At 72.1% G+C, this 55,977-nt stretch carries 53 protein-coding genes (2 of these 53 only partly in view); 33 read left to right on the forward strand and 20 right to left on the reverse strand.

The annotated features are described in order from the left end of the window. From ACZ6B8_RS30835 to ACZ6B8_RS30850, 4 genes are all read left to right on the forward strand, one after another. On the forward strand, positions 1 to 505 hold the 3' portion of the coding sequence (locus ACZ6B8_RS30835) for a PQQ-binding-like beta-propeller repeat protein (protein ID WP_471609333.1). 302 nt of this gene lie to the left of the window's left edge; 505 of the gene's 807 nt are visible here — the last part of the coding sequence; its start codon lies off the left edge, out of view; the stop codon is at positions 503 to 505. Between the two features lie 121 nt (positions 506 to 626). Continuing rightward, the gene (locus tag ACZ6B8_RS30840; protein ID WP_355818691.1) at positions 627 to 2,225 is read left to right on the forward strand and encodes an ABC-F family ATP-binding cassette domain-containing protein; all 1,599 of its coding nucleotides are present in this window, start codon (positions 627 to 629) and stop codon (positions 2,223 to 2,225) included. Positions 2,226 to 2,608: 383 nt separating this feature from the next. Beyond that, on the forward strand, positions 2,609 to 2,830 hold the full coding sequence (locus ACZ6B8_RS30845) for a helix-turn-helix domain-containing protein (protein ID WP_055550175.1): 222 nt from the start codon (positions 2,609 to 2,611) through the stop codon (positions 2,828 to 2,830). A gap of 133 nt (positions 2,831 to 2,963) precedes the next feature. Further along, complete coding sequence (locus tag ACZ6B8_RS30850; RefSeq protein WP_471609334.1) at positions 2,964 to 3,767, forward strand: enoyl-CoA hydratase/isomerase family protein; 804 nt, start codon at positions 2,964 to 2,966, stop codon at positions 3,765 to 3,767. A 188-nt stretch (positions 3,768 to 3,955) separates the two neighbouring features. On the opposite strand, the gene ACZ6B8_RS30855 is transcribed toward ACZ6B8_RS30850, so the two are convergent. Further along, a complete protein-coding gene (locus tag ACZ6B8_RS30855; protein ID WP_471076199.1) occupies positions 3,956 to 4,687 on the reverse strand; it encodes a nucleopolyhedrovirus P10 family protein in 732 nt (243 codons plus the stop codon). 113 nt (positions 4,688 to 4,800) lie between these two features. Between ACZ6B8_RS30855 and ACZ6B8_RS30860 the strand changes: the two genes are divergently transcribed. From ACZ6B8_RS30860 to amaP, 5 genes are read left to right on the forward strand one after another with little or no spacing between them, the layout of a single operon-like run. Further along, positions 4,801 to 5,277: an Asp23/Gls24 family envelope stress response protein gene (locus ACZ6B8_RS30860; RefSeq protein ID WP_471609335.1), complete on the forward strand. Its 477-nt coding sequence runs from the start codon at positions 4,801 to 4,803 to the stop codon at positions 5,275 to 5,277. 23 nt (positions 5,278 to 5,300) lie between these two features. Then, entirely contained in the window at positions 5,301 to 5,486 is a 186-nt protein-coding gene (locus tag ACZ6B8_RS30865) for a hypothetical protein (protein WP_355818703.1), read from the forward strand. Between the two features lie 3 nt (positions 5,487 to 5,489). After that, on the forward strand, positions 5,490 to 5,834 hold the full coding sequence (locus ACZ6B8_RS30870; protein WP_471076205.1) for an Asp23/Gls24 family envelope stress response protein: 345 nt from the start codon (positions 5,490 to 5,492) through the stop codon (positions 5,832 to 5,834). Then, positions 5,831 to 6,532: a DUF6286 domain-containing protein gene (locus ACZ6B8_RS30875; RefSeq protein WP_471609336.1), complete on the forward strand. Its 702-nt coding sequence runs from the start codon at positions 5,831 to 5,833 to the stop codon at positions 6,530 to 6,532. The genes ACZ6B8_RS30870 and ACZ6B8_RS30875 overlap by 4 nt, the downstream gene beginning before the upstream one ends. After that, the gene (gene amaP, locus ACZ6B8_RS30880) at positions 6,529 to 7,116 is read left to right on the forward strand and encodes an alkaline shock response membrane anchor protein AmaP (RefSeq protein ID WP_471076211.1); all 588 of its coding nucleotides are present in this window, start codon (positions 6,529 to 6,531) and stop codon (positions 7,114 to 7,116) included. Before ACZ6B8_RS30875 ends, amaP begins: the two co-directional genes overlap by 4 nt. Before the next feature lie 51 nt (positions 7,117 to 7,167). Here amaP and ACZ6B8_RS30885 read toward each other — a convergent pair whose 3' ends face one another. From ACZ6B8_RS30885 to ACZ6B8_RS30910, 6 genes are all read right to left on the reverse strand, one after another. After that, positions 7,168 to 7,923 carry an SDR family oxidoreductase gene (locus tag ACZ6B8_RS30885; RefSeq protein WP_471076214.1) on the reverse strand — a complete coding sequence of 252 codons (756 nt, stop codon included), beginning with the start codon at positions 7,921 to 7,923 and terminating at the stop codon, positions 7,168 to 7,170. 4 nt (positions 7,924 to 7,927) lie between these two features. Continuing rightward, complete coding sequence (locus tag ACZ6B8_RS30890; protein ID WP_471076217.1) at positions 7,928 to 9,712, reverse strand: glycoside hydrolase family 15 protein; 1,785 nt, start codon at positions 9,710 to 9,712, stop codon at positions 7,928 to 7,930. Positions 9,713 to 9,782: 70 nt separating this feature from the next. Further along, entirely contained in the window at positions 9,783 to 10,571 is a 789-nt protein-coding gene (locus ACZ6B8_RS30895) for an SURF1 family cytochrome oxidase biogenesis protein (protein WP_471609337.1), read from the reverse strand. A 69-nt stretch (positions 10,572 to 10,640) separates the two neighbouring features. Then, positions 10,641 to 10,874: a hypothetical protein gene (locus ACZ6B8_RS30900; RefSeq protein ID WP_471076223.1), complete on the reverse strand. Its 234-nt coding sequence runs from the start codon at positions 10,872 to 10,874 to the stop codon at positions 10,641 to 10,643. Positions 10,875 to 10,969: 95 nt separating this feature from the next. Further along, complete coding sequence (locus ACZ6B8_RS30905) at positions 10,970 to 11,965, reverse strand: DEDDh family exonuclease (RefSeq protein WP_471076226.1); 996 nt, start codon at positions 11,963 to 11,965, stop codon at positions 10,970 to 10,972. A 31-nt stretch (positions 11,966 to 11,996) separates the two neighbouring features. Beyond that, positions 11,997 to 12,656 (reverse strand): TetR/AcrR family transcriptional regulator, encoded by a 660-nt coding sequence (locus tag ACZ6B8_RS30910; protein WP_471609338.1) that lies wholly within the window; start codon positions 12,654 to 12,656, stop codon positions 11,997 to 11,999. An 82-nt stretch (positions 12,657 to 12,738) separates the two neighbouring features. Between ACZ6B8_RS30910 and ACZ6B8_RS30915 the strand changes: the two genes are divergently transcribed. The 11 genes from ACZ6B8_RS30915 (at position 12,739) to ACZ6B8_RS30965 (ending at position 27,218) form a co-directional block, all read left to right on the forward strand. Next, the gene (locus ACZ6B8_RS30915; RefSeq protein ID WP_471609339.1) at positions 12,739 to 13,536 is read left to right on the forward strand and encodes an acetoacetate decarboxylase family protein; all 798 of its coding nucleotides are present in this window, start codon (positions 12,739 to 12,741) and stop codon (positions 13,534 to 13,536) included. 1 nt (position 13,537) lies between these two features. Next, the gene (locus ACZ6B8_RS30920) at positions 13,538 to 14,422 is read left to right on the forward strand and encodes an SDR family NAD(P)-dependent oxidoreductase (RefSeq protein WP_471609340.1); all 885 of its coding nucleotides are present in this window, start codon (positions 13,538 to 13,540) and stop codon (positions 14,420 to 14,422) included. A 14-nt stretch (positions 14,423 to 14,436) separates the two neighbouring features. Next, positions 14,437 to 15,744: an amidohydrolase family protein gene (locus ACZ6B8_RS30925; RefSeq protein ID WP_471076238.1), complete on the forward strand. Its 1,308-nt coding sequence runs from the start codon at positions 14,437 to 14,439 to the stop codon at positions 15,742 to 15,744. Continuing rightward, the gene (locus tag ACZ6B8_RS30930) at positions 15,741 to 16,994 is read left to right on the forward strand and encodes an amidohydrolase family protein (RefSeq protein ID WP_471609341.1); all 1,254 of its coding nucleotides are present in this window, start codon (positions 15,741 to 15,743) and stop codon (positions 16,992 to 16,994) included. The genes ACZ6B8_RS30925 and ACZ6B8_RS30930 overlap by 4 nt, the downstream gene beginning before the upstream one ends. Positions 16,995 to 17,123: 129 nt before the next feature. Then, entirely contained in the window at positions 17,124 to 22,424 is a 5,301-nt protein-coding gene (locus ACZ6B8_RS30935) for an HD domain-containing protein (protein WP_471609342.1), read from the forward strand. Next, positions 22,411 to 22,749, forward strand: coding sequence for a hypothetical protein (locus ACZ6B8_RS30940; RefSeq protein ID WP_471076247.1), 339 nt, complete (start codon positions 22,411 to 22,413; stop codon positions 22,747 to 22,749). The genes ACZ6B8_RS30935 and ACZ6B8_RS30940 overlap by 14 nt, the downstream gene beginning before the upstream one ends. Then, positions 22,746 to 23,426, forward strand: coding sequence for a hypothetical protein (locus ACZ6B8_RS30945; protein WP_471076250.1), 681 nt, complete (start codon positions 22,746 to 22,748; stop codon positions 23,424 to 23,426). Before ACZ6B8_RS30940 ends, ACZ6B8_RS30945 begins: the two co-directional genes overlap by 4 nt. Before the next feature lie 58 nt (positions 23,427 to 23,484). Then, positions 23,485 to 24,315 carry a VIT1/CCC1 transporter family protein gene (locus tag ACZ6B8_RS30950; protein ID WP_471076253.1) on the forward strand — a complete coding sequence of 277 codons (831 nt, stop codon included), beginning with the start codon at positions 23,485 to 23,487 and terminating at the stop codon, positions 24,313 to 24,315. A gap of 137 nt (positions 24,316 to 24,452) precedes the next feature. Then, positions 24,453 to 25,406, forward strand: coding sequence for a sterol desaturase family protein (locus ACZ6B8_RS30955; protein WP_471609343.1), 954 nt, complete (start codon positions 24,453 to 24,455; stop codon positions 25,404 to 25,406). Next, positions 25,403 to 26,128 (forward strand): lysoplasmalogenase, encoded by a 726-nt coding sequence (locus ACZ6B8_RS30960; protein WP_471609344.1) that lies wholly within the window; start codon positions 25,403 to 25,405, stop codon positions 26,126 to 26,128. Before ACZ6B8_RS30955 ends, ACZ6B8_RS30960 begins: the two co-directional genes overlap by 4 nt. A 46-nt stretch (positions 26,129 to 26,174) precedes the next feature. Beyond that, on the forward strand, positions 26,175 to 27,218 hold the full coding sequence (locus tag ACZ6B8_RS30965; protein WP_471609345.1) for a zinc-binding dehydrogenase: 1,044 nt from the start codon (positions 26,175 to 26,177) through the stop codon (positions 27,216 to 27,218). 39 nt (positions 27,219 to 27,257) lie between these two features. Here the strand turns inward: ACZ6B8_RS30965 and ACZ6B8_RS30970 are convergent, their stop codons facing one another. The 4 genes from ACZ6B8_RS30970 to ACZ6B8_RS30985 all read right to left on the reverse strand — a co-directional run bounded on the left by ACZ6B8_RS30970 (position 27,258) and on the right by ACZ6B8_RS30985 (position 32,423). Next, positions 27,258 to 28,274, reverse strand: coding sequence for a CopD family protein (locus ACZ6B8_RS30970; protein WP_471609373.1), 1,017 nt, complete (start codon positions 28,272 to 28,274; stop codon positions 27,258 to 27,260). Between the two features lie 355 nt (positions 28,275 to 28,629). Next, entirely contained in the window at positions 28,630 to 29,199 is a 570-nt protein-coding gene (locus ACZ6B8_RS30975) for a hypothetical protein (protein WP_471609346.1), read from the reverse strand. An 81-nt stretch (positions 29,200 to 29,280) separates the two neighbouring features. Next, positions 29,281 to 30,861, reverse strand: coding sequence for a S8 family serine peptidase (locus tag ACZ6B8_RS30980; RefSeq protein WP_471609347.1), 1,581 nt, complete (start codon positions 30,859 to 30,861; stop codon positions 29,281 to 29,283). A gap of 14 nt (positions 30,862 to 30,875) precedes the next feature. Then, positions 30,876 to 32,423: a S8 family peptidase gene (locus ACZ6B8_RS30985; RefSeq protein ID WP_471609348.1), complete on the reverse strand. Its 1,548-nt coding sequence runs from the start codon at positions 32,421 to 32,423 to the stop codon at positions 30,876 to 30,878. A gap of 355 nt (positions 32,424 to 32,778) precedes the next feature. Between ACZ6B8_RS30985 and ACZ6B8_RS30990 the strand changes: the two genes are divergently transcribed. The 3 genes from ACZ6B8_RS30990 (at position 32,779) to moaA (ending at position 36,024) form a co-directional block, all read left to right on the forward strand. Beyond that, positions 32,779 to 33,177, forward strand: a complete 399-nt coding sequence (locus ACZ6B8_RS30990) for a DUF485 domain-containing protein (protein WP_471609349.1) — start codon at positions 32,779 to 32,781, stop codon at positions 33,175 to 33,177. Then, on the forward strand, positions 33,174 to 34,811 hold the full coding sequence (locus ACZ6B8_RS30995; protein ID WP_471076277.1) for a solute symporter family protein: 1,638 nt from the start codon (positions 33,174 to 33,176) through the stop codon (positions 34,809 to 34,811). Before ACZ6B8_RS30990 ends, ACZ6B8_RS30995 begins: the two co-directional genes overlap by 4 nt. Positions 34,812 to 35,016: 205 nt before the next feature. Continuing rightward, entirely contained in the window at positions 35,017 to 36,024 is a 1,008-nt protein-coding gene (gene moaA / locus ACZ6B8_RS31000; protein ID WP_471076280.1) for a GTP 3',8-cyclase MoaA, read from the forward strand. Between the two features lie 11 nt (positions 36,025 to 36,035). Here the strand turns inward: moaA and ACZ6B8_RS31005 are convergent, their stop codons facing one another. Together ACZ6B8_RS31005 and ACZ6B8_RS31010 are read right to left on the reverse strand one after the other, a co-directional pair. Beyond that, positions 36,036 to 36,254 carry a hypothetical protein gene (locus ACZ6B8_RS31005; protein ID WP_471076283.1) on the reverse strand — a complete coding sequence of 73 codons (219 nt, stop codon included), beginning with the start codon at positions 36,252 to 36,254 and terminating at the stop codon, positions 36,036 to 36,038. Between the two features lie 209 nt (positions 36,255 to 36,463). Continuing rightward, entirely contained in the window at positions 36,464 to 36,850 is a 387-nt protein-coding gene (locus tag ACZ6B8_RS31010; RefSeq protein WP_471076285.1) for a DUF3099 domain-containing protein, read from the reverse strand. Positions 36,851 to 37,073: 223 nt separating this feature from the next. Between ACZ6B8_RS31010 and ACZ6B8_RS31015 the strand changes: the two genes are divergently transcribed. Beyond that, complete coding sequence (locus ACZ6B8_RS31015) at positions 37,074 to 37,349, forward strand: GlsB/YeaQ/YmgE family stress response membrane protein (protein WP_471076527.1); 276 nt, start codon at positions 37,074 to 37,076, stop codon at positions 37,347 to 37,349. Between the two features lie 70 nt (positions 37,350 to 37,419). Here the strand turns inward: ACZ6B8_RS31015 and tyrS are convergent, their stop codons facing one another. From tyrS to ACZ6B8_RS31030, 3 genes are all read right to left on the reverse strand, one after another. Continuing rightward, positions 37,420 to 38,688 carry a tyrosine--tRNA ligase gene (tyrS, locus tag ACZ6B8_RS31020; protein ID WP_471076288.1) on the reverse strand — a complete coding sequence of 423 codons (1,269 nt, stop codon included), beginning with the start codon at positions 38,686 to 38,688 and terminating at the stop codon, positions 37,420 to 37,422. 56 nt (positions 38,689 to 38,744) lie between these two features. Next, on the reverse strand, positions 38,745 to 40,139 hold the full coding sequence (locus tag ACZ6B8_RS31025) for a metallopeptidase TldD-related protein (protein WP_471609350.1): 1,395 nt from the start codon (positions 40,137 to 40,139) through the stop codon (positions 38,745 to 38,747). Between the two features lie 340 nt (positions 40,140 to 40,479). Continuing rightward, entirely contained in the window at positions 40,480 to 41,391 is a 912-nt protein-coding gene (locus ACZ6B8_RS31030) for a DUF2637 domain-containing protein (RefSeq protein WP_471609351.1), read from the reverse strand. Between the two features lie 646 nt (positions 41,392 to 42,037). Between ACZ6B8_RS31030 and ACZ6B8_RS31035 the strand changes: the two genes are divergently transcribed. Then, positions 42,038 to 42,682: a hypothetical protein gene (locus tag ACZ6B8_RS31035; protein WP_471609352.1), complete on the forward strand. Its 645-nt coding sequence runs from the start codon at positions 42,038 to 42,040 to the stop codon at positions 42,680 to 42,682. A gap of 307 nt (positions 42,683 to 42,989) precedes the next feature. On the opposite strand, the gene ACZ6B8_RS31040 is transcribed toward ACZ6B8_RS31035, so the two are convergent. Then, positions 42,990 to 44,516, reverse strand: a complete 1,527-nt coding sequence (locus tag ACZ6B8_RS31040) for a TldD/PmbA family protein (RefSeq protein ID WP_471609353.1) — start codon at positions 44,514 to 44,516, stop codon at positions 42,990 to 42,992. A gap of 186 nt (positions 44,517 to 44,702) precedes the next feature. Between ACZ6B8_RS31040 and fabG the strand changes: the two genes are divergently transcribed. The 3 genes from fabG (at position 44,703) to ACZ6B8_RS31055 (ending at position 46,654) form a co-directional block, all read left to right on the forward strand. Beyond that, on the forward strand, positions 44,703 to 45,422 hold the full coding sequence (gene fabG / locus ACZ6B8_RS31045) for a 3-oxoacyl-[acyl-carrier-protein] reductase (protein WP_471076303.1): 720 nt from the start codon (positions 44,703 to 44,705) through the stop codon (positions 45,420 to 45,422). Between the two features lie 5 nt (positions 45,423 to 45,427). Then, a complete protein-coding gene (fabI, locus tag ACZ6B8_RS31050) occupies positions 45,428 to 46,189 on the forward strand; it encodes an enoyl-ACP reductase FabI (protein ID WP_471076306.1) in 762 nt (253 codons plus the stop codon). Between the two features lie 138 nt (positions 46,190 to 46,327). After that, a complete protein-coding gene (locus ACZ6B8_RS31055) occupies positions 46,328 to 46,654 on the forward strand; it encodes a hypothetical protein (RefSeq protein WP_471609354.1) in 327 nt (108 codons plus the stop codon). Here ACZ6B8_RS31055 and ACZ6B8_RS31060 read toward each other — a convergent pair. Beyond that, positions 46,638 to 47,324, reverse strand: a complete 687-nt coding sequence (locus ACZ6B8_RS31060) for a FadR/GntR family transcriptional regulator (protein WP_471076309.1) — start codon at positions 47,322 to 47,324, stop codon at positions 46,638 to 46,640. The genes ACZ6B8_RS31055 and ACZ6B8_RS31060 overlap by 17 nt on opposite strands. A 93-nt stretch (positions 47,325 to 47,417) precedes the next feature. Here ACZ6B8_RS31060 and ACZ6B8_RS31065 point away from each other — a divergent pair, with 93 nt between their 5' ends. The 4 genes from ACZ6B8_RS31065 (at position 47,418) to ACZ6B8_RS31080 (ending at position 49,957) form a co-directional block, all read left to right on the forward strand. After that, complete coding sequence (locus ACZ6B8_RS31065; protein ID WP_471076312.1) at positions 47,418 to 48,722, forward strand: CynX/NimT family MFS transporter; 1,305 nt, start codon at positions 47,418 to 47,420, stop codon at positions 48,720 to 48,722. Positions 48,723 to 48,788: 66 nt separating this feature from the next. Further along, complete coding sequence (locus tag ACZ6B8_RS31070) at positions 48,789 to 48,905, forward strand: SGM_5486 family transporter-associated protein (protein WP_358712790.1); 117 nt, start codon at positions 48,789 to 48,791, stop codon at positions 48,903 to 48,905. 229 nt (positions 48,906 to 49,134) lie between these two features. Then, positions 49,135 to 49,350, forward strand: a complete 216-nt coding sequence (locus ACZ6B8_RS31075) for a hypothetical protein (RefSeq protein ID WP_471609355.1) — start codon at positions 49,135 to 49,137, stop codon at positions 49,348 to 49,350. Positions 49,351 to 49,438: 88 nt separating this feature from the next. Beyond that, positions 49,439 to 49,957: a SixA phosphatase family protein gene (locus ACZ6B8_RS31080; RefSeq protein WP_471076319.1), complete on the forward strand. Its 519-nt coding sequence runs from the start codon at positions 49,439 to 49,441 to the stop codon at positions 49,955 to 49,957. 86 nt (positions 49,958 to 50,043) lie between these two features. Here the strand turns inward: ACZ6B8_RS31080 and serB are convergent, their stop codons facing one another. Together serB and ACZ6B8_RS31090 are read right to left on the reverse strand one after the other, a co-directional pair. After that, positions 50,044 to 51,285, reverse strand: coding sequence for a phosphoserine phosphatase SerB (gene serB / locus ACZ6B8_RS31085; RefSeq protein WP_471076322.1), 1,242 nt, complete (start codon positions 51,283 to 51,285; stop codon positions 50,044 to 50,046). 206 nt (positions 51,286 to 51,491) lie between these two features. Then, positions 51,492 to 53,264, reverse strand: coding sequence for a streptophobe family protein (locus ACZ6B8_RS31090; protein ID WP_471609356.1), 1,773 nt, complete (start codon positions 53,262 to 53,264; stop codon positions 51,492 to 51,494). Positions 53,265 to 53,605: 341 nt separating this feature from the next. Here ACZ6B8_RS31090 and ACZ6B8_RS31095 point away from each other — a divergent pair, with 341 nt between their 5' ends. After that, positions 53,606 to 55,977: the 5' portion of an ABC transporter ATP-binding protein/permease gene (locus ACZ6B8_RS31095; RefSeq protein WP_471076328.1), read on the forward strand. Its footprint extends 265 nt past the window's final position; only the first 2,372 of its 2,637 coding nucleotides appear in the window; its start codon is at positions 53,606 to 53,608; its stop codon lies off the right edge, out of view.

Below are 55,977 nucleotides of genomic sequence, written 5' to 3' on the forward strand. Positions count from 1 at the left end.
ACGCCGCCCCGTGACCGTGCTGCCCGCGCCGGGCCACGCCCTCACGCTCTGGAACGACGGGCTGGTCACCGACACCGCGCGTGCCGACGGCCGCGCGGTGCGCTGGCACCGCGCCATCCCGGAGAGCGCGGCCTGGCTGCGCGGCCCGGCCGCGCGCGGCGGCGCCGGGGTCCTGCAGCCGCTCACCGCGGGCGCCCGCATGCTGGCCGTCGTCACCCCGCACCGCATCGCCGCCTACCGCACCGCGGACGGCGATCTGCGCTGGGTGCTGCCCGCCCGCCGGGGCTGCGCCTTCGAACCGGCGCGTTCCGTACGTCACGGTGCGGCCCTGCTGCTCGCCCAGCCCTGTGCGAGCGCCGACACGGCATGGACCGCGCAGGTCATCGCGGTGGACGACTACGGAAGAATCGTTCCGGGGCGCACGCCGCTGGGCAACGGGGACGTCCGGCGGGGCGCCGACGGCGGCCTTCGCCCGGGAGAGCGCGGCCCTCGCCCCGAAAAGTAGTTGCGACGGCCCGTTAGACTGGCTGCCATGGCAGCTCCTCTCCTCAGTTGGACGGCATAGCCACCGGTCCCGAGCACCTCAGTCGTCCCACTCGCCGTCCACTCTGTTCAGGAGTACCCCCGTGATCACCGCTTCCGGCATCGAGCTGCGCGCCGGCGCCCGCATCCTCATCGAGAACGCCACCTTCCGCATCGCCAAGGGCGACCGCATCGGCCTCGTCGGCCGCAACGGCGCGGGCAAGACCACCCTCACCAAGTGCCTGGCCGGTGAGGGCATCCCGGCCGGTGGCACGATCTCCCGCTCCGGAGAGGTCGGCTACCTCCCGCAGGACCCCCGCACCGGCGACCTGGACGTGCTCGCGCGCAACCGCATCCTCTCCGCGCGCGGCCTCGACGTACTGATCCGCAAGATGCGCGAGAACGAACAGCGCATCGCGAACGGCGCGGGCGCCACCCGCGAGAAGGCCCTGAAGCAGTACGAGCGCCAGGAGACGGAGTTCCTCACCAAGGGCGGGTACGCCGCCGAGGCCGAGGCCGCCACCATCGCCGCCGCGCTGAACCTCCCCGACCGCGTGCTCGGCCAGCCGCTGCACACGCTCTCCGGTGGCCAGCGCCGGCGCATCGAGCTGGCCCGGATCCTCTTCTCGGACGCCGACACGCTCCTCCTGGACGAGCCGACCAACCACCTCGACGCGGACTCGATCGTCTGGCTGCGCGACTACCTGAAGACGTACCGCGGCGGCTTCATCGTGATCTCCCACGACGTCGACCTGGTCGAGACGGTGGTCAACAAGGTCTTCTACCTGGACGCCAACCGCGCCCAGATCGACGTCTACAACATGGGCTGGAAGCTCTACCAGCAGCAGCGCGAGTCCGACGAGAAGCGCCGCAAGCGCGAGCGCCAGAACGCCGAGAAGAAGGCCGCGACGCTGCACTCGCAGGCCGACAAGATGCGCGCCAAGGCCACCAAGACCGTCGCCGCCCAGAACATGGCCAAGCGGGCCGACAAGCTCCTCGCGGGCCTGGAGGCGGTGCGCCAGAACGACAAGGTCGCCAAGCTGCGCTTCCCCGAGCCCTCGCCGTGCGGCAAGACGCCGCTGATGGCCGAGGGCCTGTCGAAGTCGTACGGCTCGCTGGAGATCTTCACCGACGTCGACCTCGCCATCGACAAGGGCTCGCGCGTGGTCATCCTCGGCCTCAACGGCGCGGGCAAGACCACCCTGCTGCGGCTCCTCGGCGGCGCCGAGAAGCCCGACACCGGCCAGGTCATCGAGGGCCACGGCCTCAAGCTCGGCTACTACGCGCAGGAGCACGAGACCCTCGACCCCGAGCGCACGGTCCTGGAGAACATGCGCTCGGCCGCCCCCGACCTCGACCTCGTCGAGGTGCGCAAGACGCTCGGCTCGTTCCTCTTCTCCGGGGACGACGTCGACAAGCCGGCCGGCGTGCTCTCCGGCGGTGAGAAGACCCGGCTCGCGCTCGCGACCCTCGTCGTCTCCTCCGCCAACGTCCTGCTGCTCGACGAGCCCACCAACAACCTCGACCCGGCCAGCCGCGAGGAGATCCTCGGCGCGCTGCGCACCTACAAGGGAGCGGTCGTCCTGGTCACCCACGACGAGGGCGCGGTGGAGGCGCTCCAGCCGGAGCGGATCATCCTGCTGCCGGACGGCGTCGAGGACCTGTGGGGCCAGGACTACGCGGATCTGGTCGCCCTCGCCTGACGCGCGGCGCCCCCGGGCGCCCCGGTCCGGGGCGTCCACCGCGCTTGATCGAATGACTGATCCACTGGGTATGGATCATTCGGCCGATCCGTGATCCCTCATCTGTGTGAGCTCTCCTCGTACCGAGGTGTGTCATACACGGATTTCGGCGGTGACCTGCGCAGAAGTCTCCCCCTCCGTTTAACACCTCTCTGACCTGCGGATTTCCCGCGGCGCTTCGTCGGGCGCGCGTAAATCGGCGCGCGGAATCGTTAATTCCGCTCGTGTCCGCCGCTTATGGAGCGACAAACCTCGGCGTATGGACCTTGTCGAATGGGTGGCCAGGAAGCCCGGGAGGGGTGATCATGAGAAGTCCAGAGCGCACTTCCCATGAGGAGGCACGGGTGGCCGAGACTCTGAAGAAGGGCAGCCGGGTAACCGGCGCCGCGCGCGACAAGCTCGCGGCAGACCTGAAGAAGAAGTACGACGGCGGTGCGAGCATCCGGGCGTTGGCCGAGGAGACCGGCCGTAGTTACGGGTTTGTGCACCGCATGCTCAGCGAGTCCGGCGTCACGCTGCGGGGACGCGGCGGGGCGACGCGAGGCAAGAAGGCCGCCGCCGGCTGACGGCGGGCGGCAGGCTGTCCCATGCTCCGATGGTGACCACCCGGTCGGCCGGCAGTTCGGCCGGGTGGTTACTGTGCAGTCACTTACGGGCGCTCCCGGGCGTCCGGTCCGACCGCACCCATCGGAGGCACCCATGGCTTCGCCCGACAGCGAGCTCGCACCGGTTCTCGACAAGGACGGCGTACGCCTCACCATCGACGAGGCCGTCGCCACGGTGACGCTGACCAATCCGGCCAAGCGCAACGCCCAATCTCCCGCGCTGTGGAGGGCGTTGACGGAGGCAGGTCAGCTGCTGCCGGGCAGCGTCCGCGTCGTGGTGCTGCGCGGTGAGGGCAAGTCCTTCTCCGCGGGCCTCGACCGGCAGGCGTTCACGCCCGAGGGCTTCGACGGCGAGCCGTCCTTCATCGATCTGGCACGCGGTGAGGACGGCCTCCTCGACGCCACGATCTCCGAGTACCAGGCGGCGTTCACCTGGTGGCGGCGGAGCGACATCGTCTCCATCGCCGCCGTCCAGGGCCACGCCATCGGCGCCGGCTTCCAGCTCGCGCTCGCCTGCGATCTGCGGATCGCGGCGGACGACGTGCAGTTCGCCATGCGCGAGACCAGCCTGGGCCTCGTCCCCGACCTCACCGGCACACACCCGCTGGTGGGGCTCGTCGGCTATGCCCGCGCACTGGAGATCTGCGCCACCGGCCGCTTCGTGCACGCCGACGAGGCCGAGCGGGTGGGCCTCGCCAACCTCGTGGTGCCCGCGGACCAGCTCGACGCCGCCGCCACGGACCTGGCCGCCGCGCTCGTCGCCGCGCCCCGCGACGCCGTCATCGAGACCAAGGCGCTGCTGCAGGGCGCCGCCGGCCGCTCGTACGAGGAGCAGCGCGTCGCCGAGCGCGCCGCCCAGGGACGCCGGCTGCGCGACCTGGCGGGCCTCGGCGACTGACCCTGGCCCCTGGGCCCTACGCGGACCACTCGCCCGCGCCGGACGGCGGCCGTCGGCCTCGTGCGCCTGGCGTTTGCCCTGGTCCGGGGCAGGGCCAAAGGCTGTCCGGTGGGCCTGCCGCGCTCTGCACGCCTGCCGGACGGTGGCCGTCGGACTCGTGTCCGCCTGGTCCTCCGGACGGTCCCTAGCTAGCCCACCTCGGTGACCAGCACCGCCACCGAAGGGTGGTCGGGCAGGGCCGCGCCGACCGCCGCCCGGACCGCGAGCGCCACGTCCAGGGCGCGGTGGCCGCGCCCCGTGGCGAGCTCCACGCGGGCGTGGCGGCGCGGCAGCGTGTCCGTCGCCGGGCGCTCCTCCAGATGCACGGCGCCGCCGATCACCCCGGTCAGCCGGACCACCCCGGGCACCGCGAGGGCGGCCCGCGCGACGCGCGCCTCGTCGGCGTCGTCCGGCCGCTCCGGGGGCGCGGACTCCGCCGGCTCCATGTGCGCCGGACCGGTCCGCGGGGCGCCGCTCGCGTCGGCGCCCTCGTCGAGCAGGCCCGTCACCGTCAGATCGACCTCCTCGGCCTCCAGACCGAGCCGGTGCGCCGCCGTCGTCAGCGCGGCCCGCAGCCGGTCCGCCGCCGCGGGCAGCGGTTCCGTGGCCGCGGCCGTGAACTCCGCGGTGATCCGCAGCGGCCCCGGCGACAGCGCGCTCGGTGGGGCCGGCACCGCGGGCTCGCGGATGCGCCCCGGGTCGGCCTGCGCGATGCGCACCGTACCGAGCCGCACCCCGGCGACCTTGTCAGCCATCCGGCGCAACGCGGTGTCCGCCGCTGATTCCGTCACCCACGCGCCGTCCCCGGCGCCGCCCAGTGGCAGGACCCGGCCGAGCCCCAGCTGTCGGCGTACCGCCTGCGTCCAACCCTCGCCCGTCATGGCTCCACCCTGCCGCATCCCGAGCGCGCGAGCGCGGGGCCGCGCTTACTGTGGGGCCAGAAGCAGCCTCATTCGACGGAGCAGCATCCCCTGTCGAAAGGAACGGGACGGCGATGACCGAGACCGGACAGCGCAAGGCGTCGCAGACGCTGGAGAAGGACTCCCCCACCCCCGGCGCGGGCGGATCGGGCGGCGGTGCCCCGGGCAGCCGGGGCCGCACCACCATCGCGGACGGCGTGGTCGAGAAGATCGCCGGGCTCGCGGCGCGCGACGTCGACGGCGTGCACGCCATGGGCGGCGGCCTCGCACGGACCTTCGGGGCCGTGCGCGACCGGGTCCCCGGCGGCTCGAAATCCGTGTCGCGCGGCGTGAAGGCCGAGGTCGGCGAGGTGCAGACCGCGCTCGACCTGGAGATCGTCGTCGAGTACGGCGTGGCGATCTCGGACGTGGCGCAGGACGTGCGGGAGAACGTGATCACGGCCGTCGAGCGCATGACCGGGCTCGAGGTCGTCGAGGTCAACATCGCGGTGAGCGACGTGAAACTGCCCGACGAGGACGATGACGACGAGCCCCAGGGACGCCTCCAGTAGGACGTCCCGTTAAGGAGCGCACGATGAGCATGGCCGTGATCGGCATGGTGGCCGGAATGGCTCTCGGGTTCGCCGGATACTTCGGTGGTTTCGGGGCGTTCCTGCTGGTGGCCGCCCTGGGCGCCATCGGTTTCGTGGCCGGGCGGTTCCTCGAGGGGGACCTGGAACCCGGCGACTTCTTCCGCGGCCGCGGCGACCGGCGGCGGTGAGCGGTGGCGGCACAGGTCGCGCCGGGCGAGCGCGGCGCGACCACCATCGCCGACCGGGTCGTCGCGAAGATCGCCGCGCAGGCCGCCCGTGAGGCGGTGGACGCGGTCCCACCCGACGGCCCGCCGCCGCGTGCCACGGTCTCCGTCCGGCACGACGAGGCCCGGGTCCGCGTCAGCCTCGAACTGGACTACCCCTGCGACATCGGCGGCCAGTGCGGCGCGGTGCGTCGTCATGTCGCCCAGCAGGTGAAGGCGCTGGCGGGGATGGACGTGCCCGAGGTGGCCGTCCAGGTGGAACGGCTGCACTCGGCGCGGGTCCGCGCCGCCGGACACGGGAGGACACGATGAGTGACCCCCAGACAAGCGACGCGGACGGCGCGACCCGGCGGCTGCCGGTTATCGAGTCCGGGAGCACCCCCGCCCACGACCGGCCGGACGACCTGGACGAGTCGTCCTCGGCGTCCGCTTCCCAGCCGCTGCCGACGTTCTCAGGTGACGGCGGCAGGGCGGGCCGGTTCTGGTCCGCCCGCCGGGTGCCCGCGGCGATCGCCGCCCTGCTTGTCCTCGGCGGCTCCGGACTGCTCCTGTACGACATCGTCGCCGTGCGGGCCGACCATCCGGCGATGCGCTGGCGGCGTGAGCTGGCCCGCCAGCTCGGCGAACGGCCGCTCGACGACACGGCCGTGCTCGCCGGCGCGGCCGTCGCCGCCGCCCTCGGGCTCTGGCTCCTGATCCTCGCGGTGACACCCGGGATGCGGTCGATCCTGCCGATGCGGCGCACCCATGCCGAGGTGCGCGGCGGCCTGTACCGCGGCGCGGCCGCGACGGTGCTGCGCGACCGGGCGATGGACGTGCCGGGCGTGCAGTCCGTGCGGGTCCGCATGACACGCTCCAAGGTGGCCGTGCGCGCGGTGTCGCACTTCCGTGAACTCGACGACGTACGCGGTGACCTGGACGCCAGCCTGTCCGACGGCATCCGCGACCTGGGTCTCGCGCGGGCCCCGGGCCTCTCGGTCCACGTGGCCCGGCCCGGCAGGAAGGGATGAGCGCCATGCTGCGCACGGTCAACCGGATCTTCCTCGCTCTGATCGGGCTCGTGCTGCTCGTCCTCGGCGGCTCCGTGCTCGCCGTCGGGCTCGGCGCGTCGCCGCCCTCCTGGTGGATCCACGACGGTCGGCACGACGTGCTGCTCAGCGCCGCCGACCGGACGCGCTGGCGGGACGAGGGCTGGTTCTGGCCCGCGGTCATCGCCGCCCTCGCGGTGTGTCTGCTGCTCGCGCTGTGGTGGCTCTCCGCCCAGTTGCGCAGGCATCGTCTCGCGGAGGTGCTGGTCGCGACCGGGGACGGCGAGGGCGCGTCGCTGCGCGGCCGGGCCATGGAGAACGTACTGGCCGGTGAGGCCGAGACGCTGGACGGCGTCGACCGTGCCAAGGCCACCCTGACCGGCCGGCGCGGCACGCCGCGGGCGCGCGTGGAGCTCGTCCTCGAACCCCACGCCGCGCCCGCCGAGACGCTGCACCGGCTCTCCGGCGAGGCCCTCGCGCACGCCCGCGCGTCGGCGGGCCTCGACGGCCTGCCGGCCACGGTGCGGCTGCGCGGCCTCAAGCACCGCGCGGAACGGGTGAGTTGACCGCCGCGGTGACTGCCGCGGGACCCCGTGGGGTACGGTCCCGGGCGCCGGTCAGAAGCCGCTGCGCGAGCCGCCGTCCACCGGCACCATGACGCCCGTCAGATACGACGCGGCGGGCGAGAGCAGGAACGCCGCCGTGCGGCCGAACTCCTCCGGCGTGCCGTAGCGGCGCAGCGGGATGCCCGCCTCGTTGGCGGCGCGGGTGGCCTCGGGGTCGGGGGAGAGGCCGTCCAGCTGGCGCATGCGGTCGGTGGCGATCCGGCCGGGGAGCACGCCGACGACGCGGATGCCGCGCGGCCCGAGCTCGTCCGCGAGGGACTTGGCGAACCCCGCGAGCCCCGGGCGCAGCCCGTTGGAGATGGTCAGGCCCGCGATCGGCTCGTACACCGAGCCCGAGAGCACGAAGCCGATGACGCCGCCCTCGCCGAGCCCGGCGGCCGCGGCGCGGGCGAGCCGCACGGCGCCGAGGAAGACGGACTCGAACGCCGCCTGCCACTGTTCGTCGGTGTTGTCCGCGACGAAGCCCGGCGCGGGCCCGCCGACGCTGATCAGCACGCCGTCGAAGCGGCCGAAGTGCTCACGGGCCGCGCCGATCAGCGCGTCCGCGGACGCCGGGTCGGCGTTGTCGGCGGCGACGCCCACCGCCCGCTCGCCGAGCTCGGCGGCGGCCTCCGCGACGGTCTTCTCGTCCCGGCCGGTGATCACGACCTTCGCGCCGTCCGCGACCAGCTCGCGGGCGGTGGCGTTGCCGAGGCCACGGGTGGCGCCGGTGACTACGTACACACGGTCCTTCAGTCCAAGATCCATGGCCCTATACTCCCGCGTCCCCGCCGTAGAGCGTGAGGGCGGTATTGACCAGCCCGATGTGGCTGAATGCCTGCGGGAAGTTGCCCAGCTGCAGACCCGACACGGGGTCGAGCTCCTCGGAGAGCAGTCCCACGTCGTTGCGGAGCGCGAGGAGCCGGTCGAACAGCTCGCGCGCCTCCTTCGTGCGGCCCGTCATGTGCAGGGCGTCCGCCAGCCAGAACGAGCAGACCAGGAAGACGCCCTCCTGGCCGGGCAGCCCGTCGATGTCCGTCTGGTCGGCGGTGTAGCGGCGCAGGAATCCGTCGTTGCCGAGCTCGGCGTGGACCGCGTCGATGGTGCCGATGACGCGCGGGTCGTCGGGCGGCAGGAAGCCCACGCGCGGGATGAGCAGCAGCGAGGCGTCCAGTTCGGCCGAGCCGTAGGACTGGGTGAAGGTGTTGCGGTCGGCGTCGTAGCCGCGCTCGCAGACCTCGCGGTGCACCTCGTCCCGGAGCCGGCGCCAGCGGTCGACGTCGCCGCGCAGCTTCGGGTTCTGCTCCAGGGCGCGCACCGTGCGGTCGGCGGCGACCCACACCATCACCTTGGAGTACACGAAGTGGCGCCGGGGCCCGCGCACCTCCCACAGGCCCTGGTCCGGCTCCCGCCACTTCTCGTGCAGGAATTCGAGCAGGGAGAGCTGGAGGTGCCAGGCGTGCGGCGGCGTGTCGAGGCCGTAACCGTCGGCGAGGGCGAGCGAGTCGACGACCTCGCCGTACACGTCGAGCTGCAGCTGTTTGACGGCCTCGTTGCCGATGCGCACCGGGGCGGACCGCGCGTAACCGGGCAGCCAGGGCAGCTCGAACTCGGGCAGCCGCCGCTCCCCGGAGAGGCCGTAGACGATCTGCAGGTCGGCCGGGTCGCCGGCGACCGCGCGCAGCAGCCAGTCGCGCCACGCCTCGGCCTCCTCGGAGAAGCCGGCCGCGAGCAGCGCGCCCAGGGTGAGGGTGGAGTCGCGCAGCCAGCAGTAGCGGTAGTCCCAGTTGCGTACGCCGCCGGGCTCCTCGGGGAGCGAGGTGGTGGGGGCGGCCACGATGCCGCCGGTGGGGGCGTAGGTGAGGGCCTTGAGGGTGATGAGGGAGCGGATGACGGCCTCGCGGTGCGGGCCCTCGTAGTGGCAGCGTGCCGCCCAGGTCTGCCAGTCCGCCAGGCTCTCGCGCAGGGAGTCGAACGGGTCGACCAGGGCCGGGCGCGGCTCGTGCGAGGGGTGCCAGGTCAGGACGAACGCGACCTTCTCGCCCTCCTCGACGGTGAACTCGGAGTGGGTGCCGAAGTCGTGGCCCCAGGTGTGCACGGCCGGCTCGCTGCGCAGCCACACGGAGTCGGGGCCCGCCACCGCGATGCGGTGCCCGTCCCGCCGGCGCATCCACGGCATGACGGAGCCGTAGTCGAAGCGGAGCCGCAGGGTGCTGCGCACGGTGACGCGGCCCTTGAGGCCCTCGACGATGCGGATGACGTCGGGGGCGCGGTCGCGCTGCGGCATGAAGTCGGTGACGCGCACCGAGCCGTCCTCGGTCTCCCACTCCGAGTCGAGGACGAGGGAGTCGGGGCGGTAGGCGCGCCGGGTGCAGGCACCGGCGCCCTTCGGTGCGATGCGCCAGTGGCCGTTCTCCTCGTCGCCGAGCAGCGCGGCGAAACAGGCGGCCGAGTCGAACCGGGGCAGGCAGAGCCAGTCCAGGGAGCCGTCCCTGCCGATCAGGGCGGCGGTCTGGTGGTCGCCGATGAGCGCGTAATCCTCGATGGGGTGATGCACGGGAAACGGCTTCCCGGGAAGGGGCCCGGCCAATCCGGGGGCGGGCCCGTGCCGTTCGCGGGCGCGGTGCTCAGGCGTGCGCCGGCACGCTCTCCTCGGCGGGGGCCTGCGCCGCCGCCGCGCGGTCGCGCTTCTCCCTGCGGACCAGGATGACCCAGCCGATCGGCACGCCCGAGGCGAACAGCCACCACTGGACCGCGTACGCCATGTGCGGTCCGATGCCGCTGTGGTCGGGCTCGGCGATGAGCTGGGGGGAGCCGTCCTTCGGCTCGGGCGAGGTCTGCTCGACGTAGCCGCCGAGGACCTGCTTGCCGAGGCTGTCGGCCTGCTGGCCACTGCTGATCAGCATGATCTGACGGTCCGGCAGGCCGCGGACGTTCTTGATGCCACTGGCCGCGGAGGTCTCGTCGGCCTTCAGGCGGCCGGTGACGGTGACCTCGCCCCGGGGCGGGGCAGGGATCTCGGGGAAGGCCGTCTGCGGGCCGTCGGCCGGGACCCAGCCGCGGTTGACGAGCAGGACCTTGCCGTCGTCCAGGACGAACGGGGTGAGGACGTGGAAGCCGACCTCGTCGTCGGAGTTGGTGCGGCGCCGCACGACGACCTCGTGCTTCGAGTCGTACGTCCCCTTGGCGCTCACCCTGCGGTACAGGTCCGCGTCGGGCACCTCGTGGCCCGGCGAGGTGATCTTCTCGGCCGGTACCGGGTCGGCGGCCAGCGCTTCGGTGACCCGCTGGTTCTGCGCGACGCGGTGCTCGTGACGGTGCAGCTGCCAGAAACCCAGCTCGACCATCACGGGGATGAGAACGAGGGCGATGAGGGTGAGGATCACCCACTGCCGGGACAACAGGAAGCGGTACACGCCTCGACGGTACCCCGGCGGGGTCCGGCTCTCGTCGGGTGGGTCCCGACGAGGGCCGGAGCGCCGTGATCACACTCGGTCGACGATGCCCACCCGCCCCTCCGCGCGCGAGCAGTGGGCGCCGCAGTACCAGTGGCCCTCCACCTCGACGCCCTGGCCGATGATGCGGCACCGGCAGTGCTCGCAGATGGGCGCCATGCGGTGGATGGCGCAGGAGAAGCTGTCGAAGACGTGCACCGCACCTTGTGCGTGCACCTCGAAGGACATGCTGTAGTCGTTTCCGCAGACCTCGCAACGTGCCATGGGCCACAGGGTGAGACGCCGCGGCGGTGCGGCGCGAGCGGTCGGCGGGCGAGTCGTGCGGCAATCACCCGTCTGACGGCGGGAACACCGGGGGCCTACGTCTCCGTGGCGGGCGCCACGTCCTGGAGCAGCTGGCCGAAGGCGGCCTCGTCGATCACCGGCGTGCCGAAGGAGCGCGCCTTGACGGTCTTGGAGGTGCCGGACTCCGGGTCGTTCGTGACCAGCAGGCTGGTGAGGCGGGACACACTCGTCGCGATGTGCAGCCCGGCGTCCACCGCCCGGTCCTCCAGGAGTTCGCGCTCCACGGAGGTGTCCCCGGAGAACGCCACCCGCATGCCCTGCTTGAGCGGTTTGCCCGGTTCGTAACGCCCCGGGTTCGGGTACGGGCACGGCGGCCGCTTCCGCGAGGGGCGCCAACTCCCGGGCCGGTACGAGGAGACGGGCGCCGGCCCGGTCGCCTGGCGGACCACGCGGGCCGCGCCGTCGGACCACTCGGTGAGCGGCCGGCACTCCAGGAGCGGCAGCCGGACGTTGCCCCCGGCCGCCGCGAGCAGGCTGGGCCGGAACGCCTCGGCGAGCACCCGCGCGTCGTCCAGGGCGTTGTGGGCCTGGCGCTGCTCCACGCCGAAGTGCGCGGCCAGCGACTCCAGCTTGTGGTTGGGCAGCGGGAGCGCGAGCTCCTTGGAGAGCGCGATGGTGCACAGCCGCTGGCGGACCGGGGCGGTGCGCTGCGCGCGTGCGTACTCCCTGGCGATCATCGACCAGTCGAAGACGGCGTTGTGCGCGACGAGGACGCGGCCGTCGAGGCGGCTCGCGAACTCTTCGGCGACGTCCGAGAAGAGCGGCGCGTCGGCGAGCAGCTCACTGGTGAGGCCGTGGATCCAGACCGGGCCGGGGTCGCGCTGCGGATTGACCAGCGTGTACCAGTGGTCCTCGATCTCGCCCCGGGCGTCCACCCGGTAGACGGCGGCCGACACTATGCGGTCGTCGCGGGCCAGGCCGGTGGTCTCCACGTCGACGACCGCGTACCCCGTTGGGTACGCGGCCGGCCAGGGGGCTGCGGACGCTGCGGTCGTGCGGTCTTCGAGCATGGTCCATGAGGATACGGGCCACGACCGACAGTCAGGCCGCCGGTCCGAGCAGTCCCGCCACCAGAGCCCTGACCGAGGTGTCGAACAGCGCCTCCGGATCGAGCGGTCCGGCCAGCGCGCGGGCGAGCGCGCCGTCCTCCTCCGCGGTCCGCGCGGTCCACAACTCCTCCTCGCCGAGGTGCTGCTCCGGGGCGCGTTCGCGGTTGCGCTCGACCAGGACGTGGCCGACGACGTGGACCTGGACGGCGCGCACGGCCTCGGCGGCGGGGGCGCCGCGCAGCCCCGCCCGGTGCACCTCGTGCACGAGGGTCCGCTGGGCGGGCAGGAACATCCTTTCGGTGAGGCCCCGTTCGTGGACCATCGCGACCAGGTGCGGATGGTCCAGGAGCTGGTGGCGCAGGGCGCGGGCCACCGAGGCGACCCGCTCTGCCGGGGTGCGGCCGGTGGCGCGGATCTCGCCGAGGTCGGCGAGGGTGCGCTCGACCAGGGCGTCCAGGAGCGACTCGCGGTTGCCGACGTGCCAGTAGATCGAGGTGACGGCGGCGCCGAGCTCGGCGGCGAGCGCCCGCATCGTGAGGGCCTGCGGGCCGTGCCGCTTGACCAGGCGCGCGGCGGTGCCGAGGACCTGCTCGCGGTCCAGGTGCGCGCGCGGGCCCCGCGCTTCGACGCGCTCTGTCTCTTTACCCTTCACGGCTCCTGTTGTAACTGTGTTACAGAACCGCCGCAAGTCCCGGCCGCGGACCCGATTCCGCGCTGACGAAGGGTGGTACGACATGGCACGCGTTCGCTACGGTGCGCGCGACGAGGCGGAGATCGCCGCCGCGCGCACCGCGAGCTCCAAGCTCCCCGACATCTGGTCGACGGGGGTGGTCGCCGTCTGGGAGAGCGATCCGGACGCCGTCGCGGCGGTCCTGCCGCCGCCGCTGAAACCCTCCGGGCGCCCCCTGGTGCGGGTGAACATCAGCAAGGTCGACCTGCCCGGCTACCCGCTGGGCGCGGGCTCGGTCGCCGTCGCCGCCGAGCACGGCGGGGTGGCGGGCTGGTATCCGCTGGTGATGCCGATGACCCACGAGCGGGCCCTGATCGGCGGGCGCGAGGTGTTCGGGGAGCCGAAGAAGCTCGGCGAGGTGGCGGTCGAGCGGGACGGCCTGGTGGTCCGGGCCCGCCTCGCCCGGCACGGCATCGCGTTCGTGGAGGTGCGCGGCGCGGTCAGCGGTGAGCTGCCCCTGCCGGAGCCGACGCGGAAGACCGACTTCTACTTCAAGTTCCTGCCCGCCGTGGACGGTTCGGGCTTCGACGCGGACCCGGTGCTCGTGCACTGCGTGCGCAACGAGAAGGTGCGCAGGCTGGAGGCGGTCACCGGGGACGTCGTGCTGCGCGAGTCGATGTACGACCCGGTGGCCGACCTGCCGGTGCGGACCCTCGTCGAGATCACCCTCGGCGAGAAGACCTCCGACCAGCAGGGCCGCGTCGTGGAGCGGGTCAGCGCGCAGGCCCTGCTGCCCTACATCCACCAGCGCTACGACGACCCCGCCCAGATCCTCGACGGGCCGCCCGAGGGGAGCGTCTGAGATGGAGCTGCGCGCGGGACAGGTCGCCGTCGTCACCGGGGCGGCGAGCGGCGTCGGACTCGCCCTGGCGCGGCGGTTCGCGGCCGACGGCCTGAAGGTGGTCCTCGCCGACGTCGAGGAGAGCGCCCTGGAGAAGGCGGCAGCCTCGCTGCGGGAGGACGGGGCGAGCGTGCACGCGCGCGTGGTCGACGTCGGCGCGCGCGAGCAGGTCGTCGCCCTCGCCGACGCGGCGTACGACACGTTCGGCGCCGTCCACGTGCTGTGCAACAACGCGGGCGTCGGCTCGGGCGCCGAGGGCCGCATGTGGCAGCACGAGCCGAACGACTGGAAGTGGGCCTTCGAGGTCAACGTGTGGGGCGTCTTCCACGGCATCCAGGCCTTCGTGCCCCGGATGATCGCGGGCGGCGAGCCGGGCCACGTCGTCAACACCTCCTCCGCCGACGGGGGCATCGCCCCGCTGCCCACCGCCTCCGTGTACGCGGTCACCAAGGCGGCCGTGGTGACGATGACCGAATCGCTGTACGCCCACCTCAAGGCGGAGCAGGCGCGCGTGGGCGCCTCCGTGCTCTTCCCCGGCCCGCACATGCTCCGCACCGGCCTGTGGGAGTCGCACCGCAACCGGCCCGAGCGGTACGCCAAGACCCGCCCCCGCAAGAGCCCCTACCGCAGCCTCGACCAGTGGGAGACGGCGATGAAGGAGGCGGGCCAGGAGGTGGAGTTCACCCCCGTCGAAGAGGTCGCGGACTTCGCCGCCGAGGGCATCCGGGCCGGCCGGTTCTGGCTGCTCCCTGCGAGCGAGCACAGCGACGCGCAGATCAGGGCGCGCTCGCGGTCGATGCTGGAGCGGGCCGACCCGGCCTATCTGGAGAGCTTCATCCTGGACTGAAGGGAGCGCCACCGATGAGCGAAAGCGACCGGGCCCCGGCGAGCGGCCGGGACCCGTATCTGATCATCTCCTCCGACTGCCACGCCGGGCTCCCCACCGAGGAGTACCGGCCCTACCTCGACAGCCGTTTCCACCGGGACTTCGACACCTTCCTCGGTGAGCGGGACGCCCGCCGCGAGGAGGCCACCCGGCTCGGCATCCGCAACGACGCCTTCGCCGCCAAGTGGTTCCAGGACAACGAGGAGGGGCTGCGCGGCGGCTGGGACAGCGCGCAGCGCCTCAAGGAGCTGGACGGCGACGGCGTGGCCGCCGAGGTCGTCTTCCCCGACGCGGACGCCGTCGACAGCCGGACCGCCGCGCCCTTCGGTGTGGGCCTCGGACTCTCCGGCGACCAGGACCCCGAGCTCGGCATGGCGGGCGCGCAGGCGCACAACCGCTGGCTCGCCGACTTCGTCTCCGAACACCCCGAACGGCACTGCGGCGTCGCCCTGCTGCCGGTCACCGGCGAGGTCGACCGGGTCGTCGCCGAGGTGCACCGCGCCAAGGATTCGGGGCTCGGCGCCCTGATGATCCCCTCCATGTGGGTCGACAAGGCGCCCTACCACGACCGGCGTTACGACCCCGTGTGGGCCGCGGCCGCCGAGTGCGCGATGCCGCTGGTCACCCACTCCGGCGCGGCGCCCCGCCACGAGTACGGCGACCACCTCGGCATCTACGTCTCCGAAGTGACCTGGTGGCCCGCCAGGCCGCTGTGGTTCATGCTCTGGTCCGGCGTCTTCGAACGCCACCCCGGCCTCAAGTTCGGTGTGGCGGAGTCGGGGTGCTGGTGGCTGCCGAACCTCCTGTGGTTCATGGACCGCCTCTACCTGGGCGCGCACGGCGGCAAGAAGCTCTCCCCGTTCGCGGAGCTCAAGCGGCCGCCGCACGAGTACCTGGACCGCCAGCTCTTCGTCTGCGCCACCAACACCAAGCGCCGCGAGCTCGCCCAGCGCTACGAGATCGGCGTCGACAACCTCCTCTGGGGCAGCGACTTCCCGCACCCCGAGGGCACCTGGCCCGACACGCGCGCGTGGCTGCGGAAGACCTTCCACGACATCCCGGTGACGGAGAGCCGCCGCATGCTCGGGCTCGCCGCCGCCGAGGTCTTCGGCTTCGACACCCGCGAACTCGCGCCGCTCGCCCGCCGCATCGGCCCGACCCCCGACGAACTCGGCCAGGACGCCGACCAGTCGGCCGTCGAAGCGTCCTGGGCGCGCTCGCGCGAGGTGGGCCGGCACTGGCTGACCGACCACGACTTCCCGGTACTGGGGGCGGACGCATGAGCGCACAGCACGGCGGCGAGGACCGCTACACCGTCATCTCCGCCGACTGCCACGCCGGCGCCGATCTCCTGGACTACCGGCCCTACCTTGAGTCGCGCCACCACGACGCGTTCGACGCGTGGGCGGCCACCTACGTCAATCCGTACGAGGACCTCCTCGCGGACACCGCCGACCGCAACTGGAACTCCGAGCGGCGCGTCGCCGAGCTGGAGGCGGACGGCATCGTCGCCGAAGTCGTTTTCCCCAACACCATCCCGCCGTTCTTCCCCTCCGCGTCCCTGATGGCACCGGCCCCGACCCGCGAGGAGTTCGAGCAGCGGTGGGCGGGCCTGCGCGCCCACAACCGGTGGCTCGCGGAGTTCTGCGCCGCCGCGCCGGGCCGCCGCGCGGGCGTCTTCCAGATCCTCCTCAACGACGTCGACCGGGCCGTGGCGGAGATCCACCGCTCGGTGGAGGCGGGCCTGACGGGCGGCCTGATGCTGCCCGGCACCCCGCCCGGTTCTGGCCTGCCCGAGCTCCACTCCGAGGCGTACGACCCGATCTGGGCGGCCTGCGCCGACCTGGGCGTGCCGGTCAACCACCACGCCGGGTCGGCCTCGCCGCCGCTGGGCGAGGAGCCGGCCGCCCGCGCGGTGTTCATGGTCGAGACGACGTGGTTCTCGCACCGGGCGCTGTGGCACCTCGTCTTCGGCGGCGCCTTCCGCCGCCACCCCGGGCTCCGCCTCGTCCTCACCGAACAGGGCTCGGGGTGGGTGCCCGGCGTCCTCGACATGCTGGACTACTACCACGGGCGGCTCGTCGCGGCGGCCCGGAAGGCGGGCGGCCCGGACACGGCCGAGGCCAAGTTCGGCGCGGGCCTCGCCGACGCGATGGGCAAGGGCCCCTCCGAGGTGTGGCGCGACAACTGCTTCGTGGGCGCCAGCTTCATGCGCCCCCACGAGGCGGCCCAGCGCGAGCGGATCGGCCTCGACAAGATCATGTGGGGCAGTGACTACCCGCACGACGAGGGCACCTACCCCTACTCGCGCGAGGGCCTGCGCATCGCCTACGCGGGCCTGCCCAGGGACGAGATCGCGGCGATGGTCGGCGGCAACGCGGCCCGCGTCTACGGCTTCGACCTGGAGCGGCTGGGGAAGATCGCCGACCGGGTGGGACCCACGGTCGCCGAACTGGACGAACCCCTCAAGGAGCCGCCCGCCGACGCGACGAGCCCCGTGTTCGCCTCGGGAGCCTCGGTGCGCGTCTGGTGAGGAGGTGAGGGCCCCGAGGGGAGGCCCGGGGTGGCGCCGGAACCGGGACCTTCCCGGCCCCGGGTGCCACCCCGCGCCGTTGTGGGATCCTGACCCGCGTCGAGCTCGGTTCAACGGGAGGCACGGGCCATGGGGGAGAGCAAACGCGCACTGGTCATCGCCGTCCCCAGGTACGAACTGGAGGAGGAGTTCCCGGACTTGACCCCGGCCGTGCACCGCGACGCGGAGCTCCTCCAGGAGGCCCTGCACTCCTCCGGCTACAGCGTCGAGGTCCTCGGCCTCGCGCCCGACCGGCCCGCCCAGCGCTCCCGCATCCGCAGCGCGGTCAGCCGGATCTGCTGCACCGCGCCGGAGGACGCCACCGTCCTCGTCCACTTCACCGGACACGGCCTCTCCCTCTCGGGCGCCGACCATCTCGTGCCCGCCGACGCCCAGTTGAGCTGGGCCGCCGACCCGCCCGAGGTGGCCGTCGACAGCCTCATCGACCTCGATCTGACCTCGCTGCTCCAGGGCTGCCGGGCGGGCACGGTGCTCCTCACCCTCGACGCCTGCCGCGACCCCGCGGGCCCGGCGGGCGGCGGCTCGCACGGCGGCCCCGCGACCAACTTCCCCTCCTGGCGCGACCGCGTCGCCGTCCTCTTCGGCTGCGGACCCGGCCAGACCTGCGGCTCCGACGACGAAGAGGGCAGCCACTTCACGCGGGCGCTCGCCGAGGCCCTGCACGCCGACACCTCGCCGCGCACCGTGGCCGAGGTCATCACGTACACCACGACGCGCACCGCCGAACTGGCCCGCGCCGCCCGGCACGAACAGACCCCCACCCCGCACTACGCGCCGACCGGCCCCGACGCCATCGCCCCGGTGCCGCTCTGCTCGGGCCGCACCCTCCAGGAGTCGTGGACCACGGCGGTGCGCGACCCCGAGCTGTGGACGGCCGTCCGCTGCGACGACGTGCGCCGCACCCGGCTCCAGGAGGCCCTCGTGCGGCTCACCCGGGAGTGCGCGCGGTGGTACGCCGCCTCGATGGCCGGGGTGTCCGACCCCTGGGCCGACGACGACTACCCGGTGCGGGTCCTCACCCGAGGCCTCGGCCCCCTGCTCGCCCCCTCGCAGACGCAGGGCGGGCCGCTGCTCGACGCGGGCGAGTTCGCCGTGCTCGCGGCGGCCCCGTTCGTCCGTGAGGCACTGCACGCCCTCGGGGTGAAGGCCGCGGTCGAGGCCGGGGCCTTCCACCTCGATCCGACGGGAGCGGACGCGGCGGCCCGCACGGAGCGGGTGGACCTGGAGCACACCTTCGCCGCCCACGCCCTGATCTGGCGCAAGGGCCGTGAACTCGCTGCCCGCGGCCGGACCGAGGAGGCCAGGGCCGTCGCCGCCTGGCTCATGCACCGGCACGTGCGCGGCAGGGAGGAGCTCTGGGACGAGGCCTACGCCGCCCAGCTCCTCGCCCCGCTCGCCACCGCGCTCATCGGCGACGAGGCCTCCGCCCGCAGGGTGGAGGAGCTCACCGACGAACTCGTCCGCGTTTGCCGCCAGACCGGGGTCGTCCCCACCCCCTCGTACGCCGAAGAACGCGAGCCGCCCTTCCGCCTCGGCGAACTCGTGCGCGCGGGCACCCCGGGCGCACGCGAGGTGACCGAGAGCTGGCGCCCCCGCGAGCTGTCCTGGCTGATCGCCGTCGCCGGGCTGCTCGGCGGCGACCTCAGAGAGCTGCCCGGCGTCCTCGTCGACAACATCGGCGTCGCCGACGGACTCGTGCCCCGCCAAGCCGTCGAGAGCGTACGGGAGTTGCGCTGGGTCAGGGACCGCTACGCCCGCACCATCGACCTCGACCTCCCGTGCCCGCACCCCGCGGTGCACGCCGGTCTGGAGGCGCTCACCGGCTGGACGGACGACGCGGTGCTGCACATCGGGCAGCAGGTGGGCCCGGCCGGGCCCGACGGGCTTCTCGCGCATCTGCCCGAGCGGGTCACCTGCGCCCGGCTGCGCCCCCAGTACGACCCCGGCACCAAGGGCGACGCCTACGGCGTGCCGCTCATGCGCTTCGGTCTCGCCGAGGACGAGATGCGCGAACTCCTCATGGGCACCCAGCTGTACGGCGACCGCAACCTCGCCCTGCGCGAGCTGTACCAGAACGCGCTGGACGCCTGCCGCTACCGGCAGGCCCGGCTGCGCTACGGCAAGGCCGGCCGGTCCATCCCGTACAGCTGGCAGGGCGAGATCGTCTTCCGGCAGGGGACGGACGACGAGGGCCGCTCCTATGTGGAGTGCGAGGACAACGGCGTCGGGATGGGGCGCGACACCCTGCGCGGCACGTTCTCCCGCGCGGGACGCCGCTTCGAGCAGTCCCGCGAGTACCGCAGGGAGCAGGCCCGCTGGCGCCGGGTCGACGACGACCTGCGGATCTACCCCAACAGCCGTTTCGGCGTCGGGGTGTTCAGCTACTTCATGCTGGCCGACGAGATCAGCATCTCCACGCGGGCCACGGACCGGTACGGGCGCGCGGAGTCGGGGCGCGGGCTGCGGGTGGACATCGCCTCCAGCGGCAGCCTGTTCCGCATCGGCGAGCGCGACGAGTCCCAGCCGGGCGGCGGCACCTGCGTGCGCCTGTACGTCCAGGGCGAACCGGTCGACGTGGCGCGGGAGCTCGGGGCGCTGGTCTGGCGCTCGGACTTCCGGATGCGGGTGGAGCGGGACGGGGAGACGGTACGGGAGTGGGAGCCCGACACCCTCTACTACGAGGGCGACGCCTCGCGGGCCACCCGGGCGTCCCGGGATCTGTGGTGGGTGCCGGGCAAGGGGCGACTCCTCGCGGACGGGGTGCTGGTCGCCGACTCCGCGGCCGAACCGGAGTACGGGGCCACCGAACGGGAGTCGTCGTTCGGGGCGTCGCTGCCCAAGTGGACGGCGGGCGCCGAGGAGGGTCCGACGAGCGGCCGGCCGCGGGGCTTTCCCTTCGGCTGTGTGATGGACCTGCGGGAGGCGCACGCGCCCGACATCAGCACCAGCAGGACCCGGGTGTTCTCCTACGACCAGGCCTGGGTCGCGCGCCAGATCATGGACGCGTGCGCCGAGTTCGAACCGCCCGAGTGGTTCAGCCTGGAGTGGCTCTGGGACTTCGCCCCCTGGCTGCCCGAGGGCGCGAACCGGCTGACGGAGCGGCTGCTGGCCGCGGACGCCGCCGTCTCCAGCAGCCTGACCTGGGACCGGGCCGCGGTCGTCCCGTTCCGGCGGGTCGGGTACTTCCCCGGCGACCCGGGCCTCGCCTGGGAGCGCGACAAGTACGGCACCAGCACCTTCTCGATGGTGCGGGACTCCTACCGGGCCTGGCGGTCGGCCGTCCTGCGGGACGTCTGGATCAGGCGGGCGGAGCGGGGGCGCGACCTCCCCGTACCGGACTCCATCGAGGGCTATCCGGCCCCGCAGGCGTGGGAGTCCCGCGTCGCCACCCCCGGGACGAGCATGCAGGACTTCCTGCTGCGGGCCGCGCTGCCCCCGGCGGGCGAGCCGTGCACCGTCGGCGAGCTCCTGCGCCGGGTCCGCCGCCACGCGATCACCGGCGTGGACGTACCGGAGGTACCCGACCTGGACGTGGCGCACGCCATGGAGCTGGACGCGCTCGACCGGCGGCTGCTGCTGGGCGAGGACGTGTACGACGGGCTGCTGACGCACTGGCTGCCCGGCCGGGACGGCCGGGTCTCCCTGCTCTGGTGGCTCAGGTCCTACGCCCTGAAGGCGGGCGTGCCGGTGGGCGAGGCACTGGAGCGGGCGCGGAGGTTCGCGGCGGTCGGCGTGCGGGTCGAGGCGCCGCCGGCGCCGCACGCCGACCCGCCCGACGACGTCGCGACCGCCGCCGAGCTCGACGCGCTGTCCTGGCACCCGGTGCCGGCCGGGCCCGAGGGGAGAGGAGTGGTGGGGGCGCGGCCGACCGAGGAGGAGTACCGGCGGGTCCTGCGCCGGCATGCCTGGTGGGGGCTGCCCGACCTGCCCGCGGTCGCGGGCAGGCCCCAGGTGGAGACGAGGCCGTTCGGGCCGGGTCCGGGCGATCAGCTGTGGGAGGAGTACACCCGGCTCCTCAGCCACCCCACCTACGACTCGGACGTCTCGGTCGTACAACTGGCGGTCGCCTCAGGTGAGTTGGGGCTGACCTTCGCCGAGGTGGCCGAGCACTTCGCTCCGGTCGTCGAGGGCCGCCGCCTGCGGGTGCCCGACCTGGGGGAACTCGCCGGGCACGTCTCCAGCCGGCTGGAGTGCGAGCTGCTGCGGGGGCAGGACAGGCCGTTCTGGAGCCGCGGCAACGGCGACACCCCCGCGCGGCTGCTGGACACGGCCCGCGCGGTGACGACGGTCCAGGCCGACGCCGATCGGGTCAGGGCGACGCTGGCGTGGCTGGCGGCACGGGGCCTGGTGCACGCGTCGGCCCCGGCCCTCGTCGACAGCTGGCGGAACCTGTCCCGCACCGATCTGCAGCTGCTGCCCGACGAGGCCTCCCGGTTCGCCGTGCTCGACCGCGCGGACAAGAGCGTGTTCACGACGGACATCGAGCAGCGGCGGTTCGACGCCCCGTACGCGCTGCTGGCCGCGGCCACGGCCCGGGTGCCGCTGGGCACGGCCTTCGACCGGCTCGCCGAACTCGGCCCGCTGACCGGCCACGAGGTGTCCCTGGGCGAGCCGCTCCCGCCCGCCCTCGCCGGGGTGCGCCCCTCGCGGCGGGACGTGCTGGCCTGCTGTCTGATGGGGGAGGACGGCGTGGTGTGGCAGGCGGTACCCCGGGTGAGCCGCCTGATCCACCACGCGCGGGACCAGGGCGACACCCTCGGCCAGAGCCTGGACGCCCTGAGCCGTTACGCGCCCCTCGGTGCCCCCTGGCAGGAGGTCGAGGACGGCGACCCGGCCTGGCGCGACCACCGGCCCACCCCGCACGACACCGCCCTGTTCGAGCCCGACCTGGTCGGCGACCGGCCCGTCACCCCGCTCGACCTCGTCCGGGTGGCCGGCCGCTTCGGCTGGCCGCTGGACCGGGCCTGGGACCGGCTCGCCCTGTATCGCCCCTTCGGCGTCGAACTGACCATGGACCGGCCGGAGTCGGACACCGTGCCGGCCTGGGAGGACCTGGTCCTGCTCACCGAGCGGTACACCGGCCGCGCACCCGCGCTCACCGGGCAGGTGACCGCCGAACGCGTCGCCGTCGTGGCGCGCGAGGTGGACAGGACCACCCGGTGGGTGGGCGACCGACTGGCGCTGTACGCTCCGCTGTTCGGCCTGACCCCGCCCGCGCACTGCCCGGCACAGCCCGCGCCGACCCCGGAGGCGGCGCCCTACCGGCCCGGAGCCGTCCTCCCCGGCCCCGGCCCCGGCCCTTCCCGTGCCGGTGCTCTCGACGCCGACCGCTCGAACGACGGAGAACGAACGCCCCATGCCCGCACATGATCCGACCCCCTTCCAGGAGTCCGAAGTCCGGCCCGCCGCCCCCTTCACCGTGGAGCGCTCCGCGGACGGCCGGTGGTACACCGTGACCGGCGACTGCCCGGCCTGCCGGGGCCGCACGGTCTTCCGGGTCGCCTACGGGATGCTGGGCCCCGCCAAGGCACGCGGCCGCCGCACCCGGCCCGAGCCGCTCACCGGCCCGATCCCCGTCATCTGCCAGTGCGGCTACCCGCATCCGGAGCGCCCGCCGGAGTCGCCCGACTCCGGGTGCGGCGCCTTCTGGGACGTACCGGTGCCGCCACCGGGGACGGGCGGGCCCACGCCGTGACCGACCTCGCCAAGAAGCGGTTCGCGCAGCTCGGCCAGCAGCTCCAGACCGACCAGCTCGGCGCCGTGCGGCGGCAGGCGGAGGGCTGGCGCAACGGCCTCGCCGGGCTCACCGGTCTGGTCGGCGCCGTCTTCGTGCTCAAGGGGCGCGAGAGCGTCGCGGGGATGCCCGACGTCTGGCGGTGGACCACGGCGGGGCTGCTCGTCGGCGCCTTCGCCCTGCTCCTCTCCGGCGCGCTGCAGGCGGTGCGGGCCGCGCACGGCCAGGTGGGGCAGCAGGTCTGGCTCAGCGGCGACCGGCTCTTCGCCGCCGTGCTCGACGAGGTCGAACGGACCCAGGACGCCCTGGCCTCGGCGCGCCGGCGCTCGGTCGTGGGCCTGTGCGCGATCGTCGCCGCCTTGGCCGTCAGCTGGGTCGTGCCGGTCGGCGCGGAGGACGGGAGCGGCGGGGAGAAGGGTGCGGGTGAGAAGGGGGCGGGCGGGGCCGCCGCCGCGCCGGTGCTGGTGACGTCCACGAAGGGCACGTACTGCGGGGAGTTGGTGGTGAGCGACGGGCGGGGCGTGACGATCCGGATGGCCGGACGGACGGCCGACGGTGGCGGCGGGAAGGGGCGCCCGGAACGCCGGCTGATCCCCGCGGCCGAGGTCACGTCGGTGGCCCCCGCGCGGCGCTGCTGAGCGCGCCGGACGGCGTGCCCGTGCCGGGCGGGCCGGCCCGTGGTGAGACCCTCCCCGGATGAGCGAGCGGATGAGTGGTCGGGTGCCGGACAGCGAACCCCCGCGCGGTGAGCGGCCGCACGAGGAGACCCCGGACGGGCCCCCGCCGGAAGGGAGCCGCGGCGAAACGGCCGCCGACGTGCCCGGCGCCACGCACGGCGAGGCGCACGGCGGCGCGCTCGCGTCCCGGCTCAACTGGCTGCGGGCCGCCGTCCTCGGGGCCAACGACGGCATCGTCTCCACCGCGGGCCTGGTCGTCGGTGTCGCGGGCGCCACGGACGACCGCGGCGTCCTGCTCACGGCGGGCCTCGCCGGGCTGCTCGCCGGGTCCATGTCGATGGCCGCCGGCGAGTACGTGTCCGTCTCCACCCAGCGCGACTCGGAGAAGGCCGCCCTCGCCATGGAGAGACGCGAGCTGCGCGAACAGCCCGAGGCCGAACTGGCCGAGCTGGCCGGGATGCTGGAGGAGCGGGGGCTCAGCCGCGAGGTGGCCCGCGAGGCCGCCGAGCAGCTCACCGAGCGGGACGCCCTGCGCGCCCACGCGCGCGTGGAGCTCGGTATCGACCCGGACGAGCTGACCAACCCCTGGCACGCCGCCTGGGCCAGCTTCGTCGCGTTCACCGTGGGCGCGCTGCTGCCGCTCCTCGCGATCGTGCTGCCGCCCACCGCCGCGCGGCTCGGCGTGACCGTCGGCTCCGTCCTCGCCGCGCTCGCCCTCACCGGCTGGAGCAGTGCCCGCCTGGGTGCGGCGCGGGCGCGGCCCGCCGTGCTGCGGAACGTGGCGGGCGGCGCCCTCGCGATGGCGGTGACGTACGGGGCCGGGGCGCTGCTGGGGGCGGCCGGCGTGTGACGCCGGACGGGAGGTCCGGTTCCGGCGTCCCGGGCCGGTCTTTGGCGAGGATCACCAACAACCGCTCCCGTACCGTCGGTAATACTTGTCGGTAACAACCCCTAGTCGTGAGCGAAGAGCCGTTCTACGGTGCACGCATGTCCCCGAACCTGCCCGATGTCGTGCTGTGGTCCATCCCCGCCTTCGTGCTGCTCACGGTCGTCGAGATCGTGAGCCACCGGATCCATCCCGACGACGACGCCGCCGGGTACGAGGCCAAGGACGCCGCCACCAGCGTCGGCATGGGGCTCGGCAGTCTCGTCTTCGACTTCCTGTGGAAGATCCCGATCGTCGCGATCTACTCGGGCGTCTACGCGCTGACCCCGCTGCGCGTGCCCGTCCTGTGGTGGACGGTCCCGCTGATGCTCCTCGCCCAGGACTTCTTCTACTACTGGTCGCACCGGGGCCACCACGTCATCCGCATCCTGTGGGCCTGCCACGTGGTGCACCACTCCAGCCGCAAGTTCAACCTCACGACGGCGCTGCGCCAGCCCTGGACGAGCCTCACGGTGTGGCCGTTCTACCTGCCGCTCATCGCCTGCGGTGTGCACCCCGCGGCGCTCGCGTTCTGCTCGTCGGCCAACCTCGTCTACCAGTTCTGGATCCACACCGAGCGGATCGGCAAGCTGCCCCGCCCCTTCGAGTTCGTCTTCAACACGCCCTCCCACCACCGCGTGCACCACGCGTCCCAGGGTGGCTACCTGGACCGCAACTTCGGTGGCATCCTCATCATCTGGGACCGCCTCTTCGGCTCCTGGGTCGCCGAGACCGACCGCCCCGTCTACGGCCTGACCAAGAACATCGCCACGTACAACCCGCTGCGCGTGGCGACCCACGAGTACGCGGCCATCGCCAAGGACCTCAAGGCGGCGGCCAGTTGGCGCGAGCGCGCCGGGCGGGTCTTCGGCGGCCCTGGCTGGCAGCCGAAGACCTCCACCGGGACGGCTGCCCCCGGGACCGCCGCCCCGGCCTCCTCGCCCGCCTCGCAGGCGACCGCGCCCCCGCCCGCCGTACCCGCCCCCGACGCCACGGTCCCGGAGCACGCGGCGTGACGCGCGCTCCCGCGCCGAGGCTCCTCCTCGGCGCCTTCGGCGTGCTCGCGCTCGGCGACCTCCTCGCGCTCCTCGCGGACTTCGGCCCCGGCCACGCCGTGTGCAAGCCGCTGCTCATGCCGCTCCTCGCCGGGTACGTCGCCGCGCTGGGCGGCCCCCGGCTGCTGATCGCCGCGCTCCTGTGCGGCTGGGGCGGCGACACGCTGCTGCTCTTCGACGCAGATCCCGCTTTCCTCGCCGGGATGGGGTCGTTCGCCGCCGGGCACGTCTGCTACCTCGTACTGTTTTGGCGCCACGGGAACGTCCAGCGGTACGCGACGGCCGGCGGCCGGGGCGGCTCGCCGCGGGCGCGCGGTGCGGGGCTCGTCGCCGCGTACGCCCTCGCGCTCGTGGTCACCGTGGCGCTGCTCTGGTCCGACCTGTCGGCCGACATGCGGGGCCCGGTCGCGGGCTACAGCCTGCTGCTCACCGCCATGGCCTTCGGCGCGACCACGCTCGGCGTCACCGCGGCTGCCGGCGGGGCGCTCTTCCTGCTGTCCGACACCCTCATCGCGACCGGCGTCGCCGAGTGGCCCCAGCTGCCGAGGCCCGACCTCGCCGTCATGATCACGTACATCGCGGCCCAGTACCTGCTGGTCACCGGGGTGCTCGCGGCGCCCGGAGCGCGACGGCTCCCGGGCCGGGCGTACGGTGGGAGTCAGCCCGTCGGCGCCGGTCCCTGACCCGCGCGGCCGGCACCACCCCACCGCCCCGCACCGAGGAACCACCATGCGCGCCACGACCATCCACGCCCCGTTCGACCTGCGCGTGGAGGACGTGCCCGAGCCCGTCGTGCAGCTGCCCACCGACGCCGTCGTCCGGGTGCTGCGCGCCTGCGTCTGCGGCAGCGACCTGTGGGCCTACCGCGGCGAGGCCGCCCGGCAGCCCGGCCAGCGGATCGGCCACGAGTTCCTCGGCGTCGTCGAGGACGCCGGGTCCGAGGTGGGCGGAGTGCGGCGCGGCGACCTCGTCGTCGCCCCCTTCATGTGGTCGGACGGGACGTGCGACTACTGCGCGGAGGGCCTCACCACGTCCTGCGAGCACGGCGGGTTCTGGGGCGCCGTCGGGTACGACGGCGGTCAGGGCGAGGCGGTCCGGGTGCCCTTCGCCGACGGCACCCTCGTACGGCTGCCCGCAGAGGCCGCGTCCGACGACCGCCTCCTCTCCGCCCTCCTGGCCCTCTCCGACGTCATGGGCACCGGCCACCACGCCGTGCTCGGCGCGGGCGTGCGGCCCGGCGCCACGGTCGTGGTCGTCGGGGACGGGGCGGTCGGCCTGTGCGCGGTCCTCGCGGCCCGGCGGCTCGGCGCCGAGCGGATCATCGCGCTCGGCCGGCACACCGCCCGTACGGACATCGCGCGCCGGTTCGGCGCCACCGACGTCGTCGCCGAGCGCGGCGACGCGGCGGTGGCCGCGGTGCGCGAGCTGACCCGGGGCCACGGCGCCCACGCCGTCGTCGAGGCGGTCGGCACCGAACAGTCGATGCGCACCGCCGTGGACGTCACGCGCGACGGTGGCGCGATCGGTTTCGTCGGCGTCCCGCACGGCAGCGGCACCGGCCTCGACCTGAGCGTCATGTTCAACAAGAACATCGCGCTGCGCGGCGGTGTCGCGCCCGTCCGCACCTACATCCCGGAGCTGCTGCCCGACGTCCTCGACGGCCGCATCGACCCCTCGCCCGTCTTCGACCTGACGGTCGGCCTGGAGGACGTGCCCGCCGGCTACAAGGCGATGGACGAGCGCACCGCGCTCAAGGTCCAGATCGCGCTGTAGCGCGCCGTCGCGGCGCCGGTACGGCGGAGCGGGGCGGGCTCACCAGCGGATCGGCACCGGCACCGCGGTGAGCAGCGCCGACACCACCACGACGAGGCCCAGCGCGATCACCTCCCCGCGCGCGGGGAGGTACGCCGCCGCCCGGTCCGCCGCGCGCCGCAGCCGCCGCCGGGCCAGCACCGCGAGCACCGCGACGACGGCCACGAGGAGCAGCTTGGCGAGCAGGGTGCGGCCGTAGGCCGTTTCGGTGAGCTGGCCGAGGACCGTGTGCGGGGGCATCCGGCGCAGCGTGCTGCACACCCCGGTCGCGGTGATCGCGGCCAGGAGAACGGCCGCCACGCGCGCGTAGCGCCCCAGTACCGCGACGGCCTGCTCCGGAGCGGACGTCCGCCACCGCCGAAGGACCCGCAGCACGTACAGCAGGCCGCCCGCCCACAGCGCGCCGCAGGACAGGTGCACCAGGGTGAGGCCGCTGCCGACGAGCGGGAAGTCCTCCACCGGCGGATGGGCCCGCAGCGCCTCCGCGACGATCACCGCGGACAGCGGGAGCGCGGCGCCGGACGGGCGCCGGGAGCGTGCGCACAGGGCGGCCGCGACGAAGGCGTTGACCTCGAGGAGGGCGAGCCGGCCGTCACGGGTGTCGTAGAGGCGGCCGATGTCCAGATCGGCGAGTTCCCGCGGCACGAGGTTGCCGTTCGCCACGATCGCGGCGAGCCCGAGCGCCGCGACGCACCCCGCCCACGCGGCGTACGGCGCCCAGCCGCGCGGCGCCCGGCCCAGCGGCGCCCCCGGGACCCGACGGGCCAGCCGCGTGGCGAACACCTCGCCCGACTGCACGGACAGGGCGGCGAACAGGACCGACCGCAGCAACGTGATGACGACCGTGCCGGGCGCCTCGGCCTCACCGGTGCCGCGCAGCACCGCCGACGGGCCGAGCAGCGGGATCAGCGCGGCGACGACCACGAGGACGAGGACCGCGACGGCTCGCCCGGGGGAGGGGCGACGGCGCGGGGCGCGGTGCGAGACGGGGGAGGGCGCGGGTGCGGTGACCGGTATGCCGACCGGTGCGTCACCCCCGGACTCGACGGTCGGTCGTACGGGGCTCACCACAAGATCTTCACCAGGGGGTCCGCCGACGGGCAAGTCCTGAGGGACAACCGGCGCAATACCGTCCCGAACGGACCCACGGCTTCAGGCGGAGCTTCCGGAAGCCGGACCGTTCCCTCGGCCCCACCGCGCCGGGTCGCCGCCCCAACGCCCCGGCGGGCGGGCCCAGTCGGCGGGCCCGCCGGCGAAGGCGACCGGCGGCAGGGCGTACCGGACCCGGCCGACCGGGCTGTCGACCCCGGCGAGCCACCGCGCGCCCGTCGTAGGCCCGCCGTCGGGGCGCCTCGGGGCGGAGGCGATTGCGTCATGCCGTGGCAGCGGTCCCCTCCGGGGCGGAGGCGGCCGACCACCACAGCCGGATCGACTGCTCCGGTGCGGACGGCCGCAGTTCCCAGCCCTGGGCGGCCGCTGCCTGGACTACGTAGTGGCCGCCCACACCCCGGTAGAAGCGCCGCGGGATCTCGCACTCGGTGGGCGGCAGCGGCTTGCGGGGCGCGCGCGGCGCCGAGGCCCGAGCCGTCCAGTCGGCGAGCAGCTTGTCGACCTTGGCGCGGTAGTACGCGGTGTCGCCCTCGTGCCGCATCTCCGACCAGCGCACGCACCAGCGCGGCAACCTGGTGATGCGGCCGAACGCCCGGTCCATGAACCGGTCGAACCCCTTCTCGTACGAGGAACTCACCGCGGCGATCACCTCCGTGACCAGGCCGAGGGCGAGGGTGCCGGCGAAGACGGCGATGCCGAAGGCCACCCAGAACGGCATGAACACCACGGTGGCGGCGAACCGGATGACCAGCTGCCACCGCGGACGGGTGGGCCACGCCACCCAGTGCTCCGTGCCGGACACGGTGAATCGGGCGTCCTTGTACTCGTACATGACCCGAGATCCTCTCGCACGTCACGCGCGAAGGGCCGGACGGCCCCGTGACCGCCCGGCCCACCACGCCATGGAACAGCGTTACTTGCGCACGGCGTCCAGCGCGTCGGTGAGGCCCGCGCCGTAGAAGCCGTTGCCGCCCCGGCCGCCCTCGCAGACCGCGTCGACCTTGCCGTCACCGTCGATGTCGTACGGGTCGGGGCACTTCATCGCGTCCGCCTGGCGGTACAGCAGCGCCTTGACGCGCGCCGCGGAGGCGTGCGGATGCGTCGACTTGATCAGCGCGGCCACACCCGCGGCGTGCGGTGACGCCATCGACGTACCGGCCTTGTAGCCGAACTTGCCGCCCGGCAGCGTCGACAGGATCCTGCCGTCCACGGCCGGCGGCTGCGGCGGCTGGTACTTCGTGGAGTCGCCGCCCGGCGCCGCGATGTCGACGACGCCCTTGCCGTAGTTCGAGTACGAGGCCTTGAGCCCCTTCGCGCCGGTGGCCGAGACCGTCACGACGCCCGGCAGCTGCGACGGGAGGTCGAAGCAGTCCTTGGTCTTGATGGTCCGCGGCACCGGAGTGGTGTCGTCGGGGCTGGAGTCGTCGAGGATCTCGTCCTGGGCGAGGTCGGTCTCCGCGTTGCCCGCGGCCGCGACGTTCACCGCGCCCCTGCGCTCCGCGTACTTCGTCGCCCGCCCGACCGCGTCCACCAGGGCCTTCTGGTCGGCGTCGGTGTTGCAGTTGAACAGCCACGGGTCGGTGTAATAGCTGCTGTTGGTGACGTCGACGCCGTGGTCGGCCGCCCACACGAAGCCGCAGACGACGGCCTCCGTGTAGTACATGCCGGTGGCCGGCTCGGCCACCTTCAGGCTCGCCACCTTCACGCCGGGCGCCACCCCCGTGACACCGGTGCCGTTCTTCGCGGCGGCGATGGTGCCCGCCACGTGCATGCCGTGGTCGCTCTCCCCGGCCACCGGCCGCCACGCGTCGCCCTTCTGCACGGGCACGCCGCCCAGGCAGCTCGCGGACGCCCGGCGGTCGAAGTTCGGCGCGATGTCGGGGTGGGTGTCGTCGACCCCGGAGTCGAGCACGCCGACCGTGACCTTGCGGCTGCCGAGCGAGATCGCGTGCGCCTTGTCCGCCTTCATGGCGGGCAGGTCCCACTGCAGGGGCTCCAACTCGTCCTGGCCGGCTTTCGCCCTGCTCGCCGCGGCCTTCGCCTCGGCGGCGGTCAGCGGGCGGTCCGCCTCCAGGGCGTCGTCGGCCTGCGCCGACAGCGGCGCGGTGCGGGTCGCGCCCGCCGAGTCGACGCCCTTCACCCGGCGGATCGTCTTCGCGAAGTCCGGGTTCGCCGAGTGGACGACGATGACGCCGATCCTCTCGTACGCGATGACGACGTCACCACCGGCCTTGCCGATGGCCTTCCTGACGCGCTCCGAACTCCCCTTGCCGGGGCGAACGTTCACGACGTAACTCATCGACGCGGCGTCCGACGCGCCACCCGGTGCGGCGGTGGAGGCGGCCGACGAGGCCGGGGCGTCCGGGATCGCGGCGGGCCGCGCCGAGGCCGTCCCCGGCAGGAAGGCGACGGCCGAGACCAGCGCGGCGCCGAGCGGCAGGGCCAGCGCGCGGCGCGAGCGCGGGAGGGCGGCCGTGGTGTGGGACCTGGTCACGAACTCTCTCCCCTTCACTTCTTCTTCACGGCGTCGAGCGCGTCGACGAGCCCGCTGCCGTAGAAGCTGTTCTTGCTCCTGCCGCCGTCCTCGCAGACCGCGTCGACGACGCCGTTGCCGTCGGGGTCGTACGGCCCGGACGGGCACTGGAGCCGGTCGGCCTGCTTCTTCAGCAGCCGCTGCAGCTCGGCCGGACCGGCCTTGGGGTGCGTGGACTTGAGGAGGGCGGCGACGCCGGCGGCGTGCGGGGAGGCCATCGAGGTGCCCTGCAGCCAGCCGTACTCGCCGCCCGGCAGGGTGGAGAGGATGCGGCCGTTCTTCGACGGGGTGTCGGCCGGGATCTGGAACTTGTCGCCGCCCGGCGCCGCGACGTCGATGACGCCCTTGCCGTAGCTGGAGTAGATCGACTTCAGGTTCTGCACACCGGTCGCGCTGACGGTGACCACGCCCGGCAGTTGCGTCGGTACGTCGAGGCACGTGTGCGGGTCGATGGTGCGGGTCACCGGAGTGGAGTCGTCCGGGCTGGAGGCGTCGACGATCGCGTCGGAGTCCAGGTCATGGTTGGAGTTGCCCGCGGAGGCGAGGTTGAGGGTGCCCTTCTTCTGGGCGTAGCGCTGGGCGCGGTCGACCGCGTCGAGGATCGCCTTCTGGTCCGGGTCGTCCTTGCAGTTGTACAGCCAAGGGTCCACGTAATAGCTGTTGTTGGTGACCTCGACGCTGTGCTCGGCGGCGAACACGAAGGCGCAGACCACGTTCTCCGGGTAGAACAGCTCGTCGACCGGGTCGGCCACCCTGATGGCCGAGACCTTCACGCCGGGCGCCACGCCCGCGACGCCGACGCCGTTGCGCGCGGCGGCTATCTCCCCGGCCACGTGCGTGCCGTGGTAGCTGTCCTTCGACGACGGGCGCCAGGCCCCCGCCGAGGTGTCGGCCTTGCCGCCCACGCAGCTCGCGGACTGCGAGGGCGAGAAGTTGGCGGCGAGGTCGGGATGGGTGTCGTCGATGCCGGTGTCGATCACGGCGACGGTGACCTTCTTGCTGCCCGGGTTGATCTTCGCCGCCTTGTCGGCGCCGATCGCCCGCAGGTCCCACTGGTCGGCCTCCATCGGCTCGGCGCCCGGCGCGGCGCTCCGCTTCAGGGCCTTGGCCTCGGCCTTCGAGAGCAGCTTCGCCTTGCCGTCCTCGGTGGTGCCCGCCGCCTTCAGCGGCGATGTGTGGGTCGCGCCCGCGGACTGCACGCCGCGGACGCCGCGTATCCGCTCGCCGAACTCGGGGTTGGCCGAGTGCACGACGATGACGCCGATCTTCCCGTACGTGACGACGACGTCGCCGCCGGCCCGGGCGATGGCCTTCTCGACGTACGCGATCGTCTTGCGGTCCGTACGGGTGTTGACGACGTACGCGAAGACGGGGGCGTCCTGCGCGGACCGCGCGGACACCGGCGTGGGCGCCTCGTTCGGGGCCGCGGTCGCGGCGCCCGGCAGGAAGCCGACCGAGGCGGCGAGGGCGAGGCCGAGCGGCACGGTGAGCGCCGTACGACGTCTGGAACGCAGATGAGCCATGGGATCTCCACATCATCCGGAGACGAGAACCGCACACGGAATTGCATACGGAACTGCCCGAACACGGCTGGTGCTCGGGCAGGTACATGACGGGTCGTTCAGGGTGAAGCTAACCCTGAAAACCCCAGGCCATCAATGACTTCCCGAAGAAATCGGGGAGTTCGGCCACGTCGTGCGCACCACCGGGCCGTTGAGCAGAGAGCGGAAGCAACATCAACCCCCTGTCGGATCACGTCCCGTGGCCTTAGCATCGCCATCCGTGGCTCACGTGATCCGCGTCACTATCGGAAGCGAGATCCGAGGGCCCGTGGAACAACTGTCCGTCCCCACCCCACCCGCACCACGAGGAGACTCCGTGGCCACCGACGCACCGCCCCCTTCGAAGGGTGGCGCAGGAAAAGAACCCGCTCCCCACGCGCCCTCCACGGAGGAGTTCATCGAGGTGCAGGAGAGCGCGGAATTCGGTGAACTCCGCCGCTCACACCGCTCGTTCGCCTTCCCGCTCACCGTCGCCTTCATCGCCTGGTACCTCGTGTACGTGCTGCTCTCCAACTACGCGCACGACTTCATGGGCACCCAGCTGTTCGGCAACATCAACGTCGCCCTGGCCCTCGGCCTCGGGCAGTTCCTGACCACCTTCCTCATCGCGTGGTTCTACTCGCGGCACGCCGCCGAGCAGCTCGACCCGAAGGCCGAGGCCATCAGGTCCCGCATGGAGAACCGTCCGCAGACCCGCCTGGAGGGCGACGCATGAGCCCCGCGCACCCCGCCGTCGTCGATCTCGCGGCCGCGTCCGACGCCTCCGAGCACCGGACCCTGATCATCAGCCTCTTCGCGGTCTTCGTCGTCGCGACCCTCGTCATCACCGTGTGGGCGGGCCGGCAGACCAAGAGCGCCGCCGACTTCTACGCGGGCGGGCGCCAGTTCACCGGATTCCAGAACGGCCTGGCGATCTCCGGCGACTACATGTCCGCCGCGTCCTTCCTCGGCATCGCGGGCGCCATCGCCCTCTTCGGCTACGACGGCTTCCTCTACTCCATCGGCTTCCTGGTCGCCTGGCTCGTGGCGCTCCTCCTGGTCGCCGAACCGCTGCGCAACTCCGGCCGCTACACGATGGGCGACGTCCTCGCGTACCGCATGCGCCAGCGCCCGGTCCGCACCGCCGCCGGCACCTCCACCATCGTCGTGTCGATCTTCTACCTGCTCGCGCAGATGGCGGGCGCGGGCGTCCTCGTCTCGCTGCTCCTCGGCATCACCAGCGACGCGGGCAAGGTCCTCATCGTCGCGCTGGTGGGCGTCCTGATGATCGTCTACGTCACCATCGGCGGCATGAAGGGCACGACGTGGGTGCAGATGGTCAAGGCCGTCCTGCTCATCACGGGCACCATCCTCATCACCTTCCTGATCCTGCTGAAGTTCGACTTCAACGTCTCGGACCTGCTCGGCACGGCCGCCTCCAACAGCGGCCACGGCTCGAAGTTCCTGGAGCCCGGCCTCAAGTACGGCGTCTCCGGCACCTCCAAGCTGGACTTCATCTCGCTCGGCATCGCCCTGGTCCTCGGCACCGCCGGCCTGCCGCACATCCTGATCCGCTTCTACACGGTGCCGACCGCCAAGGCCGCCCGTAAGTCCGTGAACTGGGCGATCGGCATCATCGGCGCCTTCTACCTGATGACGATCGTGCTCGGCTTCGGCGCCGCCGCCCTGCTCAAGCCCGGCGAGATCATCGCCTCCAACAAGGCGGGCAACACCGCGGCGCCGCTCGCCGCCATGGAGATCGGCGGCGGCGGTGACTCCACCGGCGGCGCGATCCTGCTCGCGGTGATCTCCGCGGTCGCCTTCGCCACCATCCTCGCGGTCGTCGCGGGCCTCACCCTGGCCTCGTCGTCGTCGTTCGCGCACGACATCTACGCGAACGTCATCCGTAAGGGCAAGGCCACCGAGAAGGAGGAGATGAAGGCCGCCCGCTGGTCCACGGTCTTCATCGGCATCGTCTCCATCGGCCTCGGCGCCCTCGCCCGCGACCTGAACGTGGCGGGACTGGTCGCCCTCGCCTTCGCGGTCGCGGCATCCGCGAACCTCCCGACGATCCTCTACAGCCTGTTCTGGAAGAGGTTCACCACCCAGGGCGCGCTCTGGTCCATCTACGGGGGCCTGATCGCCGCCGTGGGCCTGGTGCTGTTCTCACCGGTCGTCTCCGGCAAGCCGAGCTCGATGTTCCCCGACGCGAATTTCGACTTCTTCCCGCTGGAGAACCCCGGCCTCATCTCCATCCCGCTGGGCTTCCTGCTCGGCTGGCTCGGCTCGCTCCTGTCCAAGGAGGAGCCGGACAAGGGCAAGTACGCGGAGCTCGAGGTCAAGTCCCTCACCGGCGTCGGAGCGCACTGAGCGGACGATTCCAGTGGGCCGTGACGGCGCCCGGCCCGAGTCCCCCGGGGGCCCGTGTCCACACGGTCGCAACGGCCGCGTCGTAGAGTCCTACGACGCGGCCGTCCCGTTCCTCGTGGCAAATGGCCCATGGCGTTGTCAGAGGTCTGGCGTAAGGTCGAAAGCAGTCGGGAACATCAGCACCAACCGCCGGGGAGGGGCCGCAGTGCTCATCGACACCTATGGCCGCGTAGCCACTGACCTGCGCGTATCACTGACCGACCGCTGCAATCTGCGCTGCACGTACTGCATGCCGGAAGAAGGTCTGCAGTGGCTGGCCAAGCCTGATCTCCTCACCGACGACGAGATCGTCCGCCTCGTGCGCATCGCCGTCACCCAGCTCGGCATCACGGACGTCCGCTTCACCGGCGGCGAGCCCCTGCTGCGCCCCGGCCTCGTCGGCATCGTCGAGCGCTGCGCCCAGCTGGAGCCCCGCCCGAAGATGTCCCTGACGACGAACGGCATCGGTCTCAAGCGCACCGCGCAGGCCCTGAAGGCCGCCGGCCTGGACCGGGTCAACGTCTCCCTGGACACCCTGCGCCCCGACGTCTTCAAGACCCTCACCCGCCGTGACCGCCACAAGGACGTCATCGCGGGCCTCGAAGCGGCCCGCGACGCCGGCCTCACCCCGGTCAAGGTCAACACCGTCCTGATGCCGGGCCTGAACGACGACGAGGCCCCGGACCTCCTGGCCTGGGCGGTGGAGAACGACTACGAGCTCCGCTTCATCGAGCAGATGCCCCTCGACGCCCAGCACGGCTGGAAGCGCGACGGCATGATCACGGCCGGTGACATCCTGCAGTCCCTGCGCACCCGCTTCGAGCTCACCGAGGAGGGCTCCACCGAGCGCGGCTCGGCGCCCGCGGAGCGCTGGATCGTGGACGGCGGCCCGCACCGCGTCGGCGTCATCGCCTCCGTGACCCGCCCGTTCTGCTCGGCCTGCGACCGGACCCGGCTGACCGCCGACGGCCAGGTGCGCACCTGTCTGTTCGCCACCGAGGAGACCGACCTGCGCGGAGCCCTGCGCGCGGCCCCCGAGGACAGCACGGACGGGTCGGACGAGGCCATCGCCCGTATCTGGAAGCTCGCGATGTGGGGCAAGAAGGCCGGCTCGGGCCTGGACGACCCGTCGTTCCTGCAGCCGGACCGCCCGATGTCGGCGATCGGCGGCTAGCCGGCCGCTCGCTAGCCGCTCTCGCGGGCCTGCCACTCGGCCAGCGGCACGACGTCCTTCAGCATGCCGCGCACGCCCAGGAACTGGGAGAGGTGCTCGCGGTGCTCGTCGCACGCGAGCCACGTCTTGCGCCGCTCCGGCGTGTGGAGCTTGGGGTTGTTCCAGGCGAGCACCCAGACCGCGGCGGTGCGGCAGCCCTTGGCGGAACAGATCGGGATTTCGTCACTCACCGTCGCGTCCAACCGTTCACCACAACGCGTCCAACCGTTCAGAACAAGGCGACGCCGAGCAGCCACGGGGGGAGCTGCCCGGCGTCGGTCTGTCGCTCCGACGGGGGATGCGGAGCGCGTACGAAGTATGTCATGGGGGACCCGGTGGCTGGCACCGGAACTACATGATTGATCTGAGCTTTTCTTGAGCTTGGCGCATCGTCGACGGGTCAGCTCGGCTCGTGCGCGGCGCCCCGCCGCTGGTCGTGCGCGGCGCCCAGGGGATCTTCCGGGGCGGATTCCGCGGCGGCGGCCGCGGCCGGCGGCGCCAGCATTGGCCGAGAAGGGGCGGGTACGAACGTCGACGGCAGCGACGGGGCGTTCTCCCGGCCGGCGTTGGCGATCACGACGGAGACGTACGGCAGGAGTATCCCGAGCACCAGAGCGACGAGAGCGACATGGCGCTCGACGTTCCACAGCACCGCCGCGGCCACGACGGAGACCGTCCTGACCGACATGGAGATCACATACCGGCGCTGCCTGCCCCGGACGTCCTCCGCGAGACCCTGCCGGGCCCCCGTGATCCGGAAGACCTGGCCGCTGCTCTGCTTCCGCATCACGTTCCACCGCCTTGTCCGCTGTGCCGGACTCTCCCTGATTCCTGCCCCGGTCCGGACAGCACAACGTTACGCCGCGACTGCGCCGCCTACGAGACCGGGGGAGGCCTTGTCCCGGTGCCCTTCCTGCGCCGTGCCACGTATGGGGGTGCCCGACATGCGCCGTATGGCGGACCGGACGACACTGACCGTAACGCTCATGCAGAGCTACGAGGAGGCAGCTATGGGCTGGTTGTGGGCGATCATCGTGGGGTTCGTGCTGGGGCTGATTGCCAAGGCGATCCTGCCCGGGAAGCAGCACAGTCCGCTCTGGCTGACCACGGTGTTCGGAATCATCGGAGCCGTTCTGGGCAACTGGCTCGCGACGCAGTTCGGCATCAACGAGACCAAGGGCATCGACTGGGGGCGCCACGCACTGCAGCTGGTCGCCGCCGTCGTGATCGTCGGCCTCGGCGACGCGGCGTACAAGATGATCCGGGGCAACAGACGAACCGCCTAGCCGCGCTGACACACGACGAGGGGGCCGGCCCACCGGGGCCGGCCCCCTCGTCGTGCGCGGGGTGCGGGGGTCAGCCCGCCGTGACCTCGACCGCGGCCAGGTTCTTCTTGCCGCGGCGCAGCACCAGCCACCGGCCGTGCAGCAGATCGGCGGCGGCCGGCACGGCGTCCTCGGCGGCGACCTTCACGTTGTTCACGTAGGCACCGCCCTCCTTGACCGTGCGCCGGGCGGCCGACTTGCTCGCCACCAGGCCGACCTCGGCGAGCAGGTCCACGACCTGGCCGAGCTCGCTGACCTCGATGCGCGGCAGCTCGGAGAGCGCCGCGGCCAGCGTCGCCTCGTCCAGCTCGGCGAGGTCGCCCTGGCCGAACAGCGCCTTGGACGCGGCGACGACCGCGGCGCACTGGTCCGCGCCGTGCACCAGCGTGGTCAGCTCCTCGGCGAGCGCGCGCTGCGCGGCGCGCGCCTGCGGCCGCTCCTCGGTCTGCTTCTCGATCTCCTCCAGCTCCTCGCGGGACTTGAAGGAGAGGATCCGCAGGTACGTGGAGATGTCCCGGTCGTCCGTGTTCAGCCAGAACTGGTAGAACGCGTACGGCGTGGTCATCGCCGGGTCGAGCCAGACGGCGCCGCCCTCGGACTTGCCGAACTTGGTGCCGTCCGACTTGAGCATCAGCGGCGTGCCGAGCGCGTGCACCGTGGCGTCCGGCTCCAGGCGGTGGATCAGGTCGATGCCCGCGGTGAGGTTGCCCCACTGGTCGCTGCCGCCGGTCTGCAGCGTGCAGCCGTACCTGCGGTAGAGCTCCAGGAAGTCCATGCCCTGGAGCAGCTGGTAGCTGAACTCCGTGTAGGAGATGCCCTCCTGGGACTCCAGGCGGCGGGCCACGGAGTCCTTGGTCAGCATCTTGTTCACGCGGAAGTGCTTGCCGATGTCGCGCAGGAACTCGATCGCGGACATCCCCGCGGTCCAGTCGAGGTTGTTCACCATCGTCGCGGCGTTCTCGCCCTCGAAGGACAGGAACGGCTCGATCTGCGAGCGCAGCCGGGCCACCCAGTTCGCGACCGTCTCCGGATCGTTCAGGGTGCGCTCGGCGGTCGGCCGCGGGTCGCCGATCTGGCCGGTGGCCCCGCCGACCAGCGCCAGCGGGCGGTGCCCCGCCTGCTGGAGCCTGCGGACCGTGAGGACCTGCACCAGGTGCCCGACGTGCAGGCTCGCCGCGGTCGGGTCGAAGCCGCAATAGAACGTGACGGGACCGTCCGCGAGCGCCTTGCGCAGTGCGTCCTCATCGGTGGACAGGGCGAACAGGCCCCGCCACTTCAGCTCGTCGACGATGTCCGTCACGGTCTCGTGTCTCCTTGGGTGTGCCTACACGGTGCACGAAGGTGCAAGGTCCGAGGTTATACGCCCTGGCTGACCGAACTCATATTGAAATCCGGGACGCGCAGCGCGGGCATGGCGGCCCGGGTGAAGTAGTCGCCCCACTCGCGCGGCAGGGTCCGCTCCGTGCGGCCCGCCTCGGTGGCCCGGCCGAGCAGATCGACCGGCGACTCGTTGAACCGGAAGTTGTTCACCTCGCCCACCACCTCGCCGTCCTCCACCAGATATACGCCGTCCCTGGTCAGGCCGGTGAGGAGCAGCGTCGCCGGGTCGACCTCGCGGATGTACCAGAGGCAGGTCAGCAGCAGTCCGCGCCCGGTGGCCGCGACCATCTCGTCCAGGGAGCGGGTGCCGCCGCCGTCCAGGACGAGGTTGTCGACGGCCGGCGTGACCGGGAGCCCGGTCAGGGCGGCGCTGTGCCGGCTGGTGGTGAGGTGAGCGAGCTCACCGCCGCGGATCCAGTCGGTGGCGGTCAGCGGCAGACCGTTGTCGAAGACGGAGGCGTCCCCGCCCGAGGAGTGCGCGAGCACGAACGGCGCCGACTCAAGGCCCGGCTCGTGCGGATCGCTGCGCAGCGTCAGCGGCAGCCCGGCGAGCCGCTCGCCGAGACGCGTGGCGCCGCCCGGCTTGGCGAAGACGGTGCGCCCCTCGGCGGCGTCCCGGGCCGACGACGACCAGATCTGGTAGATCAGCAGGTCCGCGACGGCCGTCGGCGGCAGCAGCGTCTCGTACCGCCCGGCGGGCAGCTCGACGCGCCGCCGCGCCCACCCGAGCCGCTGCGCCAGCTCGGCGTCCAGGGCCGCCGGGTCGACGTCCTTGAAGTCGCGGGTGGCCCGCCCGGCCCACGCCGACTTGGTGCGGTCCGGCGACTTGGCGTTCACCTCCAGCGTTCCGCTCGGCTGGTCGTGGCGGAGCCGGAGCCCCGTCGACGTACCGAGGTAGCTGGAGACGAACTCGTGGTTGGCGAAGCCGTACAGCTCGCGGCCGCCCTCCCGCGCGCGGGCGAAGGCCTCGCCGAGGGCCGGGGCGAACTCCGCGAAGACGGCGGAGGAGGTCTCGCCGGGGGCCTCGGTGAAGTCGGAGGAGTGGGGCGCGCCGCTGACCAGCGGCTGCGCGTCCTCGGCGGGCTCCGCACCGCGCGCCGCCTCCTCGGCGGCCCGCACCAGCGGCTCCAGGTCGTCCGCGGTGACCGCCGCGCGCGTGACGACGCCGGACGCGGTGCCCTCCTTGCCGTCGACGGTCGCGATGACGGTGAGGGTGCGGCCGCGGGTGACGCCGTTGGTGGTCAGCGCGTTGCCCGCCCAGCGCAGATTCGCCGTCGACTCCTCGTCCGCGATCACGACGCAGCCGTCGGCGGTGGACAGGTCGAGGGCGCGCTCGACGATCTCGTGCGGCTTGGTGGCGCTGCGGCTCATCGACCGGCCTCCTGGGTGGTGTTCAGTATGGTCACGCCCGCGATGTATCACGGTCTGCCCTCAATCCCTGTTCCTACCGGTTGAAACCGGACTGTGCGGGGTCTGGTGATGACTTGATGTCGACCTCGGCCCTGCTGACCTTCGGCTCTCGCGACGATATGCCTGAGCCGGCCGGGGGAGGGTGGGGCAGTAGGTGGCCGCACCGCAGAGTAATGGGCTCCGCCTGTGTCAGGTGGAGCCCTGTCGTAGAAGATCGGCCGGGTGGAGGTTGCATGGTCGGAGCGAGGCCATCGCTGCAACCTTCTTGTGTCACGCGGACCGGCCAAAGCGAAGCGGTGTTTTATTCGGGTTTCAAACGTGACTGATGTGACCCGAGTCCTGCGGCACGAGGTCTGGGGACTTCCGCTTTGACGCTCCCACCGGTGGACATGTCGTGTGCCGTTTCCTCGGTGGAGGGCGCCACGCGAACGTTGGCCTGCGCAAGGCGGTGGCGGGGTACGGGTCGTCGTGGAGGCCGAGTAAGTGTGATCTGCCGAACCAGTTGTTGAAAACAGGCCAGAGAGGCAAGGCTGGGCAAGACTGCCGCAGTGATGTCGATGACGTCCCTCGGGGCCTGCGCGACGCAGAGAAGCATGGTGATGAGAGAGAAGGCGATCACCACGCACCAGGAGTGCACCGCGCGACGCTGATGCAACGCAGCTCTCAGGACGGCAAGGGAGGCGACCAGCCAGGGGCCGAAAATGAGGACGGGCCACCAGGTGACTGAACTTTTCGTGTGGTCTTCGGCAACGAGCCGCAACGGGTCATAAGTGACCGCTGTACTGAAGAAGCTGACGGCCGACGCCGTCAAAGCGACGAGCGCGGAAATGGCATAACTCGTGATCCGGGCGAGGTGCGGACGGCGACGCTCGCGCACTTTGCGGTGCCCCTGCGAGCTCGCTCTCAGCGGCGGCAGTTCCGCCGTGATGTCTTGCAGTGCTTGAAGCGGAGAACTGACCGTAGGGTCATCGATCGACACCGCTTCGCTGACTGCGGCGTTCTGGGCGGACTGATCCGCGATCGACTCTTGCAGCAGGAAAGCCAATTCCTCGGCAGGATCCCAGGCCTGACCATCCCAAACCTGACCGGAGGGATCTGCTGGAGCCGAGTATTGACCGGCAGGGTCCCCGTACGGTCCGGCGTGTCCGTAACCTTGTTCAGGTGCCTGCTCGTCCGGAAATCCCGGGTGATGGTAGTTCTGCTCATTCCACATAATGGAATCAGGTCATTCCGGCTTGGGGGAAGTTCGCCACGAGGTCGAATCGCGCCACCGTTGAGCGAATCCTGATTCAAGAGCGTTCATGCGATCCAGGAAATCCGACAGAAGGGACTCGGTCGAGATCGTGATGGACGGTTCGTTTCTGCTGACGTCGGCACCCGAGACTGCCACCGCAGCCGAAGCGCCTGGGGCGGCCCGATCGGTGTGCGGAGAGGAGATGCGCTCTGGACATTCCTTGGTCATATCCGGCATAACGCGACGAAGTTGCCGGGGATGTGTGGCATACGGGTGGGGAGTGCATCCGTTCATGATTCCGTATACGTGCTTGTACGAAGAATGCATGTGGTTTTTCTATTTTCACATGAAAGATCAAGCGCCGAGCAAGAATTCGCGCGCCAAGCGTTTCGCCGCCTAAACTCAGGGGCGAGTCGGAGCGCAATTGGCATGGCCGCTGTCAGCGGTATTTACAGACTCCCGAGCGCACGCTGTATGTATTTCGAGCGCCCTCATTGCGCCCCGCTGTTCGGTGTAAAATTCCACGCAAAAACGTTACTCCATTCATGGGACGGAGTCTCATGCGTGCCGACGTCGTTCCCTCAATGTCCAATACGCGCAGGCTCATCCATGGATAGGAATCGCTATGGCCGTAAGCTGGGCGAGACGTATCGCCGTCATCGAACCCGCCCCCAGAACCGTGCGGTACGCCAGGTACCTCGCTCCGCACTGGAAAGGACTGACTCGCCTGGAAAGCGATAATTGCATCGGCCTGTTTCCGGCGGTGCTTCTCTTCGTCCTGGCCGCTCTGACTCTCTTCGGCGCGGGCGGAGCCGGCCTCGCATGGCTGACCGACGAATTGACCGGGCATCGCCGACTTCCGTACCTCTGGCTGGCGTTCGACGCCGTCGCAGGCGCCTCGCTGGCGCTGTCGTACTGGCTGGTCAGTCGTTATGCCCTGCGCTTCTACGAAGCGGAACCCTCATCGTCGCCCACCTGGCGGCTCGTCACGATCGCCAACACGGCTTGGCGCTGCCTCCCCGCCCATTACCGGGACACCCAAAAGCCGCGCTTGCGAGCCGTCAACACCGCGGCACGTCTGCTGCTCACTGACCCCGACGACTCCCACACGCACAGCATCCTGACGGAACACGCGGACGCCCTGCGCCACCTCGCCACCACTGTGCTTCACGAGGCGCAACATGAGCAGCCGGAGGACAGCACTCGTCCTGTGCCCTTCGCATGGTCAGGACGATCGAAGGTGGGCCGGACCGCAGCGGCCCGTGGCTAGAACAGGCCTGGCCTTGACGGCTGAAGCAGGTACTTGAAGGGCGACACGGGTCCGCCGGCGGGAGGCCTGGGCGGACGCTTTGGTCCGCGGCACACGCAGGGGTATGCCGGATCGTGCGCAGAGGGGTTCCGCGCACGGCCGGCTGCCTCGACCGAGAAGCCGTATCTCTCCCATCCACATCTGAGGTGATGGCGATTGTCGCGAAAGCACTCTCCGACGAGTCAATGGAATTGGGAGGCCGGCATCCTCACGGTCGACCACCAGGTCTCGGCATACGGCTGTGAGGAGAGCCGCTGTTGGCGCTCGATCATGAGCGGCCGGACTCCTCCGAGGTGTTCAGGATGTTCACACCCCGAAACAGTGCGGACGGGCAGCCGTGGGACACGGAGGCGACCTGACCCGGTTGGGCCTTTCCGCAGTTGAACGCCCCTCCGAGGACGTACGTCTGGGGCCCTCCGACAGCTTGCATCGAGCCCCAGAACTCAGGCGTGATTCCCTGATAGGCGAAGTCCCGAACCTGTCCGCAAAGCCGGCCGTTCCGGATGGCGTATGCCCTCTGACCCGTGAACTGGAAGTTGTACCGCTGCATATCGATGGACCACGAGCGGTCCCCGACCACATAGATGCCGCGGTCCACGCCCGCGATCAGGTCCTCGGTGCCGAGCCCGCCGGGGTCCGGCTGGAGCGACACGTTCGCCATGCGCTGCACCGGCACATGGCCGGGGGAGTCCGCGTACGCGCAGCCGTTGGAGCGGTCGAAACCGGTGAGTCTCGCGATGCGCCGGTCCAGCTGGTAGCCGACCAGCGTGCCGTCCTTGACCAGGTCCCAGGACTGCGCGGCGACGCCCTCGTCGTCGTAGCCGATGGTCGCGAGGCCGTGCTCGGCGGTCCGGTCACCCGTCACGTTCATCAGCGAGGAGCCGTAGCGGAGCTTGCCGAGCTGGTCGAAGGTGGCGAACGAGGTGCCCGCGTACGCCGCCTCGTAGCCCAGCGCGCGGTCCAGCTCGGTGGCGTGGCCGATCGACTCGTGGATGGTCAGCCAGAGGTTGGAGGGGTCGACGACCAGATCGTAGGAGCCCGCCGTGACGCTCGGCGCCCGCATCTTCTCGGCCAACTGCTCGGGGATCATGGAGAGTTCGCTCTCCCAGTCCCAGCCGGTCCCCGTGAGGTACTCCCAGCCCCGGCCGGCCGGCGGCGCGATCGTGCGCATCGAGTCGAACTCACCGCTCGACTCGTCGACGGCCACCGCCGTCAGCTGCGGGTGCAGCCGCACCCGCTGCTGGGTGGTCACCGTGCCGGCCGTGTCCGCGTAGAACTTGTTCTCGTGCACGGTGAGCAGCGAGGCGTCGACGTGCGCGACGCCGTCCGCGGCCAGCAGCCGCGCGCTCCAGTCGGCGAGCAGCCCCGCCTTCTCCTCGTCCGGCACCGAGAACGGATCGATCTCGTAGCCGGAGACCCACGTCTTCTCCGCGTGCACCGGCTCCCGCGCGAGCTCTACCCGCTCCTGCGACCCCGCGGTCTTGATGACCTGCGCGGACAGCTTCGCCATCGCCACGGCCTGGGAGGCCACGCGCGCCGCCGCGTCCATCGTCATGTCGACCCCGGAGGCGAAGCCCCAGGTCCCGCCGTGCACCACGCGCACCGCGTACCCGAGGTCCGTGGTGTCGGAGGTGCCGGCCGGCCGGGCGTCGCGCAGCTGCCAGGACGCGCTGCGCACCCGCTCCAGGCGGAAGTCCGCGTGGTCGGCGCCGAGCGCCCGCGCGCGGGCCAGCGCGGCGTCGGCGAGCGCCCGCAAGGGCAGCGCCGTGAAGGCTTCGTCGATGGAATGGGGCACGGAGGTCTCCCTGCTGTCGGCACCGGTCGGTCCGATCATGTCGCGCCGCACGGGTCGGGGGCCAGAGCCTTTCTGTAGGGATCCGACAGCGCGCACTCCGCGCCACTGTCGGGCACCGATTCTCCGGATCGTCGACGGTACCGATAGGTTTTCGAGGTACCAGCCAGCTATCGAAAGGGTGATCCGTTGAGCCGCTCGGTTCTCGTCACCGGAGGAAACCGGGGCATCGGCCTCGCCATCGCCCGCACCTTCGCCGACGCCGGCGACAAGGTCGCGATCACCTACCGCTCGGGCGAACCGCCGAAGGTCCTCACCGACGCCGGTGTCCTCGCCGTCAGGTGCGACATCACCGACGCCGAGCAGGTGGAGCAGGCCTACAAGGAGATCGAGGAGAAGCACGGGAACGTCGAGGTCCTGGTCGCCAACGCGGGCATCACCAAGGACCAGCTCCTGATGCGCATGAGCGAGGAGGACTTCACGTCCGTCCTCGACACCAACCTCACCGGCACCTTCCGGGTCGTCAAGCGTGCCAACCGCGGCATGCTGCGCGCCAAGAAGGGCCGCGTCGTCCTGATCTCCTCGGTCGTCGGCCTGATGGGCGGTCCCGGGCAGGCGAACTACGCCGCCTCGAAGGCGGGCCTGGTCGGCTTCGCGCGTTCGCTCGCCCGTGAACTCGGCTCGCGCAACCTCACCTTCAACGTCGTCGCCCCCGGTTTTGTCGACACCGACATGACCAAGGTGCTCACGGACGAGCAGCGCAAGGGCATCGTCGCCCAGGTGCCGCTCGGCCGGTACGCGCAGCCCGAGGAGATCGCCGCCGCGGTGCGCTTCCTCGCGTCCGACGACGCCTCGTACATCACTGGAGCCGTCATCCCCGTTGACGGCGGATTGGGCATGGGTCACTGATCACCATGAGCGGAATTCTCGAAGGCAAGAAGATCCTGATCACGGGCGTTCTGATGGAGTCCTCCATCGCGTTCCACGCGGCCAAGGTCGCGCAGGAGCAGGGCGCCGAGGTCATCCTCACCGCCTTCCCGCGGCCCACGCTCACCGAGCGCATCGCCAAGAAGCTGCCCAAGCCGGCCAAGGTCATCGAGCTCGACGTGACCAACCAGGAGCACCTGGACCGGCTCGCGGGCCTGGTCAAGGACGAGCTCGGTGGCCTCGACGGCGTCGTGCACTCCATCGGCTTCGCGCCGCAGGGCGCCTTCAACTTCCTCGAGGCCACCTTCGAGGACGTCTCGACGGCGATGCACGTCTCGGCGTACTCCCTGAAGTCGCTCACCATGGCCTGCCGCCCGCTGTTCGAGGGCGGCGCCTCGGTCGTCGGCCTCACCTTCGACGCGCAGTACGCCTGGCCGAAGTACGACTGGATGGGCCCGGCCAAGGCGGCCCTGGAGGCCACCAGCCGCTACCTCGCCCGTGACCTGGGCAAGGAGAACATCCGCTGCAACCTGGTCTCCGCGGGCCCGATCGGCTCCATGGCGGCCAAGTCGATCCCGGGCTTCGCCGACCTCGCGGACGTCTGGAACACCCGCTCCCCGCTGGACTGGGACATGGCCGACCCGGAGCCCGCGGGCCGCGGCATCGTCGCGCTGCTCTCGGACTTCTTCCCGAAGACCACCGGCGAGATCGTCCACGTCGACGGCGGCGTCCACATGATGGGTGCCTGACCACCTCCGGTCCCGGGTACGTTTTCGAGGCCCCGTCCCCCGCCGCGCGCGGGAGGCGGGGCCTCACCCGTTCGGCCCCCTGGCCGGGCGGCGGCGGGGGAGAGCCGGGCACCCTGGAGTGTGCGTCCTACCGGTGCGGTGCTCGTGGCTCTCGCTCTTGTGGTCGCCGCGCCGAGCGGCGTCCCGCAGGACACCTCCCACGCGCGCGGGGCGACGCCGAGGAAACCCGAGCCGCGGCCCTTCGGCGCGGAGTGCCGCACCGGAGTCGCGGGGCCCGACGTCGTGGCGTACTGCCACAACCCCTACCCGGAGACCGACCACGTCCGCCTGCACGTGGAGTGCGCACGCTGGTGGGACATCGACAGCGACGCACGGCCCGTCGAGGCGGAGCCCGCGATGACGGTGCGCCTGACCGGGCGGTGCTGGAAAGAGGTCCGCGCGGTCTGGGTCAGCCACCAGCGGTGAACCGCTCCGGGCGGCACATGAAGGGGTAGCCCGCGGCCTCCGCGCCGGCGGCGTCCGCGTCCCCCGCGCGGATCGCGTCGACGAGACGGGCGTGGTCCATGTGCGACTCGGGGGTCAGCTCCTCGCCGATGTCCTCGCGCAGCCAGTCCCGCAGGACCTCGCCGAGGTCCGCGTAGAGCGCCGTCATCACGTCGTTGTGCGAGGCGGCGACGACCGCCATGTGGAACGTCGCGTCGGCCGTCACGAACGCCTCGGCGTCGCCGGTCGCCCAGACCTCCTCGCGGCGCACCAGCAGCGCGTCGAGCTGCTTCAGGTCGCGCTCGGTGCGGCGCTCCGCGGCGAGCCGGGCCGCGCTCGACTCCAGCGTGCTGCGCAGCTCGGCGATGTGACGCGGGTCCGCGTCGGCGAACCTGCGCTGCATCACGCCCGCGAGCTCGCTCGTCGCGACCACATACGTGCCCGAGCCCTGCCGGATGTCGAGCAGGCCGTTGTGCGCGAGGGCGCGCACGGCCTCCCTGACCGTGTTCCTGGCCACGCCCAGCTGCTCCACCAGCTCGGGCTCGGTGGGGATGCGGGAGCCGACCGGCCACTCGCCCGAGGAGATCTGGGTGCGCAGCTCGGAGATGACCTGTTCGGAGAGTGCCGAACGGCGCGGAGTGGTCAGCGGCATGACGTTCCTTCGTGCGGGGCCGGGGGCCCGGCGGGCCGGGTGTGACGCATTCGGATTGGACAGCCAATCATCCCATGATTCTATGATGGCCTCATGGCTAGTGAGGAAACCGGCACGATGACCCCGACGGCGACACCCCCCGTATCCACCGCGACCGAGGTGAAACAGCAGCCCACGCGCGCGTGGGCGACGCGGCTGGTCATCGTCGGCATCGTCCTCGCCGCCATGAACCTCCGCCCGGCCATCACCAGCCTGGGCTCCCTCCTCGAGGAGGTGCGCGACGGACTCGGCATGAGCGGCACCCTCGCAGGCCTGCTCACCTCCGTGCCGCCGCTCTGCTTCGCCGTCTTCGGCGTCATGGCGCCCCGCTTCGCCCGGCGCTTCGGCCCGAGCGCCGTGGTCTGCTTCGGCATGGCCGCGATCGCCGCCGGCCTGGTGATCCGCCCCTTCGTCGGCGGCACCGCGGGCTTCCTCGCCGCCACCGCGCTCGCCCTCATGGGCATCGCGGTCAGCAACGTCCTGATGCCGGTCATCGTCAAGCGCTGGTTCCCCGACCGGGTCGGCTCGATGACCGGCCTGTACTCGATGGCGCTGGCGCTCGGCACCTCGCTCGCCGCGGCCCTCACGGTCCCGATGACCGACGCGCTGGGCGGCCGCTGGCAGACCGGCCTCGCCGTCTGGGCGGGCCTCGCCGTCGTCGCCGTCCTGCCGTGGATCCCGCTGGTACGGGACCGGGGCCCGGTCGCCGCGGCGGCCCCGGAGCACATCAGCGCGACCGTACGGCAGGAGGACGCCGCGCTGCGCATCACGCACAGCCGCACCGCCTGGGCGCTCGCCGTCTTCTTCGGCCTCCAGGCCACCGCCGCGTACGTCACGATGGGCTGGATGCCGCAGATCTTCCGCGACGCGGGCGTCCCCGCCGGTGAGGCGGGCGTGCTGCTCGCCGTCACGATGGCCATGGGCGTGCCGCTGGCGTTCGTCATCCCCCGGGTCGCCACCCGGCTCACCAACCAGGGCCCGGTCGTGATGGTCCTCGGCGCCTGCGGCCTCGCCGGGTATGCCGGCCTCTACCTCGCCCCCGCGGGCGGCGCCTGGGCCTGGGCCCTGCTGCTCGGCATCTCCAACTGCGCCTTCCCGCTCGCCCTCACCATGGTCGGGATGCGGGCCAAGAGCAGCGCGGGCGTGGCCAAGCTGTCCGCCTTCGCGCAGAGCACGGGCTACCTGATCTCCATTCCGGGACCGCTCCTGGTGGGCGTGCTCTACCAGCACAGCGGCGGCTGGGGCCTGCCGATCGCGCTGATGGCGGGCCTGATGGTGCCGCAGATCGTCATCGGCACGCTGGCGGGCCGCAACCGCACGGTCGAGGACGAGGTGGCGGCCAAGGCCGCGGCGGCCTGACCCGGGCGAGCCCCGCCGCCCGACCCCGGCGGCGGTGGGGCGGGCAAAGGGTGCGAGACTGGCGGTATGCCCGTCCTCGACCCGAACCCCCAGAACGGCCAGAAGAAGCTGCTCGTCGTGCTCGGCGCGATGCTGGCCATCACCGTGATCATCGGCATCATCGCCTCCATCGCCTCGCCGTGAGCGAAAGTCCGCGCCGGATGCCTGCGACGGATGTCCGTGCCGGACGCCTGTGACGGCCCGAACGGGCCCCGGCGGGGCGGATGGTGGGGCTAGCACCCCTATCCCCTAGGGGGTCAGTGTCAGGGTCAAGTGGGTGGGTCTCCGGATGGGACCGAGGGGTGCCGGTCGCCTAGATTCGAGGAGCGCCGCGAGGACGCGGCGCGGACCACTCGAAGACCACGGAGGCGGCATGTCGGCCCGATCGCAGACCCGGCGCGACCCGGCCCAGTCGGGCGGCGTCGAGATCCAGCTCCCGTGGTGGGCCATCGCCCTCCCCGCCGTCGCCTTCGCGGCTTTGCTCCTGCTGGTCCTGAACCCCGTGGACGCGCACGCCGCGGCGGGTGACCCGGTCATCACCAACCTCCTGGAGCGCATCCAGGCGATCGTCCTGCGCACCGCCCCGTGAGCCCCCTCGGGCCGCGGCTGTCACTCCTGTCGGCGGACCGCACCAACTCCTTGCGCCCCATGGCGCGTTTCATGCGAAGCTGGGAAGCATGAGCGTCGCAGAACCCCGCAGGATCGTCCTCTTCCGGCATGCGAAGGCCGACTGGCCCCAGGTCTCCGACCACGAGCGGCCGCTCGCCGATCGAGGCCGCCGGGACGCGCCCGTCGCCGGACGCAAGCTGGCCGACAGCGGCATCCCCTTCGACCTGGCCCTCTGCTCGACGGCGGCCCGGACCCGCGAGACCTGGAAGCTCGCCGTCCAGGAGCTGCCGCAGCGCCCGAAGACCGTGTACGAGGAGCGGTTGTACGAGGCGTCTCCCGGCGAGCTGATCGCCGTGCTCAACGAAACCCCGGACGACGTGCAGAACATCGTCCTGATCGGCCACAACCCCGGTGTGCAGGGACTGGCCGACGTCCTCTCCGGGGACGCCGAGGGCGACGCCATGACGCGGCTGAACCGCCGGGGCTTTCCCACCGCGGCCTTCGCCGTCCTGACGTACTCCGGTTCCTGGAAGGCACTGGAGCCCGGCGTGGCCACCCTCGTCGACTACTGGGCACCGTCCGAGTAACCGGCCCCCGCTCCCGCCCATCGTGAAGGGGCCCGGCACCGCCTGGTGCCGGGCCCCTCGGACGTACGGGGAGGGTCGCCGCGCCCTCAGTCCAGGTGCATGTCCGCCGCCTCGACCTCTTCGCGGGTGATGCCGAGGAGATAGAGGACGGTGTCCAGGAAGGGGACGTTCACCGCGGTGTGCGCGGCCTCGCGGACCACGGGCTTGGCGTTGAAGGCGACCCCGAGGCCCGCCGCGTTCAGCATGTCGAGGTCGTTGGCGCCGTCGCCGATCGCGACGGTCTGCTCCAGCGGGACCCCCGCCTCCGTGGCGAAACGGCGGAGCAGCCGCGCCTTGCCCGCGCGGTCGACGATCTCGCCCGTCACCTTGCCGGTGAGCTTGCCGTCGGCAATCTCCAGGGTGTTGGCCTGGGCGAAGTCGAGGCCGAGACGTTCCTTCAGATCATCGGTGACCTGGGTGAACCCGCCCGAGACGACGCCCACTTGGTAGCCGAGGCGCTTGAGCGTACGGATCAGGGTGCGGGCGCCCGGGGTGAGCCGAACCTCGGAGCGGACCTTGTCGACGACGGACGCGTCGAGCCCCGCGAGGAGCGCCACGCGGGCGTGCAGCGACTGCTCGAAGTCCAGCTCGCCGCGCATCGCGGCCGCGGTCACCTCGGCGACCTGTGCCTCGCAGCCGGCGTGCGCGGCGAAGAGCTCGATGACCTCGTCCTGGATGAGGGTCGAGTCGACATCCATCACGACCAGCCGCTGCGCCCGGCGGTGCAGGCCCGCCGCGACGACCGCGACGTCCACGCCGAGCCTCGCGGCCTCCACGGCCAGAGCGGTGCGGAGGGTCTCGGTCTCGGTACCGGACACCGCGAACTCGACGGCGGTGACCGGGTACTTGGCGAGCCGGAAGATGCGGTCGATGTTGCCGCCGGTGTCCGTTATACGGGCGGCGATGGCGGCGGTGGACTCCGAGGTGAGGGGGTGGCCGAGGACGGTCACCAGCGACCGCCCGAGACCGCGCGGCCGGTTGTCGCCGATGCCCGAGATGATCTCGGCCTGCATCTTCATGGACTCCGCCCAACTGTGGACGGTGGCACGGAGGTCGCCCTCCAGACCGGCGGGCGGCTCGGTCACGAGCGCGCACAGCACGATCCGGCCACGGGTGACGACCTGCTCGATGTCGACGACGTCGACGGAGTAGGCGGCGAGGGTGTCGAAGAGACCGGCGGTGATACCGGGGCGGTCCTTGCCGAAGATCTTGACGAGAAGCGTCGGGACGTCGGCGGGCTGAGGGGGCTGCGAAGCACTCATGGTGATCCCTACGGTATCCGCCCCCATGACGACGGCGCCCTGCTGGTCCGCGTGGCGGACAGGGGGGGGGCGGGCGCTTTCGGCTGGTGGGGTGTTTCGGGTGGGCGGGCGGCGGGTCCGCGGGGCGGGCACTGGGGCGGCATCGCGCGGTGCGCTGCCTGCGCGGGTACCGCGCCTGGCGATGCTCCGGCCGTCGGTGCCGGTGGGCGTGGCTTCCTCGCGTTCCGGATCGCTCAGCCGCGGGGGCGTCGTGGGTTCTCCGGGGGTGGGGGTGGCGGCGGGGGAGGGGGAGGCCAGTCGCCCGTGCGGGCACGGCGGCGGTTCGGTGGGGGTACCAGCGGGCCCGCCACCGTCGGGGCCCCGGAGGCGTCCTTCGGCGGGCGCAGGTACGGGTTCGTGTCGGGGTTCGGCGGCCGGTGCGGGGTGCCCGGGCGGTACGGTCCGGCCCCGGCTGACCCGGGACCACCGGGCACGGCTCCGTAAGCCCCCTCACCAGTAGCCCCTGCCCTAGAAGGCCCCTCCCCAGAACCCCCAGCCCCAGAAGGCCCCGCCCCGCCGCCCGGCGCCACCCCGGACGGCACGTCGGACGCCCCGGGCACACCCGCCCCGGCCAAGGCTCCCGGGCCCGCCTCCGTCCCGGCCGCCCCCGCGGCCACCGCAAGCAGCGCCCCCGCCGCTCCCGCCCCGCAACCCCACGCCGCCCCGAGCAGCGCCGCGGGCACAAGCCGGCCGTGCAGCTCGACGCCCGCGCCGAACGCGTCGAAACCCAGCACGGAGAGCGACGCGTCCGCCGACACCCCGGTCAGCCAGGACAGCAGCGGTAGCCCCGCCGCCGTCGCCGCCCCGAGCCGCACCCCGCACCGCCCGGCGAGTCCGACGACGGACACCCCGCCCCGTATCCAGGGGGTCCGCACCGCCGTCAGCACCCCGGCGAACAGCATCATCACGGCCGCCGCGACCCCCAACAGCCAGACCCGGCCGTCGAGTTCGGCCAGCCTTCCGAGCGTGAGCGCCCGGTCGGAGGGCCCGGTCAGGAGGTCGTCGACCGGATCCGGCAGGAACCGCGCGAGCGCCCCCGTGGCCCGGCCGTCCCACGGCACGAAGAGCCCCACGGGAATGCCGAGCCACACCCCGTTCGGCGCTCCGAGCAGGGCCGCGCCCGCGATCCGCTGGGGGTGGTCGTCGCCGATCATCGCGTACGCCGCCGCGGCGAGCCCCGCGGCGACCGCCAGCAGCACCACCGCGACCAGCGCGGACACCGCGGGCCGCACCACCCGGTGCAGCCACGACAGAGCGGCCGGTAACGGCGTACGACGGGACGCGAGCAGCGCGATGAGTAGCACCCCCGCCGCCCAGAGCGCCCCGCCCAGCAGCGTCGGCGCGGTGTCCACCGTGAACCCGATGGACGCCTTCGCCTTCGCCAGGTCCCCGAGCCGGTCGGGCAGGAGCCCGCCGATGTCCCCGATCCCGCCCGGCAGCTTGTCGCCGATGCCGCCCGGCAGCCGGTCGACGCCCTTCTCGATCCCCTTGCCGATGCCGAGCCGCTCGCCATCGATCGTGATGAGGTCATGACCGGCCCAGGCGAGCCCCGCGAGCATCGCCACGAAGAGCGCGATCACCGCGGCGGCGCGCGCGAGGAGCTCGGCCGGCGCGATCACCGCCCCGGCCGTCCGCAGCGAGCGCAGGAAGAAGTGCGCGAGGAGCAGCGCCCCCACCAGGCCCACGCCGAGTGGCGCGATATCGATCGTCGTGGCGGTCTCGGCACCGTCGAGACCGAACGCCGAGACGTCGCCGGACGGCGTGACGGAGCCGCCCGCGCCCAGCGCGACGGTCGCCGCCGTCATCGGCCCGAGGGAACCCACCGCGTCGGCGCCGAGCAGATGCAGCCCGAGCGCGGCCGTCCCGGCCATGCCGACGAGTGCCCAACTCACCGCGGCGATCGCGGAGAGCAGCACATCACCCCACCGCACGCCCCGACCTTCACTTTTGTGCTCGCCGGCCGTCATGAGGACCCCCCGAACCGCAGTGCGCCGCCCCATCATCACCGCGCAGGCGTCCCATGCGTTTCCCACAACTCATACGCCTAAAAGGGGCGATGAGCGCCATGAGCGCGATGGGCGAAATGCGCCCAATGCGCATGATCCGTATGCACTGATGGGTGCTTACCACTCTCCGGGGCGATATCTGCCCCGTCAACGGGGCAACCCTTCACGCCCGTACGCAGTCTTCACAAGGCCCGACTTTCGGTCAGAGCCCTCCGCCTGAAATAGTTCCTCCCGATGTTCGACATCCCTAGACTCCCCATTGATGGGGGCTAGCTCGGGGGACAACTCACGTGGGGCATGGAGTGCCGGAACTCGTACTGGAATTGAATGGCAGGACCTGGACGCTGGACGCGTCCAGGCCGTACACCCTCGGACGTGATCCGCAGGGAGATATCTCGCTCGACGACGCCAGGGTCTCCTGGCGGCACGCGACGATCAGCTGGAGCGGGCGCAGTTGGGTCATCGAGGACCACGGCAGCACCAACGGCACCTTCGTGCAGGGGCAGCGCGTCCACCAGATGGAGATCGGCCCGGGCACGGCCGTCCACCTCGGCAACGCGACCGACGGCCCCCTGGTGAACGTATCCGGCAGCGCAGCCGCCGTCTCCGCGCCGCAGCACGCCCAGCAGCAGGCCGCGCCGCAGCACGCGCCCCAGCAGCACCAGCAGCAGGGGGCGGCCGGCTGGGTCGGCCAGACCCCCCAGCACCAGCAGGCCCCTCAGCAGCACGCCCCCCAGCAGCAGGCCCCGTACCAGGCGCCGCAGCAGGGCTGGCCGCAACAGCAGGCACCGCAGCACCAGGCGCCGCAACACCAGCCACACCAGCAGCACCAGTCGCACGTGCCGCAGCAGCAGGGCGGTCCGTCCGAGAGCTACGCACAGAAGACACCGGGTTCCGGCGGCGCTGCGGGGGCCCCGCCGGTCTACGGTGACCGCAGCCCGACCACGTTCCACCAGCTGGCACTCGGCCGCAAGATGCGCATCGGCCGCGCCCTGGAGAACGAGCTCGTCGTCTCCGACCTGCAGGTCTCGCGCCACCACGCCGAGTTCACGGCGACGCCGGACGGCCGCTTCGAGCTCCACGACCTCGGTTCGCACAACGGCACGTACGTCAACGGCCAGCCGATCGCGAAGTCCTCGACGGTCACCATCGGCCCGAACGACATCGTCGGCGTCGGCCACTCGACCTTCCGCATCGTCGGCGGACAGCTCGAGGAGTTCGTCGACACCGGTGACGTCTCCTTCTCGGCCCGCCACCTCACGGTCACCGTCGACGGCGGCAAGCAGATCCTCAAGGACGTCTCCTTCGGCGTCCCGGAGAAGTCGCTCATCGCGGTCATCGGACCCTCGGGTTCCGGCAAGTCCACCCTGCTCAAGGCGCTCACCGGCTACCGGCCCGCCAACCAGGGCGACGTCCTGTACGACAACAGGAACCTGTACAAGCAGTTCGCCGAGCTCCGCCAGCGCATCGGTCTGGTCCCGCAGGACGACATCCTGCACAAGGAGCTGACCGTCAAGAAGGCCCTCAAGTACGCGGCCAAGCTGCGCTTCCCCGCCGACACCACGGAGGCCGAGCGCGAGTCCCGCATCGACGAGGTGCTGCGCGAGCTCAAGCTGGACATCCACAAGGAGAAGAAGGTCACCTCCCTCTCCGGTGGCCAGCGCAAGCGTGTGTCGGTCGCCCTGGAGCTGCTGACCAAGCCCTCGCTGATCTTCCTGGACGAGCCGACCTCCGGCCTCGACCCGGGCATGGACCGCGACGTCATGCAGCTGCTGCGCGGCCTCGCCGACGACGGCCGCACGGTCCTCGTCGTCACGCACTCGGTCGCCGAGCTGGCGATCTGCGACAAGCTCCTGGTGATGGCGCCGGGCGGTTCGGTGGCGTACTTCGGCCCGCCGGAGGAAGCCCTCAACTTCTTCGGCTACAGCACCTGGGCCGACGTCTTCTCCGCCTTCGAGAACTACCGCGACTACGACTGGGCGGGCCGCTGGAAGGGCTCGCAGCACTACCAGATGTACGCCGCGGACATCGACGCCGTCGCCGCGCAGTCCGTACCGATGCCGCCGCCCCAGGCGGTGAAGCCGCCGAAGCCGCAGGGCTGGGGCTCGCAGCTGTGGACCCTGATCCGCCGCTACACCTCGGTGATCGCCTCCGACAAGGGCTTCATGGGCCTGATGGTGATCCTGCCCGCGGTCCTCGGCATCGTCAGCGTCGTGATCCCCGCCGACTTCGGCCTCGCGCCGCCGAAACCGCCGGTCAAGTTCAACGGCGACGCCGGCACCATCATGCTGATCCTCGCGGTCGGCATGTGCTTCTCGGGCGCCGCCAACTCCGTACGCGAACTGATCAAGGAACGGGTCATCTACGAACGGGAACGGGCCACCGGCCTCTCCCGCTCGGCCTACCTGATGTCCAAGGTCATCGTCCTCGGCGTCATCACGGCCATCCAGGGCGTCATCATCTGCGGCATCGGCTTCGCCCCGCGCGAGCTGCCCGCAGAGGGCCTGATCATGCCGCCGGCCGCGGAGATCTGCCTGACGATCATCGCCCTCGGCTTCACCTCGATGATGTTCGGCCTGGTCATCTCCTCGCTGGTGAAGACCGCCGAGAAGACCATGCCGCTGCTGGTGATGTTCGCGATCGTCCAGGTCGTCTTCACCGGCGTCCTCTTCCA

The organism is Streptomyces sp. NPDC041122 (assembly GCF_055592445.1).

Excerpts from the sequence above, each read along its gene's own strand:
- ACZ6B8_RS30850 (WP_471609334.1), top strand. The coding sequence starts at position 2,964 with ATGGCTTCGCCCGACAGCGAGCTCGCACCGGTTCTCGACAAGGACGGC.
- ACZ6B8_RS30855 (WP_471076199.1), bottom strand. The coding sequence starts at position 4,687 with ATGACGGGCGAGGGTTGGACGCAGGCGGTACGCCGACAGCTGGGGCTC.
- ACZ6B8_RS30860 (WP_471609335.1), top strand. The coding sequence starts at position 4,801 with ATGACCGAGACCGGACAGCGCAAGGCGTCGCAGACGCTGGAGAAGGAC.
- ACZ6B8_RS30865 (WP_355818703.1), top strand. The coding sequence starts at position 5,301 with ATGAGCATGGCCGTGATCGGCATGGTGGCCGGAATGGCTCTCGGGTTC.
- ACZ6B8_RS30875 (WP_471609336.1), top strand. The coding sequence starts at position 5,831 with ATGAGTGACCCCCAGACAAGCGACGCGGACGGCGCGACCCGGCGGCTG.
- amaP (WP_471076211.1), top strand. The coding sequence starts at position 6,529 with ATGAGCGCCATGCTGCGCACGGTCAACCGGATCTTCCTCGCTCTGATC.
- ACZ6B8_RS30885 (WP_471076214.1), bottom strand. The coding sequence starts at position 7,923 with ATGGATCTTGGACTGAAGGACCGTGTGTACGTAGTCACCGGCGCCACC.
- ACZ6B8_RS30900 (WP_471076223.1), bottom strand. The coding sequence starts at position 10,874 with ATGGCACGTTGCGAGGTCTGCGGAAACGACTACAGCATGTCCTTCGAG.
- ACZ6B8_RS30905 (WP_471076226.1), bottom strand. The coding sequence starts at position 11,965 with ATGCTCGAAGACCGCACGACCGCAGCGTCCGCAGCCCCCTGGCCGGCC.
- ACZ6B8_RS30915 (WP_471609339.1), top strand. The coding sequence starts at position 12,739 with ATGGCACGCGTTCGCTACGGTGCGCGCGACGAGGCGGAGATCGCCGCC.
- ACZ6B8_RS30920 (WP_471609340.1), top strand. The coding sequence starts at position 13,538 with ATGGAGCTGCGCGCGGGACAGGTCGCCGTCGTCACCGGGGCGGCGAGC.
- ACZ6B8_RS30925 (WP_471076238.1), top strand. The coding sequence starts at position 14,437 with ATGAGCGAAAGCGACCGGGCCCCGGCGAGCGGCCGGGACCCGTATCTG.
- ACZ6B8_RS30930 (WP_471609341.1), top strand. The coding sequence starts at position 15,741 with ATGAGCGCACAGCACGGCGGCGAGGACCGCTACACCGTCATCTCCGCC.
- ACZ6B8_RS30935 (WP_471609342.1), top strand. The coding sequence starts at position 17,124 with ATGGGGGAGAGCAAACGCGCACTGGTCATCGCCGTCCCCAGGTACGAA.
- ACZ6B8_RS30940 (WP_471076247.1), top strand. The coding sequence starts at position 22,411 with ATGCCCGCACATGATCCGACCCCCTTCCAGGAGTCCGAAGTCCGGCCC.
- ACZ6B8_RS30950 (WP_471076253.1), top strand. The coding sequence starts at position 23,485 with ATGAGCGAGCGGATGAGTGGTCGGGTGCCGGACAGCGAACCCCCGCGC.
- ACZ6B8_RS30955 (WP_471609343.1), top strand. The coding sequence starts at position 24,453 with ATGTCCCCGAACCTGCCCGATGTCGTGCTGTGGTCCATCCCCGCCTTC.
- ACZ6B8_RS30965 (WP_471609345.1), top strand. The coding sequence starts at position 26,175 with ATGCGCGCCACGACCATCCACGCCCCGTTCGACCTGCGCGTGGAGGAC.
- ACZ6B8_RS30975 (WP_471609346.1), bottom strand. The coding sequence starts at position 29,199 with ATGTACGAGTACAAGGACGCCCGATTCACCGTGTCCGGCACGGAGCAC.
- ACZ6B8_RS30985 (WP_471609348.1), bottom strand. The coding sequence starts at position 32,423 with ATGGCTCATCTGCGTTCCAGACGTCGTACGGCGCTCACCGTGCCGCTC.
- ACZ6B8_RS30995 (WP_471076277.1), top strand. The coding sequence starts at position 33,174 with ATGAGCCCCGCGCACCCCGCCGTCGTCGATCTCGCGGCCGCGTCCGAC.
- ACZ6B8_RS31010 (WP_471076285.1), bottom strand. The coding sequence starts at position 36,850 with ATGCGGAAGCAGAGCAGCGGCCAGGTCTTCCGGATCACGGGGGCCCGG.
- ACZ6B8_RS31015 (WP_471076527.1), top strand. The coding sequence starts at position 37,074 with ATGGGCTGGTTGTGGGCGATCATCGTGGGGTTCGTGCTGGGGCTGATT.
- ACZ6B8_RS31025 (WP_471609350.1), bottom strand. The coding sequence starts at position 40,139 with ATGAGCCGCAGCGCCACCAAGCCGCACGAGATCGTCGAGCGCGCCCTC.
- ACZ6B8_RS31030 (WP_471609351.1), bottom strand. The coding sequence starts at position 41,391 with ATGTGGAATGAGCAGAACTACCATCACCCGGGATTTCCGGACGAGCAG.
- ACZ6B8_RS31035 (WP_471609352.1), top strand. The coding sequence starts at position 42,038 with ATGGCCGTAAGCTGGGCGAGACGTATCGCCGTCATCGAACCCGCCCCC.
- fabI (WP_471076306.1), top strand. The coding sequence starts at position 45,428 with ATGAGCGGAATTCTCGAAGGCAAGAAGATCCTGATCACGGGCGTTCTG.
- ACZ6B8_RS31060 (WP_471076309.1), bottom strand. The coding sequence starts at position 47,324 with ATGCCGCTGACCACTCCGCGCCGTTCGGCACTCTCCGAACAGGTCATC.
- ACZ6B8_RS31065 (WP_471076312.1), top strand. The coding sequence starts at position 47,418 with ATGGCTAGTGAGGAAACCGGCACGATGACCCCGACGGCGACACCCCCC.
- ACZ6B8_RS31070 (WP_358712790.1), top strand. The coding sequence starts at position 48,789 with ATGCCCGTCCTCGACCCGAACCCCCAGAACGGCCAGAAGAAGCTGCTC.
- ACZ6B8_RS31075 (WP_471609355.1), top strand. The coding sequence starts at position 49,135 with ATGTCGGCCCGATCGCAGACCCGGCGCGACCCGGCCCAGTCGGGCGGC.
- ACZ6B8_RS31080 (WP_471076319.1), top strand. The coding sequence starts at position 49,439 with ATGAGCGTCGCAGAACCCCGCAGGATCGTCCTCTTCCGGCATGCGAAG.
- serB (WP_471076322.1), bottom strand. The coding sequence starts at position 51,285 with ATGGGGGCGGATACCGTAGGGATCACCATGAGTGCTTCGCAGCCCCCT.
- ACZ6B8_RS31090 (WP_471609356.1), bottom strand. The coding sequence starts at position 53,264 with ATGACGGCCGGCGAGCACAAAAGTGAAGGTCGGGGCGTGCGGTGGGGT.